This window comes from Acetobacter nitrogenifigens DSM 23921 = NBRC 105050, from assembly GCF_000429165.1.
GTDB lineage: Bacteria > Pseudomonadota > Alphaproteobacteria > Acetobacterales > Acetobacteraceae > Acetobacter > Acetobacter nitrogenifigens.
On record NZ_AUBI01000009.1, the window covers coordinates 115,344 to 170,990 of the forward strand.

Genomic DNA, 55,647 nt, shown 5'->3' on the forward strand with positions numbered 1-55,647 from the left:
GAAGACAACCTCCGCGTGGCGCGCCGCGAAATCTTTCCCATCCTCGGAAGCGCCTGCTTGAAAGATCACCGGCTGACCTTGCGGCGAGCGTCCGATGTTCAGCGGCCCCCTCACCTGAAAGTAGGGCCCGACGTGATCCAGGCGATGCAGCTTTGCCGCATCGACGAAGACGCCGCCCTGCTTGTCGCCAACCAGCGCGTCGTCCTCCCAGCTATCCCAAAGGCCCTGCACGACAGAAAGATGTTCGGCGGCGATGCGGTACCGTTCGTGATGCGCCGGATGAGCCGCCTTGCCGAAGTTCGCCGCCGTATCGCTCAACCATGACGTCACGACGTTCCACCCTGCTCGACCGCCGCTGATGTGATCGAGCGACGCGAACTGGCGCGCAACATTGAAGGGTTCCGTGTAGCTGACGCTCAACGTGCCGACGAGGCCAATATGCTCTGTCACTGCGGCGAGCGCCGAAAGGATGGTCAGCGGCTCGAAACGGTACAGATAGTGGGGACTGGATTTCTCATTGATCGATAGGGAATCAGCGACGAACAGAAAGTCAAATCTCCCTCTTTCCGCCAGTTGCGCCTGCGTCCGATAGAATGAGAGGCTGGTACTCGCGCGGACATCCCTGTCAGGATGTCGCCAATCATCCCATGTGCGCCCAACGCCATGAAGGATGAGACCCAGTTTAATCTTGCGTTCTTGCGGCATCTTTGTGGTTCCGTCCTGTCAAGCTGCATCGAGGGCGCTGGAGGGAGCCTTGCGCTGCGTTGTCCACCGGTTCTCCGGGACCGGTAGCCCCAGATGGCCGCGCAGCGTGTCCGTTTCGTATTCGGCTCGAAAGAGACCGCGCTGCTGGAGGATGGGAACTACCCGCGTGCGAAAAAGATGAAAATCACGCGGCGAAGTCACACGTATGTTGAAACCGTCCGCCGCTTCATTGAGGAACCAGTTCTCGATCTGTCGGGCGACGGTTTCCGGAGAACCCACGAACCCAAAGCGGGAAGCGCCATAACGCTCTGCGGCTTCGCGCAAAGACAGGCCGCCTGCCTTCACACCCCGAAGGATTCGTTCCGCTCGTCCTTTATAGCTGTTCAGCGTCAGGTTGCTGACGTCCGGAAATGGCCCGTCAAGCGGGTATTGGCTGAAATCATGATAATTGAAGGCCCTGCCCAGCTCGACGAGTTTCTTTTCGATGCTCTGGTGTTCGTTGCGGCTTTCCCCGAGGGCGAGCGCTTCCTCATCAGTCTCGGCGAGGATTGGCGCTATGCCGGGCATTACGGTGATCGACGCAGGATCCCTGCCCAATGCGACCGCCCGGGACTTCAGATCACGGTAATACGCCTGAGCGGACTCCAGATCGTCCACCCCGGCGAACGTAGCGTCGGCGATCTCCGCCCCAAGCCGTCTCCCGGCGTCGCTGTCCCCAGCCTGAAAAATTACCGGCTGACCCTGAGGCGAGCGGGCGAGCGCCAGAGGCCCATCGACGGAGAAGAATTCGCCCCTGTGATTCAGGGCATGCTGCTTCGATTTATCGAGAAATACGCCTGTGCTCTTGTCACGGGGAAAAGCGTCGTCTTCGTAGCTGTCCCACAACCCCTGCACGACGTCGACGAATTCGCGCGCGCGCCGATAACGAACCGCATGATCCAGATGGGCCTGCTGGTTGTAATTGCGCGCGGCGCCTTCCAGACCGGTCGTCACCACGTTCCAGCCTGCGCGCCCGTGACTGATCTGATCGAGAGAACCGAACAGACGCGCTACGTTATACGGCTCCCAGTACGTCGTGGTCAGCGTGCCGACCAGCCCGATCCGGGACGTCGAAACCGCCAGCGCCGACAGCAGCGTCAACGGTTCAAGACGGTTCAGGAAATGCGGCGCGGTGTTCGGAGTAATGAACGGGCTGTCGACTATGAAAACCAGATCGAATTTCGCCGCCTCAGCCAACCGGGCGTTTTCGATATACCAGCCGATGTCGACGCTTGCATCGCCCGGCAGATCCGGGTCACGCCATTGGGTAAAATCCGTTCCCGCTCCTGCAAGGATAGCACCAAGCTTGAGCTGTCGCCGGGTTGTGGCGGCCATCGTCGTCTCCCGTTTCTGAACAGACCCGGAAGGTGACGGGTTCGACGCTTTGGGAAAAACGAGAAATATTCAACACAGCGATGTGGCGACGCAAACCTGCCCCGGTGGCGCCGACGCTCTCTCCCACCGCACAAGCCTCCCGTCGCGACCACGCGCCGCGCGTCCGGAGTTCACTGGAAACGCGCCTGGACAACCGCGCCTTGTCCGAGGCGCGTGCGACAAACGCCGTCGTCGAGACGAACGATCTGGAAATCTTTATCCGAAAAGAGAGACTTCGCCGTCCTGCTAAAAATACATGCAAGGCGACGTTACGACGTTTCACCCGTGAACCGACGCGCCTAGATGGGGCTCTAGGAGATCCGGGCGTAACGGCACGCGGAGAGATCGCAGCCGTGCAATAAAAGACTGATTTAAAAAGAGATTTTTATCTGCTCGCGGTATCCGCAAGCAGAATTACAGCGTCCTGCGTCGCGATGACAACCGCCTCCTTCTGCCCGTCGATCCTTGCGGCGTCTCCCGCGGCAAGAAGCTCCCCTCCCAGTGAAGCCCCGCCTTTTGCGACGATCATGTACAGGGTGCGGCTGGGGGCTGTCCGATAGAGAGCGCCCTCCCCGGCACGCAACGTCGCGCGCAGGAGACGAGACCTGGACCGCAACGTCACAGGGGCGCCGTCGATGACCGCCTCCGTCCCCTCCGGATCATCTTCCGGAAAACCGGATGCGATAATACGGAAACTTCCGTCTTCGGCTGCAGGAAAATCCAGACGCGTCTCCTGCGCCGGCTCTCCGCCTTCGTTATCGGCCAGAAACCAGAATTGAAGGCAAGACGCTCCGACCGGCCCGGCGCGCCAGCCGAACGACTGACACCCGCTTGCTGCGCTGATCGCGTGGAGTCCCCCGGCCATGATCGTCTCGGATGGAAACAGTTCAGACGTCGCACTCAGCGCGCCTTCGGCCAACCATGTCACGATATCTACATTCTGCTCCGCGCCGAGGCGAAACTGCGCTCCCGATGCGATACGCATGGCGTTGACGACGCGCAGGCGGCCATCATGGACATACGCTGCATCCTGAAAGGAGCCGAACGCGAAATGACAACGGAGATCGACTCCCGCTTCATGGATTGTCCCAAGCATGTCGACGCGGCGGATCGTGATCATGTTTGTCGGATCTCCGCTCAGCCGTGAGACGTCGCGGGGCGCGATGCGACGGGGTAAGTCGTCTCCCAACCGCCGCCAAGCGCGCGGTAAAGCCGCGTCACGGAACGGGACACCTCCGCGGTGGCGTCAACCAACTGCCCCTGAGAAGCCAGCAACGCGTTTTGCATGGTCAGAACATTGAGAAAGTCGGACGAACCCGATTTGTACTGAGCCTGCGCAGTCTCCACCGCGATCTGATTTTCATGAACGGCCTCCTGCAACCGATCGCGTTCAGACTGCGAGGCTGAGAGATCGGCCATCGCGTCGTCGACCTCCTGCCAGGCCTTGAGCACGGTCCGCTGCAGGAAGATCGCCGCCTCCTTCTGCTGCGCCTTGCGCAGATGCAATTGCCCGGTCAGACGCCCTCCCTCGAACAATGGCAAGGTCGCGGTAGGGCCGAAACCATACTGGCGGGAGGCCCATGACCCGAGGCCGCTGAACTGCAGCGCCTGAATGTCGAGGCTGCCTGACAGGGTGATGCGCGGGAAGAAATCCGCCACAGCGACGCCAACGGAAGCGGTCGCTGCGTGCAGACGATCCTCCGCCGCGCGGATATCTGGCCGCCGTTCGGCAAGCTGAGACGGCAGGCCGACCGGCACGCTCGCAGGCACAGGCGGAATCGCCGACGGCTTGCCCAGACGGGCGTTCAGCGCGCCCGGCGCCTGCGCGACGAGGAAGCTCAGCGCGTTCAGAAGATGCACCTCCTCCCTCTCCAGGGGGCCACGCTGGGCTTCGAAGGTGTGCAGCTGCCCGGTCGAGTCCGCAACGTCCAGCCGCGTGGCGGCGCCCTGCTGGAAACGAAGCGTCGTCAGACGCACGCTGTCGCGCGCGATCTGGATGTTGTGGTCGAGAATACCGATGCGCGCCTGCACGCCGCGCAGGTCGATATAATCCTGCGCGGTCTCGCCCATCAGCGACACGAGCAGATCGCGGCGCATGTCTTCCGTCGCGTGCACCGCCGCCGTGGCCGCTTCGACCTGTCGGCGGACATGTCCCCAGAGATCGACTTCCCACGATGCGCTCATTCCATACTGCGGCAGGTTGAACGACGGGTTGCCGACGCTGCCCGGCAGTGCGGTCGGACCGAACCCCTGCTGGCCGCTGGCGATCGATCCCGCCTGCTCCCGCTCGATGGTCCCAAGCAGGCCGAGGATGCCGTTTGTGCTGGCCCGCTCACGAGCGTAAGAGGCGTTTGCCTCCATATGAGGCATCTGCGCAGCGCTGGCGATCTTGCGTTCAGCGTTACTCTCCATCAGGCGCAGGGACGCGGCCTGAAGATCGAGATTCGCGGCCGTGACGTCGTTCTCCAGCGCCGTCAGCGTCGGATCGTTGAACAGGCGCCACCATTGCGGGTCGGCCATTGTCTCGACAGGGCGACTTTCCGAAGGCGGCAGACTCTGGCGCCAGTTCGCTGCGCTCCTGATCTCGGGCTTGTGGTAATCCGGCCCCACCGTGCATGCGGTCAGCGCTCCAAGGCAGAGCGTCGCCGCCAGCGTCGGGCGGAGTTGGCGTTTGCGACCTTCGGCAGCGTCCGGCCTGTTTGCACTGAGCATGTCAGCGCCAGACATAGCGGGCGTCGTCAGCATGAGGACCGGATAGGCGGGAACCTGTGTCGATGCTGACTTCCACCGACATGCCCACTCTAACCCTGGAAGCAAGAGGCTGCCCCGGATCGAAGGTCAGCTTCACCGGGACGCGCTGCACCACCTTGGTGAAGTTGCCGGTTGCGTTGTCCGGCTGGATCGGCGCAAACGCGACGCCGGTCGCAGGCGCTACAGAGTCCACATGCGCTTTCAGCGATCGCCCCGGGAATGTGTCCACACGGACAGTGGCGGCCTGCCCGGTCTGCACTTTGGTCAGTTGCGTTTCCTGAAAATTGGCGAGCACGTAGGCGGCCTGCGTCGGCACGATAGCGAGAATCGCCGTGCCGGGATGCACATAAGCGCCCACACGAACGCCACGTTCGCCAACGACGCCGGAGACTGGCGCCGGGATCGTGCAGTAGGACAGGTTCAGTTCGGCCTGCTTTTCGTCGGCCTGCGCCTGCATGACCTGTCCCTGCGCCTCAACCAGTCGCGCTTTAAGGACATCGACCTGACGGATAGCGGCGTCCGTCGCGGCCTGATCCCGCGCAATGGCGGCCTCCGCTTCCTTGTCTTTCGCCTCGCTGGACTGCTTCTGCTCGATGGTGCCTGCGCCGCCAGAAGACAGGGTGCGATACCGCTGCATGTTTTGTTGAGCGAACAGTTGGTCGGCCCGATCCGCCTCCACGGCCGCACGAGTTCCGGCGATGACAGAATCCTGCCGCGTCAGCTCCGCCTCAAGATTTCGCGCAGCGCCCTGTGCGGCAAGAAGACGGCCCTTTGCGGCGTCGAGAGCGGCTCGGTAATCGTCGTCTTCGATATGGGCGAGTTCTTCGCCCGCGCGTACGGCTTCGTTATCTTCGGCCAGAACGCGGTCGATACGCCCCGACACCTTGGGCGCGACTGCCGTGAAATCGGCAGTGACATACGCGTCGTTGGTGTATTGATTCACGCCGTCGCCCAAAACGAGCCGACTGCCGCCCCAAGCCGCGATCGCGAGCACGGCTGCGGCGCAGCCAGCGTAAAGCAGTGGTTTTCTGTAAATCATTATATTCAGATCCGCGAAATTCAGTGAGCGGGAGCCGTCGCCGCCGGAGCGCGAGGCGGATAGACACGACGAGGCAGGAGGACGTTCAGGACCGCATAGCCGAGACAGACCCAGATCAGGCCGAAATAGATATCGGCAAGCCCGAGAACGACAGATTGCTCGTGGACGTATGTGTGGAAGACTTCGAGGGCGTTGTGCGCGACATGGCCCGCATCGGGCGACGTGCCGGCCAACTGTTGCTGGATCGGGTCGCCCAACCCCTGAAGCGTCGTTCCGTTGGCGCCGTGGTGGTCGAGCAACATCACGGAATGATACTGCTCGCGACGGCGGGTCACGGCGGCGAAGATGGCGAAAGCTACAGCATTCGCCAGTCCTTTAAGCATGTTGACCATGCCGGAGATGAAGGGACCGTCCGCAGGACCTAGCGCAAGCGTCGCCAGCATCAGCGTCGGGATGACCGTCATCGGCTGTCCGAACACCTGCAGGATCTGGATGACGTAGAAATTGTCGCGAACCCAGTCAGGCGTCAGCCATGTGCCGAACCACGCTGCCGCCGCCAGACACGCCATTCCCCCTGCCAGCACGTAGCGGCAGTCGACACGGCGGCTGTTGCAGATGGCGGCGATCAACGGAAGCATGATCAGTTGCGGCAACGCCACCACGAGAGCGACCGGAGCCGTCTGGATCGGACGATAACCGCGGATCTCTTCCAGGTATGTCGCCGGAAGCTCCGACAGCAACCCGCAGATCGCGAGAATACCGACCAGAGAAATCAGCGACGCCTGAATGTTGCGTGAGCGCCAGTATTGAATCTTGAAATACGGGCTCGGGTGGAACGCCTCGTTGATAAGGAAGACGACGAACGCCGCTCCTCCCCAAAACGCAAGATGCGTAATGGTCGCCGAACGGAACCAGTCCAGGCGGTCCCCCTGATACAGGACGATCACCAGCGAACAGATGGCGGGCAAACCGACCATCAAACCGAACCAGTTGAACTTCTCGAATCGCTCCATATGCAATGGATCGCGCGGAAGGCCGTAAGCGATCATCGCGACCGCCAGCGCCGCAAGCGGGATAATCTCCCAGTACAACCAATGCCACCCGACATGTTCGAACCAGAACGCTTCGAGCGGCAGGCCGAGATTCGGGCCGAAGGTCGCGCTCATCGCGTACCCGCCAATGCCGAAAACACGAATTTCTGGCGGTAGATATTTGAGCATGACGGTCATCAGCACAGGCGGCAGGCACCCTGCGGCCATGCCCTGAAACGCGCGCAGCACGCACAGCGACGTCACATCCGGCATGAACGGCGCCGGAATGGCGAGCAGCGCCATCAACGCCGTCATGAAAATCGAGAACCGGTAGATCGAGAACGTCATGTAGAACCACGGCGTGAACGCCATGGCCGCGATATTAAACGCCTCGTAGATCGTGATCAGCCAGGTACCGTCGTCGTGGCTGATGTGCATCGCCCCGAGAATGTCGGCGAGACCGTTCTCCGTCACATGTTCGTTGAAGCCCGCGACGTGCACAGCAAGCAGCATCCCGACGCACCCGATGATCGTCCGGACGCCGAAAGGCGGAATATACGATGGCATGGGCGGCGACGCATGGATAACCGGCGCAGCCTGCTGAACGGCGAGCGGCGGGGATGCCGACGCCCCGTCGGGCGAGGCTACGTGGCTGGCTTCGCCGCCATTTGTGTCGCAAGTTTCCGAAATCATGGCCCACATCATCAACGCAATCGAATGCGAAAAAACCTCCATTCCGATTAAGTCTGGATTTCATTTTTCGGAACGGTTTTCGGTGGCTTGTGACTCATCTGGAAGGGTAGTATGCGCGGATGCGAGGATATGACCTTGATCTGCTGCGTTTTCTGCAAATTCTGATTGAGGAGGAAAGCGTCTCCGGCGCAGCCCGAAGAATGCATGTGAGCGAGCCGGCGATGAGCCGCCATCTGTCCAAGCTTCGCGGAGTGTTCGGCGACCCGATCCTTGTTCCATCCGGGCGGCAGTTAACCGCATCCGCCTTCGCCCTCGGCATTCTCGACCGTGTTCAGGAGGTGGTGCGGGCAGCAGACGGTCTGATCGAGACGCGCGCCCTGTCCAACCTGCGTAACATGACGCCGAAATTCACCATCCGCGCCAACGACGTCGTCACTGCGGCAGTGGCGCTGCCCTTGCTCCGGAAGCTTCGGGAAGAGTGTCCGAATTGCGAACTGGTATTCGCGCCGGAAATTGACGAACCGCCCAGCGATGCGCTGCGTAACGAAGGCATTGACCTCTACCTTGGCGCCACCGACATGCTGAGTCCGGAAATCAGGCGGCAGACCATCTTTTATGACCGGATGCGCGCGCTGGTTCGACAGGACCACCCTATTTTCGACGAAGGCATAACGCCGCAGAACCTGACTCATTACGACCACATCAGCGTATCGCGGCGAGGTCGGGCTCACGGACCTCTCGACTGGGCGTTACGCGATCATTACGGCCTGACCCGACGCGTCGTTTTGGTGGTCCCGAACTACAAGGCGATGATCGACAGCATGTCCGATACGGATTTCATTCTACTGCTTCCGGGTATGGCGCTGGACCGCGTTCCGCTTACCGCGCTGGGCCTGCAAGTCTTCGACTTTCCCTTCGTGCTGCCGAACGTGGAAGCGTTTCAGGCCTGGCATCCACGCCGCGACAATGATCCGGTGCACCAGTGGCTCAGGGAGAGCCTGTTCGGCGTATGCCGCAAGCTGGTTATCGGACGGACTTGAGCAAGGAACAGCGACTCTGATCTGTGCTATTTTAAAAATCTTTACGTCGAGTAAGGTTATTCTCAGAGGTGGGAGCCAAACGGAAACCGATCCCGCGACACTGTGCAGCCATTTAAACGCAATCCCAGTGGAAACTCACATCCGACACGCCTCACGCCCAACTCAGACATAATCTTTTGTGCCACGCTTGGCGGAGTTTGAAACATTTCGATCTCGGATTTTCTGTCAAAAGCCTACGCCGCGTCTGGTCCCGCTCAACCGGTGGGGAGGAGCCTTCCCTACCGTCCCGAATTCGTGGCGACAGCGCCCCTCCCGCAAGAATCCTCCCCTGCTATGAGATCTTCCTGCAACGAAAGATAGTGTCGCCATCGACTTCACAGATACCCGCGCTCAAATCAAAGCCCGATTCAGATGACGACGATCTGCTCAGGACGCCGCCAGAGAACGGCGACGAAGTGGCATCGTCATACAATGCACGCTGCCTCCGCCCTGCGAGAACTGGTTCAACTCCGGATCGACCACCGTCAGACCTTCCGCGCGCAGCATCTCATTCACGCGCTTTGAATGACGTGGACTTACGACGCGTTCGCGTCCCAAAGCCAGCACATTGCAGCCCATATCACGCATGACTTCCTTATACGTGACCGGCAGAAGGCGTATCCCCTGCGCGCGGAGCCAGTCCAGGTCCTCATCGGCCAGAACATCGACTGCGCATAAAGCGAGATTTTCCGCCACCATGGCGAAAATCACGTCGAGATGCAGGAAGTGCTTTGGAAAACGTATGGCCCTGGTCGTCCACCCGGCTTCCTCGAACCAGCTGAGAAACTCAGCCGCGCCCGCTTCGTCGGTACGGCATCCGGTGACGCCAACGACGACAAGACCCGGCCGGATGATATGGATGTCGCCGCCTTCAATGTGCCCTTTGGTGCATGAACGCCAGACCGCGTCGTCACCGTAGAAGCTGCGTATCTCCGCCTCCTCGCCGACGCGCTCATCGCGCATCAGCTTCGTGACGACGGTGCCGAATGGCGTAGTCTGCGAACTGTCGCGCGTATAGACCTGATAAGGCATGCCCTGCTGCGGCGTAAGAAAATGGCAGGTGACGTCATTCGCGCCCAACGCATGCACCAGTTCGTCGAACTGCCCCTGCAGCGCCTGCTGATCGAGGCGACCGTTCCGCTCCAGCGTCTCGATCGCAATGTCGTTGCTCGGAATCCAAGAGTAATAATCCGGCCGACAGAGCAGCACGTCCGACAGATCGCCAGTCTCGCTGTCGATGAACCATTTGTTCGCCGTCACCCGGTCCGTCCTCCCGTAAGATCTATGGAATCACTTGTGTGTCGCTGGCGTACGCTATCACGGATCACCGGGACGCCTCGCCTCCTTTCTGCTCAATTTCACTTTTGCAAATACAAAACTATTCCGCAAAACAGCCAATTTCAAATACGATTTTGGAAACAAAATACTTTTTTCTTGACGAAGCGCCTTGCAATTTGATTGGTTTATGAAACGATCAACCAACACAACAACGGACAGGCTATTGCCCCGCAGTCAGGCTGTCAGATCCCGCCGACCGACGCCCCGCCACCCCTCAAGCGGTTTCGCGGGCCGGGTCGCCGAAGTGGATTTACGGCTCCTGCGCGTATTCGCGAGCGTCGCGGCGCATGGAGGCTTCGCTGCGGCTGAGGTCGCGCTGGGTAAAAGTAAGTCGGCTGTCAGCATCGACATCTCCTCTTTGGAAAAGCGACTGAATCTGGTGCTGTGCCAACGTGGTCGCAGCGGTTTCGCACTTACCCCTGCCGGGGCCATCGTGCTGGACGCCACACAGAAGCTATTCGCCGATCTGGATGCGTTTCAGAAACGCGTGAACGACGCCAGCGGCACGCTCACCGGTCGTTTCAGTCTTTATTTACCGGACACCATCCAGATTCACAGCGACACGGCGTTGCTCCCCGCCATCGAACGTTTCGCGACGCGCTACACCGCCGTCCATCTGGACGTGCATTCCGCCTCGCCTCGCGAGGTCGAATTCGCCGTACGCAGCGGCGCCGCAACGGCGGGAATCACGCTTTACCCGCAACAGCGTCCCGAAATGCAGACGACCGCGCTCTTCCAGGAAGCGTCATTCCTCTACTGCGGACGAGGCCATCCGTTCTTCTCCGCCGCCGATGGCGCAATTACCCGAGCAATGCTGGCTTCCGCACGCATGATCGCGGTGTCTGAAGCCGCGTCGTCTCCACGCTGGGACGATCTGCGCGATGAAATGACTTACTCCGCCACGGCGGAAAATATCGATTCCCGGGCGCTTCTAATTCTCTCGGGCGTCTATATCGGCTTCCTCCCCGAACTTTTCGCGGCCCCTATGGAAGCTGAAGGACGGCTGAGGCGAATCCCGTTCGAAGGACTTTCGGTGACCCACGGGTTTTATCTTCTGACCCGGCCGTCTCCGGAGACACAGGTCATGATCGACGCATTCCGGGCGATTCTCGACGAGGTACGCCCTTGAGACGCGCTGGCCTGCTGGGCGTCCTCACCGCCGGGCTCGTGACAATGTTCGCCACGATCTCCGCCTGGGCCGAGGCGCTCCCTTCGTTCGCCGCCAATGGAACGCTGACGGTCTGCACCAACCCGACCCTGCCGCCGATGACCTTCGTGAACGGCGCGGAGGCCAGCGCGTTGGCTGGCTTCGACGTCGACCTGGTCCGTGAGATCGCAGGCGTCTGGAATCTGCGGCCAGACATCGTACAGATGGATTTCGAAGGGATGTTTCCCAGCCTCTCCGCCGGGCGCTGCGGGATGGTCATAAGCGGCGTCATGCGACAGGCGACGCGGGAGCGGAATTTCGACGCGATCCCTTATTACGAGTCCTCGATGGTCGTCATCGCCCGCACGGGAACGCCGAAGATATCGTCCTTCTCCGAGCTTTCCGGACAGACAGTCGCCATTGAAACCGGGACAAGCTACGGCCGGCTGATCGATATCGAGAACACCGCTCTGGCGGCGCACGGAAAGCCGCCCATCCGGGTGCAGCTTTATCCGAGCGAGGATCAGGTCATCCAGCAGGTTCTGCTCGGCCGCGCGCACGCCGCGATGAGTCAGGACGTGGAGGTGCTTTACCGCCGGCAGCAGCTCGGCGGTAAAGTAACCACGATTTTCAAGCCGGATATTCCTGACTTCCATGATTTCGCGATCTATATTCGCAAGGACGCCGTGGACAAGGCGCGTCTGGAGCACGCGGTAGAAGAGCTACGTCGGCGCGGGACGCTGACTGCGCTCGCACACAAATGGAATATCGGCGACACGCTGGAGGAAACCGCCCCTGCGCGCGGCGCCCCGTCCCGCTTCGATGTCCAGACGTTCCTTTCGGCCCTGACCTCCCGCGCATTTTTCAAGGGCGCGGCGATGACGCTGATCATGGCGCTTCTGTCGCACGTGACGGCGATCGCGATCTCTATTCCCATCGCTCTGGCGCTCAATGGACGCCGCTCGCTGATCCATCCGGTACTGAGCGCCTATGTCGCAGTCTTCCGGGGGGCGCCGACGCTGCTCCAGCTTCTGTTCATCTGGAACGCCCTGCCGCAGTTCCTGCCAGTCTTCAGGGAAAGCTGGTTCACGCCGTTCCTCGCCGCGTGGATTTCGCTCTCGATCAACGAATCCGCCTATCAGGTCGAGATCAATCGTGCAGCCCTGCGCGCCGTCGACCGTGGGCAGTCGCTCGCCGCCGAAGCGCTGGGTATGAAGAAATCCCATGTCTACTGGCATATCGTCTTTCCGCAGGCGCTTCGGATCGCGCTGCCGCCGACCATCAACGATTTCATCAGCCTGCTGAAGACGACCTCCCTCGCCTCCGTCATATCGCTGCAGGAACTTCTTGCGGTGACGCAGATTCAGGTGGCCCGCACCTTCCAGTTTACGGAGTATTATTCGGCCGCTCTCGTGTGGTATCTCGGGATCGTCTTTTTCTTCCTTTATGTGCAGAATCGAATTGAACGCCGCTTTACATGGGCCGATCGGGACAAGGCTGCCGCCCATGACGCTTAATCGCCTTCCAGATCCGGAAAAACGGCTCTCCATCCGCGATCTCAGCAAGCTCTACAATGAATTTGTGGCGCTGGACCACATAAGCCTCGACATCGAGCAAGGTGAGAAGATCGTGGTTTTGGGTCCGTCGGGCTCCGGAAAATCGACTTTCATCCGTTGCCTCAACAGGATCGAGCCGCATGACAGCGGCGTTCTGATGATCGACGGAAAAATCATCGACCAGAAAACAGACCTTACCGAACTCCGTGGACGGGTCGGTATGGTTTTCCAGAATTACAACCTTTTCCCTCACCTTACCGTGCTGGAAAACTGCGCCGTCGCCCCGCGTCTGGTCCGCAGCATTCCGCGCGGGCAGGCCGAAGATACGGCCCGCCGCATTCTGGCGCAGGTCGGAATCGCCGAACAGGCGTCGAAATACCCAATTCAGTTGTCTGGTGGACAGCAGCAGCGTGTGGCGATCGCACGCGCGCTGTGCATGGACCCCGAGATCATTCTGTTCGACGAACCTACGGCGGCGCTCGACCCGGAGGCGATCTCCGGCGTGGTGTTGATCATCAACGATCTTGCCGCGCAGGGAATCACAACCGTCTGCGTTACGCACGAGATGGGGTTCGCACGTCGGATCGCAGACCGGATCGTCTTCATGGACAAGGGACGCGTGCAGGAGATCACCCCGCCAGAAGAATTCTTCACCGCGCCCCGCAGCGCCCGCGCCCACGCCTTTCTGAACGAAATGATCCGCTTCTGAAGCCCTGCGAGCGTCGCCTCTCCGAGCCGTCCTGATCCTGCCGACGGAAGGCGGTAGCGTGTTTTGATCGTCCGTCACAAACAGTCATGACTGGCGACAATGATCTCCGAACAGACACAGAAAACCGCGAGCCCAGAACGCAGAATTATGCGAAAATTCCGCCGCTGCTGGCTGCGTGCGTCGCTGATGTCACGTTGCGTCCTGACGTGGCCGTCGTCCACCGGAGGGCGCAGGAAACATCGGATCATCCGCTCGTGACAGCCAGCCAGAACGAAGAAAGTTATACGCCATCAAAAGTGATCTTTCGAATATTGATAACGAATACGAAAGATACTTGTTTTGTATTTGCAACGTAAGATGAGCCCGAAAAATCGGGAGCCATGACAAGGAGCGCGCAGTGGCGGTTTACTCTGTTTCTCGCGGAAACACGCGTCCGGTTTCGCTTCGCCCGATGGCTCTGGCCGCGCTCTTCCTGTCGGGCGTCAGCCCCGCTGCCGTCTCCGCCACGGCTCCCAGGAAATCCGTAGCCAGCGCTACGAAAACCCACGCCTCGCCTCACAGCGACCCGGAGGCGATCACCGTAACCAGTTCGCTGGCGCGTCGCTTTCGCACCGCGGCCAACACCGTCAACGTGCTGAGCGGGAGGCAGATCGAGCAGCTCCACATCGTCAGTCCCAAGGAAATAGCCGCGTTCGTTCCGGGCGTCACCGCCGTCAACGCCACGTCCGGCACGACGCCGATCTTTTCAATCCGAGGTATCGGACTTGACGATTATATCGGCACGAACATGGGAGGAATCGGCATCTATCAGGACGGCGTGTTCGCGCCCTATCCTGTTTTTTACAATGGCCAAATGTTCGACGTGCAGAACGTGAGCATCGAGAAAGGCCCGCAGGGATTCGAATACGGACGCAGCACGACCGGCGGATCCATCAATGTGGAATCCATCAAGCCATCCGATCATTTCGGTGGATATCTTGAGTGGGGCTATAGCAGCTACAACACGAACACGGCGCGCGGCGCCATCAACACGCCGATCACCGACCGCATCTTCAACCGGTTCTCGTTCAGCTACATCAAGGGCGACGGATGGCAGCATGACATCAAGACCGGTTCCCTGTACGGCGCACAGGATATTCTCGGCCTGCGCAACCTGACGCGGTTCGACATTGATGATCGCTCGTCGCTCATGCTGAACATCCACTATACGCGCGACAAGGGCACGCCGACCTCGCCGCAGAACGTGACTGGCGATGCAGTCAACGGCCTGCCCAACGGAACGATCGGCGTTGGCCCCAACCCTGCGGCCAACGCCGTCAACGTGGGCGATACTCCTGTGCGACGCAATGAAAATGGCGGCGGCGTCGGCCTCAACTACACACGGCAATTCGATTTCGGCACATTCACTTCCGCGACCGGAATCGATTTCTACCGCCGCGACGATTACGACAACTATGACGGCGAGGCAGTCCATATCGGCGACTACCGCTGGAACGACACGTACATCGCACAGTCGCACGATATGCACATGCGTATGAATCTGGCCCACAGGCTCGACCTGACTGTCGGCGTGTATGAGTCCTTCGACAAGATTAATGGAGCTTATACCAGCTTCCGTTCCTTCCTGCTCGACACCCCGAACGGCAATCTTACCGATCACTTTGTGCAGCAGAATCTGTCCACTGGGCTTTACGTCAACACCGTCACCCATATCGTCAAGGGGCTGGATTTTATCGCAGCGGGCCGTCTGTCTTATGATGAACGCGGTTTCCACGGCGGCACAGTGGACGATGGCGGCGCATTGACAGGGACGCCCGGCGCGAGCCTGACCCACCGTAACTCCACGTATGACTACGAGCGTCTGACCGGAAAGGTTGGTCTGCGCTATACGATCATGCCGGGAACGATCGTCTATGGCTCGATTTCCAACGGTTACAAGCCCGGCGCATATTTCGCGGCGCCTGTCAGCGCAGCCAGCGCGCTGGACTATGTGCGTCCCGAAAATCTGATCGCCTACGAGATCGGCGCCAAGACCAGCCTGCTTCACGACAAGATTCAGCTGGAGGGGGCGTTGTTCGATTACGAGTATCACAACCGGCAGACCCTGTTCGTGGCGGAGATGCCGGGAGGGATCACGTCGCTGAGTCTTGGACCTATCTCACGCTCCCGCACCCGTGGCGGCGAGTTGTCCGGGACGCTGCACAACCTCCTACCCAATCTCGATCTGCATGGCTCTTTCGCCTATCTTGATGGTCAGGTTATCTCTCCAGTCACCAACATCTCTGGCCTGCCTCTGCTAACCAACGTCTCCGCGCACTCTTCCCTGCCATTTGCTCCACGTTTCTCATGGAGCGCCTATGCTCGTTACGGCATCGACGTGTCGGCGAAATATCGCGTGACGCTGCAGGTCAGCTACACCTGGAAAGACAAGATGCTGGTGGCGCTCGGTGATCCTAACGGTGTCACCGACAAGATCAGCTCCATGGGAATGCGCATGGAAGTCGGTCCGAAAACCGGCAAATGGACCGCCGCGGTCTATGTCGACAACATGCTCAACAAGCATGGCGTCAACTACGATTTTACCGGCAGCGACAACAGCCGTGCTCAGTATATCCAGACGCCCCGCTGGGTCGGTTTCGATCTGCGTTACAATTTCTAAAACCGTATCTCTGTGCTTCGTTGACCGATACGGACTCAACCCCTGTCCTTCGCGAACGTCATTCTCCAGTTGGACGCGGCAGTCCGATCAGACGAAGCGTCAAGGCGTCTTCATCCAGCGCCACTCGACGGGAAACGTGAGACGTCGTTTTCTTGCCAGTTTTCATTTTCCAGACACTGTCACTTCGCTATTTTGAACTCTAATCCCGTAAGGACATCATGCGACTTGACCTGTTTCGGACGCTCTGGGGAGACTGGCGTGGATGGCGCGACATCCTTCCCGAAACTCACGCTGCAGGTTTCACGGGCGTAGAGGCGCGAACTCCGGAAACGCCTCCCGAAGCAAGCGAGAAAGCACGGATTCTTGCAGACAGCGGAATGCAGTATATTGCCATCGCCTTAACCGGCGGCGGCGTGATTCCCCGACAGTCCGCGACGTTCGACGATCATCTTGACGACCTGCGCGTTGCGCTGGACCGCGTCGCGCCAATGCGTCCGCTGTTCGTCAACGTGCTGGGCGGCAATGATCGGTGGAATGCCGGGCTTCAGGCGGATTTTATCAACAAGGCCCACGAAATTGGTCTCGAGCGAGGCGTTCGGTGCGTTTTCGAGACGCATCGCTCGCGCATTCTTGCCTCGCCGTGGATCACGCTGGACGTCCTGCCGCGTTGTCCCGACGCGTTGTTCACCGTTGACATCAGTCATTGGGTCGTCGTCTGCGAACGGCTTCTTGACGACCCTACAGACGATCTTTCCCTGTTCGTAGAACGCGTGCATCATATTCAGGCTCGGATCGGTTACGCGCAGGGGCCTCAGGTCCCGCACCCTGCCGCTCCGGAATATGGGAAAGAACGGAGATTTCATCAGGATTTCTGGGAATCCGTATGGCTCTCCCAGAGTCGACGAGGTTACGAGACCACGACGATGACGCCTGAGTTTGGACCGGACGGATATCTGCACACCCTTCCCTTCACGGACGCGCCAGTCGCAAACCTGTGGGCGCTCAATCGCTGGATGGCGGACGAAGAGCGTCGCCATTTCAACCACTGGAATATGGAAAGGCGCGGACCATGAGAAAGACAAACGTCCGGACTGCGATCCGGAGCGTCACCGTGTCGCCCCTTCTCGCAGTCCTTGTCGCGAGCGCCCACGCCGCATCGGCGCCTTTTGCCGAAACAGCGTTCGTCAATGGCTATGTCTACACGGTGGACGCAAAAGATAGCGTCGCCGAAGGCGTCTCAGTGCGAGATGGTAAGATCGTTGCTGTCGGAAACAACGCGGCGGTTCGCGCCAGCGTAGGTCCGCATGCCAAAGTCATAGACCTGCATGGCCGGATGCTTATGCCGGGGCTGGTGGACGGGCATATGCACCCGCTCGACGGCGGACTTCTGCTGCTCTTCTGCTCCCTGCAATACCGTGCGCTGACGGAGGCCGAACTGGTCACGCGCGTTACAGCCTGTCGCAACGATCCGTCGATACCGCGCCCCGGCGGGTGGCTTATCGTCAACGCGTGGTTTCAGGAGGCCATGCTGCCCAAGGGAACGGTCCTGACCCGCGCCACGCTCGACAGGATCGACCCGGTGCATCCGATCGTCCTCCATTCTTCCTTCGGCCATTCCGCTCTGCTGAACACCGCCGCGCTGAAAGCAGCCGGGATCGACGCCACGACCAAGGCTCCGGAAGGCGGGGAGATCCATCACGACGCCTCCGGCCAACCGACCGGGCTGCTCGAAGACAGCGCCATGGACTATGTGGTCAAGGCCGAACCGCCGCCGGACGAGGCCGCGTATCTTCAAGCCGCACAGGCGGCGCTTGCCGCCCTACGCGCGCAGGGCGTCACCAGCTTTCTCGACGCGATGGCCCGTGAACAGGATTTTCACGCCTTTACGGCCGCTCAGAAAAAAGGCGTCCTCACCGCGCGCGCGCATCTCGCACCCCTGATCACCCCCACTATGGGGCCAGACGCAAAAGGTGCGGCCGATTACGCTGTCCGCATGCGCCGATTGTACGATCAGGGACCGATCATGCGTGCGCCGGGCGTCACCATCCGAAACGTCAAGCTTTTCATGGACGGAGTGATTTCCGCGCCCGCACTGACCGGCATCGTCTCGGAGCCCTACCGCGTTAACAAGGGCACGGCGGCTCGGCCGGATTGGGAACCCGGAACGTCACTCGGCCCGACCCCTTATTTTCCGCCCGCAGTGCTGACGCCGCTGCTTGAAGCACTGATCAAGGCCGGTTTCGATCCGCATATGCACGCCGATGGCGACGGAGCGGTCCATATCGCGCTCAACGCCGTCGAACAGGTCCGATCTGCGTTGCCGGGCTCTGATTTCCGGCCGGCCCTGGCGCATGACGAAATGGTCACCGCATCGGACCTTCCCCGCTTCGCGCAGCTTGGGGCGATTCCAGTCCTGTCCTTTCAGTGGGAAAAGCGCGCGCCCGATACGACCGGCGCCACAGAAGACGCGCTTGGTCCGATCCGCGTCGCCGCGATGGAGCCCGCGTACGCGCTGGAGAAAGCTGGCGCCCGCATCGCTTATGGCTCCGACTGGCCGGTCGACCCGCTCAATGAGTGGTTCGCTCTGAAAGTTGGCGTCACGCGCGAAAACGATCCGGAGGCCGGGACGCAATATCGCGGCCCGCTTGGCTCGCAGCCTCCTCTCTCGCGCGCGTCCGCGCTGCGTGCGATCACTATGAACTCCTCATACGAATTGCGGCAGGAGAATGTGACCGGCTCGATCGAACCTGGAAAACTCGCCGACCTGATCGTCCTTGATCGTAACGTCATGACGATTCCAGCTCAGGAGATTTCCCACACGAAGGTGCTGCTGACGATGGTCGGCGGCGATATCGTCTGGAGCACCGGAGAGGTCGCGCCGGTCATGCACGGCCCCGAGCCGCGCACGGGTGGAAGAGGCTCTGGAGCGTTATAAATTTTCGCGCGGCGGTCCGTGTCAAACCTGTTTTTTGATTCAGCGACCTCCGCCCATCGCCGCCCCTGTGTTCGAAGCTTCGATAGCTCACCTTAAACTCCCCGCGAAAAATCAATCCGACTTTTTCTACAAAAACTAGAAAGATGCAGACCATGGCGGATACGAAATCCTTTACCTCAATCCCTGAGGTCGATATTTCTGGCCTCTATTCGACCGATCTTGAAAAGCGCGAGGCCGTCGCCCGCGAACTGGGCGACGCTGCGCGCAATATCGGCTTCCTTTATATCTCCGGGCACCGGGTCGACCCGACGCTCATCGACGGCGTGAGGAGTGCCGCACGGGATCTCTTCGCCCTGCCGATGGAACGCAAGATGGCGTATTACATCGGGCGTTCGGCAACACACAAAGGCTATGTCCCCGAAGGCGAAGAAGTATATGGAACAGGCCGTCCGGATCACAAGGAAGCCTTCGATATCGGCTACGAGGTTCCTGCTGACAACCCGCTGGTGCTGGCCGGGACGCCGCTACTGGGCCCCAACGACTGGCCGGACGTTCCCGGTTTCAGGGAGCGCGCTGAAGCCTATTACCGAGCGGTGTTCGGGCTCGGACGGACTTTGTTTCAAGGATTCGCTCTGGCCCTGGGTCTTCCTGAAAACACGTTTGACGACATGGCCAAATATCCTCCGTCCAAACTGCGCATGATCCACTATCCGTACGACGCAGAAGCCCAGGACGCGCCGGGCATCGGCGCCCATACGGATTACGAATGCTTCACCATCCTCCTTGCGGACGCGCCGGGGCTGGAGGTCATGAACGAGCGGGGCGAATGGATCGACGCGCCGCCGCGCCCCGGAGCATTCGTCGTCAATATCGGTGACATGCTTGAAGTGATGACAGCGGGCGCGTTTGTCGCCACGGCGCATCGCGTCCGCAAGGTCGGAGAGGAACGTTATTCCTTTCCGCTTTTCTACGCCTGCGATTACCACACTGCAATCAAACCGCTTCCCGCGTTCGCAGAGGAGGACAGTGGTTACGAGGCTTTGAAGATCGGTGATCACATGTGGTCGCAGGCGCTGCAGACCTATCAGTATCTTGTAAGGAAAGTCGAGCGTGGCGAACTGGCGCTCCCTTCCGGCGCAAGAGGGACCGCGACGTTCGGCCGGTTGAAAAAATGATGCGCTCGAAGAAGTAGACACTCCTTGCGCCGGGCGGAAAAGATTGCCGAAATCTCTGAATCTTCGGCAATGAAAGATACCCTGAATGTGTATCCGCCACGGCGCAAGCGTCGTGGAAGTTCCCCTGTCATTCAAAATGGATTCAGGGCAAATTCCAGAAAAACGCGTGACGACAATATTGAACGATTGAATTTCACGCTGAAAAGTATTGTTTTTGAAAAACTTCTTCTCTGTGCGTTTTTGTTGACAAGTCACCTGTCAAGGAACGAGCACCGCCGCCCCCCCCGAAGCGGCCCGCACGCAAATCAGCGAGCGCCGTATTGGCGTCACGGAGAGAGTAAGCAGTGGTGTGAGTCACGATCCCCGCCTTCGGCGCGATGTTCAAGAAATCGCCCCCGTCCTGCCGGGTCAGGTTTGCGACGGAAAGGACCTGTCTTTCCTCCCACAAAATTGAGTACGGAAAGCTCGGTATGTCGCTCATGTGAATGCCCGCGCACACCACGCGACCACCTTTTCGAACGGCTTTCACAGTGCGGCAGGTACAAGATTGCCCACCGGAGCGAAGATGATCGCCGCATCTAGCGGTTCCGGCGGACTGTCGTCAGAGCCCCCAGCCCAGACTGCGCCGACTTTCTTCGCAAAATCCTGCGTGGTTACGTCGCCCTGCCTGGTGAATGCGTAGACCGAACGCCCCTGCCTGCGAGCGACCTGCGCAATGATATGCGCGGCTGCCCCGAAACCGTAAAGACCGAGTTTTTCGGATTCCCCACTCATGACGAGTGAACGCCAGCCGATGAGTCCTGCGCAAAGCAGCGGCGCCAACGAAACGTCATCTCCCACTTCGCCAAGAGGGAATGCGAAACGGGCGTCCGCAACGACGGCGGTCGCATAACCACCGTCTCGCGTATAGCCCGTGAATTCCGGAGCGTCGCAAAGATTTTCCCGATCATGGCGGCAATAGGAGCAGACGCCGCAGGTATGGCCCAGCCACGGTACGCCCACCCTCTCGCCAAACGCCAGTCCAGTGACGCCATCCCCAGAGCGTCCACACGCCCGACGACCTCATGCCCCGGAATGATCGGGACATGCGGATTAGGGAGTTCCCCGCCCACCACATGCAAATCAGTGCGGCAGACGCCGCAGGCGGCGACCTTCACGCGTATCTCGCCAGGCCCCGGCTTACGGTCGGGAAGTTCGGTCCAGACAAGTGGAGAACCGATCGCGTTCAGGACCATGGCGTGCATCGCAAACTCCTGCGGATGGAAGAGAGCAGCAACCTCACCCGCGCGCCATGGGGGGAATCATCTCCCGCGCGGCGGGTGTGATCGTCCACAAGATCAGAAGCGCGCGTCGATATCGACGACGTCTATCAATTTGTGGTTTACAAACTCCTTGAGTCTCAGACCAAGGAGTTCACGGCCGTAACCGGAACGTCGCACGCCCCCAAATGGCAGGTCCGCCTCAACCTTCGTCGGGTGGTTTACAAACACCATGCCCGTCGAAATCCGCTTCGCCACGTCTACGCCATGCTTCGCATCGGCCGTAAAGACGGAGCCACCCAGCCCATAGGGCGAATCGTTGGCGATCCGGATGGCGTCCTCCTCGTCCTTCGCGCGGAACACCATGGAGACCGGTCCAAAGAATTCCCAGTACCGGGCGGGATTATCCTCGCCAAGATCTGTCAGGATCGTAGGCTGCACGAAAGCGCCGCGGGCAGGCACAGGCGGCCCGATCTCCTCTGCCTTCGCGCCATGACTGATTGCCTGACGAATCTGCTCCTTGATATCATCTGCGGCTTTTTTCGAAGAGAGCGGCGCAAGAGTCCTGTGCGGATCAAAGGGGTCTCCCGCGACGAGATTCGCTACCCCCCTCCGATACCCCTCAAGGAAGGCGTCATACACCGCATCGACGACAATCATCCGCTTGGAAGAGACGCAGACCTGCCCGCCATTCCAGTGGCGGCCTAAAACCGCCCAGTCTACGGTTTTCTTCAGATCCGCATCAGCAAGAACCACAAAGGCGTCCGCACCGCCAAGCTCCATCGTCGATTTCTTGAGAGCCTTGCCCGCTTCGGCCGCAACCACGGACCCAGCCGCCTCCGATCTGGTCAACGCTACGCCGTGCATGCGTGGATCGTTGATAATGAAGTTGATCTGCTCTCGGGTTGCATAGAGGTTTTTGAATCCGCCATCAGGCAATCCAGAATCCGCCATCAGTTTCTCGAACGCCGCAGCGCTCTGCGGAACGTTCGATGCGTGCTTGAGAATAAGCGTGTTTCCGGCGGAAAGCTGGGGCGCAAGAATGCGGGCGATTTGATAATAGGGGAAATTCCAGGGTTCGATCGCAAGCAGAACGCCCAGAGGCTCGTGAACCAGCATCGCGTCGCCTTCGGCGGGGTCAAGCACCGACAGTTTTTCAGGTTTCAGCAACGTCGCGGCATTACGTGCGTAATACTCGAAAATTCTTGCCGACAGATCAACTTCGGCTTTCGCTTCGGCAATAAGCTTTCCCATCTCCAGAGTCAGAAGCTTCGCATAGGCGTCACCATCGCGGCGCAAGAGATCGGCGGCGGACTGGAGAACACGGGCGCGTTCGGCGAAGGAAATTTCTCGCTATTGCAGGAAGGCCGCATGCGCCTTTTCCAAAGCGCCGCGAACCTCCGCGTCGGTCGCGTCCGGGAACGTCGCCAAAGTTTCTCCAGTGTAAGGATTGACGGTCGCATAAGTCATTCGAATGCTCCTTATCCTAAACGAAGGTTCGACGCTTCAAGTTTTGGTCAGGCCCCGAGATCCTTCACGGACTGTACCATCTGCGTGAGCACGGCCTGGGCGTCGCCATAAACCATGCTGCAATTCTGCCGGTAAAAAAGTGTGTTCTCGACACCGGAGTAGCCTTTTCCCTGCCCACGTTTTATGACGTAGACTTGGTGCGCCTGATCGGCGTTGAGAATAGGCATGCCATAGATCGGCGAGGATTTGTCGGTTCTCGCCGAAGGATTGACGACGTCATTCGCGCCGATGACCAACGCGACGTCGGTATTGACGAAATCCGCGTTGATATCGTCCATATCGAAGATAATGTCATACGGAACGCCCGCCTCGGCCAGCAGCACGTTCATGTGTCCCGGCATGCGGCCTGCGACGGGATGAATCGCGAACTTCACGTCCACGCCTGCGGCCTGAAGCAGTTTTACGAATTCGTAGAGCTTTTGCTGGGCCTGCGCCACGGCCAGCCCGTATCCGGGAATGATGATGACGCTCGAGGCGTAACGCATGTTGATGGCCGCGTCGGAAGCGTCGGCGGACTTCATTTCCCCTTTCACGTCCGCCGCGCCTGCGCCCGATAGGTCTCCGAAATTCGAGAAAAGCACGTTGGAGAGCGAACGGTTCATCGCCTTGGCCATCAACGCCGTGAGCAACGTTCCCGCCGATCCGACAACCATGCCCGCAATCATCAGCGCGGGATTCTGCAACGCGAACCCTTCAAGACCGACAGCAAGGCCGGTGAAGGCATTATATAGCGAAATGACGACTGGCATATCCGCACCGCCGATCGGCAACGTCATCATAACGCCGAACACCAGTGCGCCGAAGAAAAACAGGATGGCGAGAGAAAGGCCGCTCGGCACGCCATGGAAGATGACCACACCGACGCCGAGCAACGCCGTCGCGGCGAAAATCACGCCGTTGACGATCCTCTGACCGCCGAACCGCCAGGGGTGGTTGATCTTTCCGTCGAGTTTGGCCCAGGCGATGACCGAGCCGGTCAGCGACACCGAACCGATCAGCGCGCCAATGACGGTCACACCCAAAATGAGAGGCGAACCGCCTGCGTCGCCGGACAGTGCGACAGCGGCGATCGACGCCGCCGCGCCGCCGCCCATGCCGTTATACAACGCCACCATCTGTGGCATCGCGGTCATCGCAACTTTACCGCCCTTCCACCACGCCCATCCGGCGCCAACGGCGAGCGCCACGAGCGCAAGCGCTACATTCACGCCAAGCCGGTCATTCCCGGCATGCATCAGGTCGAACACGACGAGGAAGCTGGCGGCGACCGCCGCCACCATGCCGACGCCCGCCACGACGATGCCGGAAAGGGCCGTGACCGGAGAAGACATCCTCTTCAGACCGAAAATAAATAGACCAGCGGCGAGAAGGCCACTCAGCCCCATAAGATGCTGCACGTACATATCAGCCGCCCTTTCGGTCGCTCGTCTTGAACATGGCGAGCATTCTGTCGGTGACGACATATCCGCCCGCTGCGTTCGCCGCGCCGAGCGCCACGCCGAGAAACCCGACGACCTGACCGAACAAGCCGGTCGCAGTGAGAAGCGCATGAAGCGCGCCGACGACCACGATGCCGTGGATAAAATTCGACCCCGACATCAACGGCGTATGCAGGATCGAGGGAACGCGGCTGATGACCTCATAGCCAGTAAACGCCGCCAGCATGAAGATGTAGAGCGCGATCAGCCACGTCATGGAACTATCGATGATCATCCCGCAGCCTTTTCGTTGGTTGAAGCATACGTCTCGACGGCCTTACGGACCGCCTCGTTGCGAATCTCTCCATTGTGGGAGACTGCGGTTGCGGCGATCACCTCGTCACTGAAATCAAGTTTTATCGCGCCATTTTTTACGATTGACGCCAAAAGATTGAGAATATTCTTGGCGTAAAGCTCGCTTGCGTGCTCGGAGAGCGCAGAAGGCACGTCGAGCGGGCCGACGATCGTCACCGGACCGGCCCGCACAGTCTCGCCCGGTTTCGTTCCCTCGCAGTTGCCCCCTCCTTCCGCGCCGAGGTCGACAATCACGGCGCCCGGTTTCATAGCCGCCACCTGATCGGCGGAAATCAACACAGGCGCCCGTCTGCCAGGAACGGCCGCCGTCGTTATGATCATGTCCGCATCGGCGATATGCTGCGAAAGAACCCCGCGTACATGGTTTTTTTCGTCCGCCGTAAACTCGCGCGCATATCCGCCCTCTCCGCGTGCGTCGACGCCGGTATCCACGAACTTCGCGCCGAGCGACTGCGCCTGTTCGGCGGTTTCCGGCCGAACGTCATAACCTTCCGTGATGGCGCCAAGCCGATGCGCCGTGGCGAGCGCCGAAAGCCCGGCGACGCCAAGCCCCATCACCAGAACCTTGGCCGCCCGCAAGGACCCGACCGCCGTCGTCATCATCGGCAGAATGCGCGGCATGTTCACGGCGCCAAGAAGCGGCGCGTAGTAGCCAGTCAGCGCCGCCTGACTTGACAGGGCGTCCATGGACTGCGCGCGGCTGATGCGCGGGATCAACTCCATCGCAAGCGCCGTAATCTTCCGATCGCGCAGCGCCTCGACAAGCGTGGGGTTCGCCGCTCCGTACAGGAAGGAGACCAGAAGCGCTCCTGCTTTCATCGCCTCGACCGCTTCGATTGCGGGCGGCTGGACGGCGAGCACGACGTCAGCATCAGACACCAGCGCGCCAACGCCGCTGGAGAAAGACACATCCTTGTAGACGCCATCAGCGAACGTCGCCCCAAGCCCTGCGTCTTTCTCCAGCGATATCGACGCCCCAAGACGCGCCAGCCGGGGAACGACTGCTGGCGTCATGGCCACCCGCCTTTCACCGGGCCTTGTTTCCTTGAGGACCGATATTTTGATCGTCATGACCGACTCCGTAGGGACAGCGCCTCACCATTGTCATGGGGTCGCCTGATGGGGTTAGCTTTCCCCCCGCCGTCGTCGCATTGATCAAGATCAAACAAATTCAAGGCGACGCCTGATACGTTGCCGACCTGCGTTATATTCTTCCGGGACTTTCCTGTCGCGCCTGTTCGCCGCGCGCGCCGGGTCGCCGGGAAGTCAAGCTGCGCGAACTTGCTTTCCGAGCATAAGGTCCGCCACGTTCCTGATTACGGAGCATCGTAGTGACCACGGGCAGGTCAACTGATCGCTTTTTACGCGAACGTCTCGCTCGGGGCAGAATCCCCTTGCGTATTCGAGATTTTACAATGAACTTTCAGTATCTAAGGCAAAAACAACCTTCATCGATACGGTCATGATCGACGGTGTCCCGAACTAAGAAACACCCCTGATGCTCGGTTTCGTATAGAGGCAGGTTAGCCACTGTGTGCCGGCCGGGCGCGCTTCCGACGAAAAACGTGCTATACGAACCCGCATGGCGATCATGATCCTTCCCGGACTGTCCCTGGCTGAATCCGAGCTGGAGGTCAGCTACATCCTTGCGTCGGGCCCCGGCGGGCAGAACGTCAACAAGGTGGCGACTGCGGCTCAGCTGCGTTTTGACGCAGCCCTCTCTCCGTCCCTGCCAGAGCGCGTGCGCGCCCGCCTGCTGGAGATTGCCGGAAGCCGCGTCACGCGCAACGGAGTGATCATCATAACCGCCCGGCGCTTTCGCACGCAGCAGCGCAACCGCGAGGACGCGATCGAACGGTTGGCTGAACTGATCCGCGAAGCCGCGCACAGGCCCGCTTTCCGCGTGGCCACCCGACCTGGCCGCGCCGCCCGGCAGCGCAGACTGGACGGCAAGGCTCATCGGGCTGGCATCAAGCGCAACCGGAGCGCACGCAGCGACGATTAGCCGCTCGGTTGGGGAACCTAACGCCCAGCAGACCATGAATCGACCAGCGTTCGTCGTAATTTTTTCTATATTTCAAATATAATTTTCGAACTCACAGATTCGCCTGACGCAAGGCTCGCAAGGCGTGAGAGCGCCATCAGCCGAGTGCACGGCCCTTCTGGTCCCGCCACCGAGCGTACCCTTGCGACCGCATTCGGCCGAGATCCTGCAGCCTCCGCTCGTCCGACCAATTATCGCGTGATTAGGCAGCAGGATACGGCTTGCGACTTCGCGCTCCTCATCATACCGACCACTCGCACATAACACTACACGGCGGCCTCCAGTTCGATATCGAGACATTTATGTTGCGAAACCGAATCGTGTGTGATTTACATATATTATGAACACGTAATCACATGAGATGCCGCGCTACAGGCCTCCAGAGCACAAGGTCGATAGATGACTCGTCTCATCGGTTTAAAATCAGCCCTCCTTTGCGGTATCGCTCTCGTAATCCCTACACTCACCTATGCCGCGTCAAGCGCCACACCGTCGAAGCATGTCGCGCACAGGCGCGCCGTGTCGCCGTCGCCCGCCTCAACCACCGTTCCTGCGGCGGACAGTCGCCCGCATATCGCGGCCCGCTCCCAGCGCAGCGCCATCCGCGCCAATGCGTCTCCTGAACAAATCGACGTCGCAGGGCGTGCAATCGGCACCTCCGTCCTGTCTCCGTCAACGCCAGTACACAGCACCACCCAGGTTACGGTGATCTCTGGCGCGCAATTGCTCAGCACCGGTCAGACCAACGTTATGAGCGCGCTGGCGCAGGCCTCGGCTGCGATCACGGCTCCGCCACAACCCGGCGTCGGCAACAACGCGTTCGTGCAGACCATGCAGCTTCGCGGCCAATCCGCTGACGACACGCTGATTCTGGTCAATGGCCACCGTCGTCATCTCGGCGCCAATTTCAACGCGAACGCCGGTCCCAACTGGGGCACCGAACCCGCCGACATATCGCTGATTCCCATTTCCGCGATCGATCATATTGAAGTCATAACCGAAGGCGCATCCGCCCTGTACGGCGCAGACGCAATCGCTGGCGCAGTCAATATCGTCCTGAAAAACCGAGATCACGACGGATCGGTCAACTTCCAGAACAGCGGCTTCTACGCTGGCGACGGACAGGCCGTGAACGGATACGCCGACTACGGCATGAAGCTGGGAAGACAGGGCGGGTATCTCGATCTTGCCGCCCAGGTGACGCATCAACAACCCAGCAACCGAAGCGGGGATTTCGTCGGGCAACTTTACCCCACAGGCGATTCACGCAACGAGACGGCAAGTCGTGACGTCAATCGCATGCTCGGCGTTCCAAAGTCTACGATGGAAACGCTTAGCGAAAACATGGAAATTCCTCTCGCGCATAACGTAAATCTCTACAGCACCAGCACGTTCGGTCACCGTCGCGTCAATGTCGCAGAGACCTATCGCAGCGCCGCCAACAGCCTGACGAACAGCACTCTCTGGCCAAATGGCGCCATTCCTTACATCGCGATGGACCAGTACGACTTTGAAACCGACAACGGGATCAAGGCTCACGCGCTGGGCTTCTCCTGGGACGCTTACGTCAACTACGGACGTGACGATCAGGCGTATTCAACTATTCACAGTAACAACGTCTCTCTCGGTGACAGCAGCCCACGCAATTTTTATGACGGAAAAGCCATTACGTCCGAATTATCAGCCGGTGTGCGCGGTTCGCGCGAATTCCAGACGTCATGGTTGCCCAAACCGATTGGCCTGCGACTCGGCGGTGAATATCGCCGCGATACATTCCAGATGACCGAGGGCGAGAGAGACTCCTGGTACGGTCTTGGCGCAACCGATCATGGCGGAAACATACCCGCAGCCGCAACAAACCGCAGTCGTGATATTTACGAGGGCAATGTCAATCTCGATTTTTTTGTCACGAAGAATTGGGAATGGACAATTGGCGGACGGGCCACAAGCTACTCTCATCTGGCGACAGTCGAAACCGGCAGTATCGGCACGCGCTATAATTTCAACCGCAACTGGGCGATCCGCGCGAGCGTCAACAACGGCTATCGTCCGCCAACTCTTGGTCAGACCTATTATTTCTACAACGCACCCTTCGCCACCTACTCCGTAGATCAGTTGCCGAACAGCAGCGCCGCAGCGCAAGCTCTTGGCGCAGGCAAGATCAAAGGGGAGTACTCTCGCAGCTACAGCGTCGGTCTGGATGCAACGCCGTTGGAGAACTGGCATTTCACGGGAAACCTTTACTATATCGCGATCAATGACCGCCTCGCCAGCACGACCACGCTTGGCGGGACGGAGGTGGCGGATATTCTCGCATCGTCAGGACTGCAGAACGTCACGTACGCGTCATACTACACAAACCCGATAAACACGCAGACTTACGGCGGAGACATCAGCACCGACTACACGCTGCACACGCAGCGGGCAGGCACGTTCAAATTCGCCTTCACTTTCAATTATTCCGACAACGAGGTCCGGAGCTACAACAAGACCCCCGCTGTGCTCGCGCAGTACGGTCTCAGCAGTTACAATAAATACGCCGAACAAATGCTGTTGCATTCGGCTCCGAAAAACAGGGAAAGCCTCTCACTGAACTGGAATCGCGGACGATGGGGCGTCTTCGTGCAAGAGCAGCGTTATGGTTCGACGCTGTTTTTGGCGAGCCCGACAGCAGCCGGCGTTACGCAACGCCCGGCTTTCCTGACCAACCTTGAAGTGTCGTACAAGATTCTGCCGCAGTGGAGTCTGGCGATCGGCGCCAACAATCTTGGGAACAAATATCCGACCCGCATCCCGAAATCCATCTCGGGACCATTGTTCGGCGCTTACAAGTACTCTTATTACTCGCCTTATGGTTTCAATGGCGGCATGTATTACGTCAGGACGAATTTCTCGTTCTGACCGTCCTCACATAACGCGAGGTGCCTGCATTGCCGTCTTCATACACGTCCGGGGCGGACGCTTCACGTCGGCTCCGTTTCACGATCTACGCATTGACGATCATCATGTGCGTCATATGCTATGGTGATCGTGCGGCCCTCTCGGTCGCCATGCCTCGCGTGGCGAAGGAATTCGGCCTTTCTCCAAGTGAAACTGGCTGGGTGCTGTCCAGTTTTTTATGGTCGTATTTCTTTCTGAACTTACCCAGCGCCATAACGCTCGACCGAGTCGGCACGCGTCTTGTGGGCGCCGCGGCCGTGACATTGTGGTCTCTCGCCATGATTTTCGGCAGCATAGCGACAACGGTTCCCGCGTTTATCGCGACACGCATTTTGCTCGGAGTGGGGGAATCTCCTACTTTCGCTCTCGGCAATAAGGTCATGCGGTATTGGGCACGCCCCGGCGAACGGGGATTGATGATGACGGCCTTTATCTGCGGCATTCCTATTGGTTTGGCGACCGGAGCAGTCGCCAGCGCCTGGCTGGTGGAAACATTCGGTTGGCGGTCAACATTTTCAATCCTTGGTGCACTCGGCCTTATGTGGTCATTGGCATGGCTCTGGATATATCCCTCCAAATCCGCATTGCAGATGAGTGATACGCGAGATGCGTTCGCGTTAATTTCAATCCCGACCTTGTTTCGATCTCGCGATTTCTGGGGCATAGTAATTCCGCAATGCTGCGGAAATTACGCCAATTTTCTTCTAATGTCATGGCTACCGACGATTCTGCGCGACACGTTTCATCTCTCGCTTATGCAGTCGGGACTATACACGGCCTACTGCTACCTCGGCGCCACCATGCTGTCCCTGGCTCTTGGCAAGCTCGGCGAACGTTCGGTCCGAAACACCGAAGCGGCGACCGGAACCCGGCGCCATGCCGTAAGCTTTTTTCTGGCGATGGCCTCCATGCTTGGCGCATTCCCACTCTGTCACTCTCCACTTGCGGCCACCGCTTTGCTGATCGTCGCCATCGCTTGTGTGACAGCGGGCACCGGAGCCAACATGGCGCTTTTGGCCGATCTCCTCGTAGAGCGCGGCAGCCTTGGTTCGGTGACCGGATTGACCTTGACATTCAGCAATGGGCTTGGGATCGCAGCGCCAGTCCTCACGGGTTATCTTCTTCAGGCTACCGGTAACTTCCATGCTGTTTTCTATATTGCTGCCTTCATCATTCTTGTCGGCTCGGTTGCCGTGTTTCTGATGCCGCGTCGCCATATTCACGCGCACAGAGCCATTACGTCATGATCCGCATCAGCAGTGCGGGAGCGGGCGCCCTGTTACTCGACGCCGCGCGCGGCGCATTCAACGACAGCGTGCAGGAACGCATCTGGGCGGTCGCGCGACGCATGGCTGCTCTGCCGGAAATTCTTCAGGCCGTGCCGGGCGTGAATAACCTCCTGATCGTCTTCGACACTATTCAATATGATCCGGCTATACTCGAACATAGCCTGCGAGCGGTTTGGGAAGACACGTTGGTCGACGCCTCACCGGCTCGCGAAATCGTGCTGCCCGTGACTTACGGTGGAACGTTCGGAGAGGATATACCGGTCGTAGCGCGTTTTGCAGGCTTGACTGAGGAAGAAGTCATTGCGGCTCACGTCTCGGGCGAATACCGCGTAGCCGCGATCGGAGCGATGCCGGGCTTTGCATACCTGACGGGTCTCGACCCACGCCTCGCGATACCCAGACGAGCGTCGCCGCGCGTCAGTGTCGAGCAAGGCGCGGTTTCCATCGGCGGCGGGCAGGCTGGCGTCATGCCATGCACGTCGCCGACAGGGTGGCATATTCTCGGCAAAACCGAGGAAATTCTCTTCGACGCGCAGCGCGTCGAACCGTGCCTGTTTCGACTGGGTGATCGCGTAAAGTTCAGGAGAGTCGGATGATCGAAGTCCTGACGGGCTCTCCGCTCAACACCATCCAGGATCTCGGCCGCCCCCGAACGATGACGCTCGGTGTGTCCCGGGGAGGGGCCATGGACTCCGCAGCCTTGAAACTGGGCAATCTGCTGCTCGGCAACGATATCGATACGGCAGGAATCGAAGTCGTCTTCTTTCCGTTCAAAATTCGCTTTCATGCCGATCAGGCATTCGCGGTAACAGGCGCCCGCGGGGTCGCTCGTCTCGATGACGAGCCTTTGCCTCCCGATTGGGCCGCAAAGGCTCGGGCGGGGCAGATCCTGACTCTGCACGCTCCGGCCAACGGCGCGCGAAGTTATGTGACATTTGCCGGGGGGCTTGATGTTCCGGTTGTTCTGGGATCCCGATCGACGGACATGAAGGGGGGGTTTGGAGGATATCAGGGGCGAGCGTTGGAAGCCGGAACACGGCTGGCCGCGTTTCCCTCTGACGCAAAGGACATGCCATCCAGTGGGTATGGGCTGGCGCATCCGTGCGACCTCCCTGAGAACGTGGCTGAGGTTCGTTGCCTGCCTGCCGCCGAATTCGATGCGTTCACTGATGATTCACAGGCGCTGTTCTTTGAGCAACTATGGACGGTCACAAGGACAGCAAACCGCCTTGGCTATCGGCTGGAGAGCGAGACGCCATTGAGCCTGCGCTCCCCGCTGGAGTTGTTGTCGCACGGAATCGTCCCCGGAACGGTTCAGGTCCCTTCCGCCGGAATGCCCATTGTCCAGATGGCCGACGCCAACACATGCGGCGGTTACCCCAAGATCGCAAATGTGATCGAGCCGGACCTGCGCCTTCTGGCCCAAACCCAGACTGGTCGGCAGATACGTTTTATCCGTGTCGAACTGGATGAGGCGGTTGCAGCTATTCGGGCGGAAGCCGTCCGAATGCATGAGCTTGGTCTCGCGTTGCAATCTGCACGCACGACGCTCCTCGCCCGATAATGCGTTTCAAGAAGGACTTTGCGGAATGCCCGATCTGACTGTCGACCTGAACGCCGATCTTGGTGAAAGTTTTGGTCATTACACTATCGGAAGCGATTCCGACATGTTGGACATCGTAACATCGGCCAACGTCGCCTGCGGGTTCCATGGCGGCGATCCCGAGGTGATGGCGGCCACGTTCGCCATGGCGCGCGAAAAGGGCGTCTCCGTCGGCGCCCACCCCGGTTTTCCAGATCTGTGGGGTTTCGGACGACGCGTCATGCCGTTCAACCCGAGCGAAATTGAACGTATCATCGCCTATCAACTTGGGGCCGCTCAAGCTCTGGCCGCTTATGCCGGGCACAAAATTACCTATCTGAAAACGCATGGAGCCCTCGGCAACTTGACCGAACGGGACGAATCCGTCGCAACAGCGGTCGCCAACGCAGTTCGTAGCGTGGATCCAACGTTGCCGATCATGGCCATCGCGCTGAGTCATCTCGAGCGGATCGGGCGGGAACGCGGTATGACCGTATTCTCGGAAATTTTTGCGGACCGCGCGTATACGGAAGATGGCCATCTGGTGTCACGCAAGGAAGCTGACGCCGTTCTTCACGATGCTGATTTCGCCGCGGAGCGCGCGGTCCGCATGATTTCCAACGGCGCCATCGAAACCCGCTCCGGCGCGATGCTGCCAGCGCAGATCGACACGATTTGCGTGCATGGCGACAACGCTCATTCTGTCGATGTGGCCCGAAAAGTGCGCACCCACCTTGAAGCGGCGGGAATATCCGTAAAAGCAAGAACATAAATGGAAGAAACGACGTCGATGACGATCGATTTAAATCGCGCTGAAGCCCTGATGGAGCGTATGCAAAGGCTGGGCGTGGCGGAACTGGAAGTCGGATACGCCGGAGAGCGCTACCGCATCGTTCGTCAGCCGGTCGCATCAGGCGTTGCTTCCGTCGCACCCCAGACTGGACGCGTATCTTCGCCTGTTTCTACAAAAACGTCAGCAGGCGGACCCTCGACGCGTATCGTGTCATCGTCCATGCATGGCGTCTTCTACCGAGCCGCAGGACCAGGGCAGCCCGCTTTCGTCGACGTTGGCGCAGCAGTGCAAGAAGGGCAGACGCTCTACATTCTCGAAGTCATGAAAACTCTTTCTCGGGTCGGGGCCGAGTTCCCGTGCAAGATCGTCGAAATCATAGCCGAAGACGGACAAGCCGTAGAACCCGGCGCTCCACTGTTTGCAGTGGAGACCGTTGATGCCTGATATCAGGACGGTCCTCATCGCCAATCGGGGCGAGATCGCGTTGCGCATCGTGCGCGCATGCAAGCTTCTCGGACTGCGCACAGTGGGCGTTTATTCCGAGGCCGACTCCGGATTGGCGCATTTGAGACTGGTTGATCACGCCATCTGCATCGGCCCTGCAGCAGCTACGAATAGTTATCTTGACGGCGAGCGCATACTCCGCGCAGCGGCCTTGACGACAACGGACGCCATTCATCCTGGTTATGGTTTCCTTTCTGAAAATGCTGATTTTGCCGAAGCCGTCGAACGGGCAGGACTAATACTGATTGGTCCTGCCTCATCGGTCATGCGCCTTATGGGCGACAAGATCAGCGCCCGGCGCGCCATGAAGGCCAACGGCGTTCCTTGTCTGCCCGGCTCTGATGCCGCGCTACCTCTCGATCCCGACGAAATCCGAACGATATGCGATGCGATCGGATATCCGCTCATCGTAAAGGCGGCTGGCGGCGGCGGCGGAAGGGGCATGCGTGTCGTCATGAAAGCTGATGAATTGCTGGACGCCGTTGAGAGCGCTCGCAAAGAGGCAGCTCTCGCATTTGGAAATCCTGATGTTTATGTAGAACGGTTTTTACGTGAACCGCGTCATGTGGAAATCCAGATACTCGCGGACGCTCACGGAAATGCGGTGTGGCTGGGCGCTCGTGACTGCTCTGTGCAGAGGCGGCATCAGAAGTTGATTGAAGAGGCGCCTCCGCCGGGCATCCCTGAACATCGGATTTCAGATCTTGGCCTGGCTTGCGCCAACGCTGCCGCCCGCATTGGGTACACGGGCGCAGGTACGTTCGAGTTTCTTTATGAAGACGGGAATTTCAACTTTATCGAGATGAATACGCGCCTGCAGGTCGAACATCCGGTGACGGAGATGACGTCCGGCGTGGACATCGTGCGTGAGCAAATCATGATCGCGACCGGCGCGTCTCTGTCCTTCACACAGGCAGATGTCAGAACCAACGGTCACGCGCTGGAATGTCGTATCAACGCGGAAGATCCGGAAACTTTCATGCCTGCGCCGGGAACCATAAAAAAATGGCGCGCGCCTGGCGGTCCCGGTGTCCGGGTGGATACCCATATCCACGACGGATATACCATCCCGCCACATTATGATTCTCTGATCGCCAAACTCATCGTCCATGGTTCCGACCGTAACGACGCGATTCGCCGAATGTCGACAGCTCTTGAAGAGTTGCAAATCGACGGCGTTCCGACGACTGCGTCGCGACACAAGCGTCTTCTGGACGATCCGGATTTTCGAGCTGGCGTCTTTACCGTTCATACCCTCGACCGACGCCGCACGAGAGAGCAGCCATGAGCCAACGTGAACACGAGACCGGAGATCCGATCGCGGGCGATTTTCTTGAAAACCTGGTCGCAGCCATGCGCCGCCATAGCGCAGGCGTATTCGAATTTGAAAATGACGACACGTTCCTGTCCGTCGTGCTGGAGGCCGAAAGTCCTGATATTTCACCGAATACGAGGCCTCATACGGACGACGCTCCTTCGGAAGCCGAATTGGACATTGTTGTAAAAAGTCCAGAACTTGGACTCTTTACAGGCGCAGGAAAGAGCATTGGGGATTCCGTTTTGCGAGATGATGTGATCGGCTTCGTGTGTATCGGACCATTGCGGCTTGCGATCCGGGCGCCCACGGATGGACTCATCACCAGGGAACTTGCCCGTGACGGTACGCCGATAGGATATCAGGAAGCAGTTTTCAGCATCCGACCCGTGATCGCGTCATGACGGGCCGGAGATCAAGGTTAGAGGGACGACACGGACCTCGACGCCTGCTCATAAAATCCATTGAGAATGCGCAGCGCCTTCGCGACCTCCGCTATGACCGTACCGCCGACCCGACGATCATCCGGAACCAGTTCCAGCAGGCAAACGTTTCGAAGGCGGGCGTATTCCGCACAGTACCCGGCGCCTGCGGCCGACGTCCGGACAAAAACCTCCTTGCCCTGCTTGCGTCGTTCGATCAACCCGCGTGCGTCGAGCTTCTTCATCGCGTAATTCAGATAATGCCGTTCGGAAATATTCAGCGCGAACATCAGGTCTGGAATACTCTTTTCCTTCGCACGATGGTTGACGTGATGCAGGATCAACGTCTCGATCGCCGACAAATCCGGCAAACCCGCCGCCGCCATGCAGCGAACGATCCAATGCTGAAAGGCATTATTGGCGACCGTCAGAGAAAATTCGAATTCGCTCAGGTCCTCGCTCCCCGGCGTCGCAAGATGCGAGGACGAGACAATGAACGGCCGCCTCTCCGGCTCTCGGGCGTTCGCGCCTCCACCCATTTCGCCAGTTTCCCCTTCTTTCCGCCCCCGTAAAGCCATCGCTTACCCCCTCCAGCTTCCTGCGCGCCGTAGCGCATGCCCCGAGCGAGCTTAACATCTTTCAGGACATCGACGAACATCATGACCGACAGGACCGCCATTCGCCTCGCCGTTGATATCGGCGGCACATTCACCGACGTTGTGCTCGACACTCCAGAGGGGCGCTATACGCGCAAGGTGCTGACAACGCCGTCTGCTCCCGAAGAAGGCGTGATGAGTGGCGCTGCGTTGGCGTTGCAGGACGCCCGAACAAGCCTGTCGGATGTCGACGAATTCGTTCACGGCACAACGCTTGCGACAAACGCGATTATCGAAAGACGGGGCGCCAAAACTGCCCTTATCGGCACGGAGGGATTTCGTGACGTGATCGAAATCGGCACGGAGAGTCGTTTCAATCAATATGACCTGATGCTTCGAAAGCCTGCGCCGCTTGTCCCCCGCGCCCTGCGCTTCACGGCGCCAGAGCGCATGGACGCTCGTGGACAAATAAGAAAACCTCTTGATGAGGGCGAATTGCTCAGGACCGCCGACGAACTTCGGAAGATCGGGATCGAAAGCGTCGCCATCGCTTTCCTCCACTCTTACGCCAACCACTCGCACGAAACGCGTGCGCGCGATATCCTCTCGACAGCTCTTCCTCATGCCACCATATCGATTTCCAGCGAAGTTTGCCCGGAAGTTCGCGAGTACGAGCGCACCTCCACGACGGTCGCCAATGCTTATGTGCAACCTTTGATGGCGGGCTATCTGGGCCGTCTGCGCAACGGCTTGTCCCGAGACGGTTTTAAAGGTGCGCTCTATCTCGTCACGTCGAGCGGGGCGCTGACCTCCCTTGAGACCGCCAGTCAGTTTCCCGTGCGTCTGGTGGAGTCCGGCCCGGCGGGTGGCGCGATCTTTGCCGCGCAATGCGCGCAGAAGATGAGCGACAGTCACGTGCTGTCCTTCGATATGGGCGGCACGACGGCCAAGGTCTGCCTTGTCGAACATTTTCGCCCGACCTCGTCACGTACATTTGAGGTCGATCGCACGACGCGGTTTATGAAGGGGTCAGGCCTGCCCTTGCGTATTCCCGTCATTGAAATGGTCGAAATCGGGGCGGGCGGCGGCTCCATCGCACATCTCGACGCGATGAAACGGATAACGGTCGGACCGGAAAGCGCGTCATCAGTTCCCGGGCCCGCATGCTACGGCCTCGGCGGCGTGCGGCCCGCCGTCACAGACGCCGACATCGCGCTTGGCCTGCTGCGCCCGGAAGGTTTCGCGGGAGGCAGCATGACGTTGCGCCCCGAACTCGCGAAGCAGGCGCTGCTCTCGGATATCGGCGAACCGCTTGGCCTGACAGCTGAAATGGCGGCCCACGCGGTTTACGAGATGGTGTGCGAAAACATGGCCAGCGCCGCGCGCGTTCACGCCGTGGAGCGAGGCGTCGCCATCGCAGAACACACGATGATCGCCTTTGGCGGCGCAGCCCCCCTCCACGCCGCGCGGGTAGCGGAGAAGCTGGGCGTGCGGCGTCTGGTGATCCCGTCCAACGCAGGCGTTGGTTCGGCTGTCGGCTTCCTCGCTGCGCCTCTGGCGTTCGAAATAGTCCGTTCGCACCCTATGCGTATTGACGATAGCTTCAATGCGGCGGCCATTTCCGCACTGCTTGGCGGCATGGCGGATTCCATCATGGATGTGTTGACGCAGGACTCTCGCCGGGACGCTCTTCGCGTCGAGCGCAACGCCTTCATGCGCTATGTCGGGCAGGGACACGAGATCACGGTACGCTTGCCGAACGATGAAGCCGGATTGTCAGACGTCGCTGCCCTCCGTGCTGCGTTCGAGCAGGATTATGCGCGCCAGTTCTCACGCGCCATTCCGGGAGCTGCTGTCGAGGTGATGAATTGGTCCGTCACTATTTCGGCGCCTGTAGCGACGCCGGAGCCTTATGCGCCCACGCCACTGCTACAACAGACCCAACCCGACGAACGCTGTGATTTCTTCTCCGGCGACATCGGCGCAATCGTTGACCTGCCGGTTTATTATCGCAAGACCATGCGATCCGGCAGCGCCCTGAACGGTCCTGCGCTGATCCGTGAAGATGAAACCACAACCTACGTATCCGCCCGGTATGACGCGCATATCGACGGCAGCGGCAACATTGTCCTGACCATGAAAGACTCTGCGGCATGACGACGAACGCCCCCCACACCGACGCGCCGACGAACGCGCAACAGGAAATCCGTTTCCAGATCATGTGGAACCGTTTGATTTCCGTCGTTGGAGAACAGGCGCGCATCCTGATTCGCACCGCCTTCAGCCCGATCGTGCGCGAGTGCGAGGACATTTCCGCAGGCGTCTTCGATACGCAGGGCCGCATGGTGGCGCAGGCCGTCACTGGCACGCCGGGCCACGTGAACTCCATGGCGGAATCGGTCGGCCATTTTCTGCGTCATTTTCCTGTCGAGACAATGAAGGAAGGTGACGCGTACATCACCAACGATCCGTGGATGGGCACCGGACATCTGAACGACTTCGTCATCACTACGCCGGCCTTCTATCGTGGAAAACTGGTGGCGCTGTTTTCATGCACAGGCCACCTGATGGACATCGGCGGTTTGGGCAATGGCCCCGACGCCACCGATGTGTTTATGGAAGGCCTGTCGATCCCCATGCTCAAGTTGGTCGATCAGGGCGTGGTGAACGAGACGTTGATGGCCATGATCCGCGCCAACACGCGCCTGCCGGTGGATACGGAAGGCGATACCTATTCTCTGGTCGCCTGCAACGAAGCGGGCGCTGTCGCACTGCGCGATATGATGGATGAGTTCGATATCGATACGATCGAGCCGTTGGCGAACTATATCATTGATCGCTCCCGTCAGGCCGTCCTCGAAAAAATCGCCGCCCTGCCGAAAGGGCGCTGGTCACATGCCATGACGGTGGATGGCTATGACGCGCCACTCGAACTGAAAGCGACGCTGACCGTCGCAGAGGACGGAGTGAGCGTCTCCTACGACGGCTCTCCCGCCGCCGTCACGCGCGGGATCAACGTGCCGTTGGCCTACACGAAGGCGTACACTGTCTTCGGCCTCGCCTGCGCCATCTCGCCCGATGTGCCGAATAACGCCGGCTCGCTTGCGCCCTATCGCGTGGACGCGCCTGCGGGATCGGTTCTGAACGCGCTGCGTCCCGCCCCGGTCTCGTCTCGGCACATCATCGGGCAGATGTTGCCCGACATGGTGTTTGGCTGCCTGCGCACGCCCTTGCCGGATCGCGTCCCCGCCGAAGGCACGTCCTGTCTGTGGAATATTGCCGTGCGGGGAGTCTGGGCTCCTGATGGCGATTCGAAACCCAGAGCTTTCGCTCTGGCGATCACCACCAATGGCGGCACTGGCGCGCGGCCGGGTCTGGACGGCCTGTCGGCTACGGCGTTTCCGTCCGGCGTCCACGGTACTCCTGTCGAGATCGCTGAAAACCAATGTCCGCTGATTTTCTGGAAGAAAGAACTGCGCGACGGCAGCGGCGGAGCGGGCCTTACCCGCGGAGGCGACGGGCAGATCATGGAGATCGGTACGACAAACGATGCATCGTTCGAACTCCTTGCCGCTTTTGATCGCGTAAAATATCCGCCACGTGGCGCTCTGGGCGGGAGCAACGGCGCGGCGGGCATCGTAAAAACCTCAAAAGGGCGGTCGTTGCCATCGAAAGGGCTGCATGTCATCGCATCGGATGAGCGGCTGCATTTGCTGACGCCCGGCGGCGGAGGCTTGGGCGCGCCCTGAACGCCGCCTCCCATCCTTACTGCAGATCCGGACACCAATTTTTATGCCGACGTGTTTTATTACCCAGCCTATCGCTGAAAAGGCGGTCGATTTTCTGCGTAGCCAGGAAATCGAGGTTCGCTTCGCATCCAGCATGACGATGGACGCCGTCATAGCGGAAGTAGGTTCGTCCGAAGCCCTCATCACGCGCGATCTGGGATTCAGCGCGGAAGCTTTGGCCGCCGCTCCGGCGCTGCGCGTCGTCGCCTGCCATGGCTCCGGCACAAACCGGATCGCCGTGGCCGCCGCCAAGGCTCGCGGTGTCACGGTGACGCGCGCGCCCGGCACAAACAGTCGGTCGGTCGCCGAACTGACGATTGGGCTCATGCTCGCCGTGGCCCGCCGTATCGGCGAGGCCGACCAAGCCGTGCGCGCAAATGACTGGGCGTTTCGCTATCGCGCTGGCGGCATGGAGCTGTATGGGAAGACCCTGGGTCTGGTCGGGTTCGGCGCCATCGCCCGCGAAGTCGCCCGGATCGCCGCCAACGGCTTCGGCATGAAAGTGCTGGCATGGTCGCCGAGCGTGCCAGCGGAGGTCTTCGCAGAGCATGGAGTGACGCCTGCGTCGGACATGCCCGCCCTGCTGAACGCGTCAGACGTCATCTCCCTGCATCGTCCCGCCGAACGACCGGGCGATGCCTCCCCGGTCATCACGGAAGAGACGACCGGCTTCCTGCGCCCCGGATCGATACTGCTGAACAGCAGCCGTGGCGCAGCGGTGGACCATCAGGCTCTGCTGTCGGCGATCGCATCGGGGCGTTTGGCGGGAGCCGGGCTTGACGTCTTGCAGCAGGAGCCGCCAAGGTCCGACGATCCTCTTCTTCAGTGTGAGCGGATCGTGTTCTCCCCGCATATCGGCGCGGCGACGGAGGAAGCCCTTCTGCGGACCGCCATGATGTGCGCCCATCAGGTTATCGACGTGTTCTCAGGGCGCATCCCGCCGCACGCGTTGTGATGGCGTTTTTTGGACTTAGCCTTCCCGTCATGCCAGTCGCGCTCCTTCTGCAGATATCTCTTCCCCCCCACGGGAGCATGAGCCCCGCAGATGCTCAGGAGCCGTCATCATGACGAGCCCCTCTGCTCCCGGGCCGGGCCTTTACGGTCTCGCGCGGGTCTCGGCCATGACCGCCGTCGCGCTCGGCCTGCTTCTCGCAGTTCTCGATTACTCGGTGGCGAACGTGGCGTTGCCCACGATCGGTCACGATCTGCATGTCGCGCCGTCGGACTCAATCTGGGTGGTCAATGCGTACCAGTTCGCCTCCCTTGTCGCGCTGCTGCCTTTCGCCGCCCTAGGGTCACGCGTGGGATTCGCGCGCATGTGCCGCATCGGCACCGCCATCTTTATTGTCGCGTCGATTCTGTGCGCGCTGTCGCACACGCTTGTTGAAATTTCCTTGGCGCGCGTTCTGCAAGGATTGGGCAGCGCCTGCATTCTGAGCGTCAACCTGGCGCTTGTCCGGTTCATTTACCCACCTGCCGAACTGGGCAAGGGCATCGGCCTCAACGGTCTGGTGATCGGAGTGGGGGTGGCGCTCGGTCCGAGCATCGGCGCCGCAGTTTTGAGCGTAACAAGCTGGCCCTGGATATTCTGGCTGAACGTGCCCCTTGGCGGCGCCGCGTTGGCCCTGGCGTCCTTTACTCTTCCCCAGACCCCGCGTTCTTCTGCGCCTTATGATGCGCCGCACGCGCTGCTGTCTGTTCTCGCTCTGGGAGGCATCGCTCTGGGGCTGGACGAATTTGCCCATGGCCATCTGGGCCTTACGGGATTCGGACCGCTCCTGCTCGGGGCGCTTGCGATCGGCATATTGTGGAGCAGGCAGCATGACCGCCCGGATCCAATCTTTCCGGCTGATCTTCTGAAACACGGACCATTTCGCACAGCCTTTCTGGTCGGCGTGATGGGGTTTCTGACCTCCAACCTGTTCATGATTTCAATCCCGTTCACTCTGGAAGCCGTTTTTGCAAAGAGCGCGTCCCTGACGGGCCTGCTGATCACCGCATGGCCGATCGGCGTCACGATCGCTTCGCCCGTCTCGGGCAGATTGGCGGACAGACTGCCCGTGGGGCTTGTCTCCTCCCTCGGCCTGCTGCTGACGGGCGTCGGGTTCTTTGCTCTGTGCTGCCTGCCGCCAACGGCGCCAAATTTGGTGATCGCCGCCACGATTCTGATCGCGGGAACCGGCTTTGGGATATTCCAGCCGCCGAACAATCGCGCGATGATGGCTTCCGCGAGGACAGGCCGCGAAGGCGGGGCCAGCGGCATGGTGTCTCTTTCGCGTCTGAGCGGGCAAACACTGGGGGCCACGTCCGTCGCCTGCCTGTTCATGTATCTACCGACACGGGCGTCGATGCTCTGCCTGGCTTTGGCTTCATCATGCGCTCTGATCACCGCGACGGTCAGTGGCAGTCGCCTGTTGAACCGTCGCCCGAAGAGACCGCTTCTCTGACGGCGCCTCGTTGGGATGCTTGCACAAGCAACCGGGCGGACAGTCTCGATGATGAAGCCAAAGTCGATTTCGATAGGGACCTGCTAAAAGCAGGCTCCATATTTAAGCTTGCCTACGTAAATGTTGCGCCACAACCGAATGGCATTGACAGCGTTCTCGTCAGTTGCGGAATCTCGCACCGCAGACACTTAACGAGCCGCGTGATTGCGAAATCGGACTTACCGGCACTCATCGACACAGAGTGGCGGTAATCCGCGTTCCGGAGATTTGCGCGCCCGCAAGAAGAATTCCGATTCCCGAACGAGGAATAGGGATTGGAAAGCTTCCTCTGGAAGTAATTCGAAGCCCCAAAGCTCACCAAACTTAGTGAGCTTTGCAATGGCCCTGCAAATCAGACTGACGTCATTGCGTGCGCGGGATTATAACAGAATCCGATGACTTCTTGTCGGTATTGAGAATCGTTGTCCCAGACTGCGTCGAATATGTGCCAGCCGCCGACTGGTTGGGTGTCTTTGGTGGGTGGAACGCAGAAACCGGCCCGAATATTCCGCCAGCAGAACTCTTCATGGTTCCTTCAGGCTGGCGAGCACACCCGCGTGTTATAATCGAGCAGACCCCGTCCGTGCCGATCACTTCATCATCGTCTCCAGTATAATGCACGTCCGACACCCGATCATGGTCCAGGCGAATGACTGCAGAACACGTAGTGCCGCCGCCGCCACCCAGTTGCTGGATGGTCGTGGCAATATCGCCAATGGGAACCAGGGTCGAGCCGCCGTAATTCGCTTGCGCGTGCGTTCCTGTATAAACATAAATTTGAGTCGTATCGTCGAGCTGCTTCGTAGAGGCCGGGATTCCCGCACAAGCCTGGAGATCGTAGGACGTCATCCCGATCATTGTGATTTGCGCCTTGTGCGCAGCCCGTGAATCGAAGTACCCACATCCCCCCAGACTCAAGGACAAAGAAGACATCGCAAGCAGGTTGAGAAGGCTTTGGCGGTTCATTGGTTCGGTCAGTCTCCGCAGACGATTCAGCACACACGCGTCAAAGCGTGCTTTCTCGCCAACCGTAGTTCGCTCTTTCACGTTTGCGCAAGCCGCAAAAGCAATTGCTTTTGATGGACAGGAAAAAGAAACGCATCTGATTCAATTCAAAAAATTTCGTAAAAAATTGTACAATATCATATTGTATCCCTTGACCACGTTCCTACCTCAGCACGACAAGCAGGGTTCTACTTCGCCATTGCCATTCCAACGCGCGGTCTGCATTATAAAAATATGCGCACGGTGCGCGCAGACCATGAATTCGAATACGCAGAGATCAGAGTTCTGCACACAAACGCCCCTTTTTTCTTCGTCTCCAAAACCACTCGGCTGGATGACGATGCGGGCTCAGGGAGAACCCATTACCCATGCCTCAGCAGTTAAGCCGTCCGTCGCTGACGCTACTCAGTTCCGCTATGATCATTTTCGCCCTCGGAGGCTGCGGAGGACCGGGACAGCCACCTGCGCCGCCTCTGCCCCCCCTGGAAAAAGTGACGCCGCTGGCGAGCGCCGACGCCGACTTCGTGCAGAAACTGAACGATATGGATCTCACGGAGATCGCGTTGGCCAAACTTGCTGCGACCCATGCCGCTCGCAACGATATCGCGGCGTTAAGCGTTACGCTTCTGAAAGATCACACCACGAATCAGACGACGTTGGCAAAGATAGCCGCCAAACACAGCCTTTCGCTGGCTACGGCCCCCTCGAATGAGGGACAGCGAATCATTCTCCGGATGAGCGGTGTGCATGGCGCAGCGTTTGATCGTGATTACCTCAAGTACATCAAGCAGAACTACAGAACGCTAAAGCCGACGCTTCGCGAGAGAGTCAAAAACTCGCAAGATGCGGACGTCGTCAGCCTCGCTAAAGATACTGAGAGCATGTTCTACGAGCACGAGTCATCATTCTGACGTGATTTTTCTTGTGAATGAAATGGAAAATATACCGATCAATGTGCGTTTTCCATTTCACATTTTTATTCGCAAAAAATAATCTTATTGGATGTGCTTCGCTCCGCCGCGAAAAGGCGCGATGATCACATCGCCCTACGCCGCAGTAAGTCTATCTTGATCCATTTTTGAAAGAAAAAACTGATCAAGGTGGACGATTTTTACCCAACCTGGTTTTCTTATCGGTCCGTTCGATCCCTACCGCGTATCGAAAGACTCCCCCCGATCAACGAAAACCTTTGCGTTGAAAATCGAATGGCTGGCTTTCTGTCCGTAGCATCATGCAGATCCGGCATTACAAAACATATGACACGCAAATTTCCCTATAAAATCTGAAGATAACCAACGTCTCCCAAATTGGACCGCAGAAACCAAACGGGACCCCAATGGCGACGGATTTCGTCCAATGGCCGAAAAATCTTCAGAATCGTGCAGTATCAGCTTCTCATGCGGGGCAGATCAGTCTGTTCTATTGCTTCCAGCGCAGCCTTGATTTCCTGGATGACAGGCTCCAGCCCGGGCCGCAACGCATTGGTGCTCGACACTATCAGCGACAGATTTTGTGGCGCCGTTTTTACGCCGGGCAACGGAAGAAAAGTACAATCCGCCAGATGACCCACTGCATCGAAATCGCGCATGATCGCGATCCCCAGGCCGCGCTTCACCATGTCGCACAGCAGCGCGACGTTATTTGACGTGAATACGACATTGAACGCCAGTGATGCTTCCGCAAAGAGATTTTCCACCGTCGACCACAAAGCCGTGGATGAGTCCGGGGCTATGATTTGGTAATCTAGGCAATCGGCCAGACGAATACGGGGTTTTTTTGTTAACGGGTGTCCGATATTTACGAGCGCTCCTATCCGCGACACCACCTGCGCCTCCACACGCAGACCCGTGAACGACGGCGGATCGAACGTCAAGGCGATGTCGCATTCGTTGGCGCGAATGAGGCTTGCTGAGGTCGTCGCATTGGCGACTGTGATCTTGAAGCGAAGTTTCGACGAAACTTCGTGCAGATGCGTGACAAGCGCAGGAATGAAGCTCACCGCCAATCCATCGGCGACAGCTACTCGCACCTCTCCTCCCTTGCCGCTACGCAACTCCTCTATGTGCTGAAGCAGCGTGATTTCATCATTCGACCAGCGCGCGATCTGTTGCGCAATCGCATTCCCCACCGACGTCAGCCGCAGGCCAGATGGAAGCCGATCGAATAATTTCACTCCCAGAGTCTGTTCCGCATTCAGCACTTGCCTGTCCACAGCAGACGCCGCCACGTTAAGCACGTCCGCCGCCTTTCTCATTGATCCCTGCGAAACAATCTCCGCGAAATATCTTGAAAATTTCGAATGGAAAACCATCGCTCGCCCTTTACCTGAAGATATGCCCCCCGACGCGACCTAGACCATCATATCGTTCTTAAATCATGCGTTCTAAAAAAGGCAACATTCCGTACGAAATTCCAACCTTTCTCGTAGAGGGCGACACTCCTTATAGTGCCGCCGTCCGCGCTGAAACGACGTCAAGGCCGGCGCCCCGCTCACTCATGTCTGGCGAACCTAAATGGATCGATTCATCGCGCACGACTCACGATCATCCGCACAGCGGGCGATGAACCGGTGCCGGGAGTTGAGTGAGGCGCCCTACAGCGATATTCCTGACGGTCTCTTTCGCCCTTTTCTGGGGTCGGCGCACACAGTCACATCAGAACGCGTCATGGCCTGGATGCAGGAAGCCGGTCTGTCGGTCCGGCGCGACGCGATAGGCACCCTTATCGGCCGATATGAAGGAGCGCAGCCCGACGCCCCTGCCTTGCTGATTGGCTCGCATATCGACAGCGTTCGAAACGGCGGCGCTTTTGACGGCATGCTTGGAGTCGTATTGGCGATCGAATGCGTGTCCGCGCTGCGGTCAAACAACCAGCGCCTGCCGTGCGCCATCGAGGTCGCTGCATTTGGCGACGAGGAAGGTTCCCGCTTCCCTCAATCCATGCTCGGCTCACGCACGCTCAGCGGCAAATCCGTTGGCTCAGTAGCCGGAATACAGGATCAGGACGGCGTCACCTTACAATATGCGCTGAAAGGCGTCGGCCTCGACATTGCCTGCCTTGAGAGGGCGCATCGCTCGCCACATGAGTTTCTGGGATATCTGGAACTCCATATTGAGCAAGGGCCAATTCTGGATAGAGAGGGACTGTCAGTTGCCGCCGTTGAGGCCATTGTCGGCATAAGACGCTTTCACGTCATCCTGAAGGGCGAAGCAGGCCATGCAGGCACCGTCCCGATGGAAATGCGTCGCGACGCCCTCGCCGCCGCGAGCGAAATCGTTCTGGGGATAGAGGCCTACGCCAATCAAAGCGAGGGACGGCTGCGCGCGACCGTAGGGAAGTCCGAAGCCTTTCCCGGGGCCATAAATATCATACCTGGCCGGGTCGCCTTTACCGTCGAACTACGGTCCGCTGATCGCTCCGGTCTGGATCTTAGCGTTCTCGACGTGACATCGCTGATCGAGACTATCTGCGCGAGGCGAAACATTTCAGCGACGATTTTCGATAGACAGGATTTCGAGCCCGCCTTGTGCGACACACGTCTCACCGCACGGCTTGAAGACTGTATCGAGACAGCCGGACACCCACGCAAACGCCTTGTGAGCGGGGCCGGGCATGACGCGATGATGATGTGCGACTGGATTCCCACGACTATGCTCTTTATCCGTAGCCCGGGAGGAATAAGCCACCACCCCGCAGAAACCGTCGAATTAAAAGACGTCGCCGCTGCGTTCGACGTCATGATGACCTTTGTCACATCGCTCGACGCATGGCGCGGGCGTCCTGAAGGAGAAATGCAATGAGCGCCGATAACGGGCTTGTGCTGGTCGACAGCCATTGCCACCTCGATTTCGACGAGCTGGAGCCCGATTTCGAAGACGTCCTGGCTCGAGCAAGGGCTGCAGGCGTCTGCCGCTTCGTGAACATCGGCATTCAGGTCAGCCGCCATCAGCACGCACTACAACGCACACAGCACCACGGCGATATTTTTCATTCGGTAGGCACGCACCCGCATTGGGCCGCCGAAGAAAATGACGTGACTGTGGAGCAGCTCATCGCGCTGGCGGCTCATCCCAAAGTCATCGGCATTGGCGAAGTCGGCCTGGACCGCATCCTCACCGATGCGCCATGGGACGCGCAGATGCGTAATCTTCTGGTCCATATCGATGCGGCAAGACACACACAGCTGCCCCTGATCATTCATTCCGTGGGCGAAGACCAAGAAATGGAGGCGACGCTGCGAAGGACGGACGCCGAAGGGCGTTTCCCCGTTGTCATGCACTGTTTTTCTGGTGGCTGGGATCTGGCGCGCGCCAATCTTGAGCTTGGACATTATATATCGTTTTCCGGCCTCCTGACCCATGACGGCCGCGAGGCTCTGCACGAGATAGCGGCCACACTGCCAGCGGATCGTATCCTTCTCGAAACCGACGCGCCGTCGCTTGCGCCAAAACCCTTCGAGAGCCAGAGAAACGAACCCGCCCACATTGTCCATACGCTCGACTTTCTCGCCCGCCTGCGAGGAGTTTCCCGAGCCGCGTTAGCGGCGCAGACCACGGAGAATTTCTTTCGCGTCTTCAAAAAAGCACCCCGCCCGCACGTATCTTGACAGCCGAGCTGGCGTTCTGTTTTTTAGAACGGGTAGCCACAAAAATTGCACTTGCCTGCACAAGATACGATAACGCAACATTGTGCGGTAATGGCTGTGCTTCGGCACAATAGAAAACTCAACCCTCAGCGCCGCGGTGGTAAATGACGCCTGTTAAGTTCTGCTCTGCTCGTTCCGTGCTTCTCATGACCGGATCGATAGGCGCACTTGTCATCGCAGGCAGCTCGACAGCAGTCGCGGCGACTACCCACCAGCCTCAAAAACGCGCTGTCGCAGCACACGCCGTCAGCCCGGCGGCGCCTGTCGCCGTCGCCTCCAGGCCGGTAGCGAAGGGGCGTCCCGCAGCGCGGCGACTGCCCCGCAGCGAAGAGGCCGTAACCGTCACGGCGCGGCGTCGCAATGAACGCGCCACCGACGTGCCTGAAGCCGTATACACGATAAAGCCGTCGCAGATTTCCACACTGACCGTCGCCGGCGACGATATCCGTTCTCTGGCTGGCCGCACGCCCAGCCTCAATATCGAGTCCTCTTTTGGCCGCACCTTCCCGCGCATCTATATCCGCGGCCTCGGCAACGCGAACTTCGACACCAACTCGGCCCAGCCCGTCGCGATGTACTATGACGACGTGGTGCTGGATAACCCGGTCCTGCGCTCCTTTCCGCTGTTCGACCTCGCAGACACCGAAGTGCTCGCCGGACCGCAAGGGACGTTGTTCGGTCGCAATACGCCTGCTGGCGTCATCAACATCCACTCAAAGGGGCCGGAGGACAAGACGACCGGCTATATCAGCCAGAGTTATGGCACGTTCAATTCCGCAGTTACGCAAGGCGCTGTGAATATCGCCGTCGTGCCGCACAAGTTCTCGATGCGGCTTTCGATCATCAACCAGCGCCGAGATAACTGGGTTCATAACGTCTATGACGGACCACGCTGGAAGAAGAGCCTGGAGGGTTACGAAGATATCGCAGGGCGCCTGCAGGGCCTGTACACCATTGATGATTCGGCCAACATCCTTTTCGAGGTCAACGCCCGTCATGTCGAGGGCACAGCCACCCTGTTCCGCGCCAATTTGTACCAGCATGGTTATCAGGGCATTCGTCCCGGCTACGATATCTACAACGTCTCGCAGAACGGCGATAACGCCCAAAATCTGACGACTGCAGGCGGGCATATCAAAGCCACGAAGAACTTCGCGCATTTCGGCGTTCAGCTGATCAGTTCCTGGACCGAAGGCTCCCTAAGCTCGATCGGTTCGATCGACGGCGGAAATCCTTCAACGGTCCCGTTCAGTGTTCAGACCGGAACGTCGGCGCCGAAAATCAGCCAGACGACGCAGGAACTCCGCGTCTACACCGTCAAAACCGGAAAGTTTTTTGACCAGGCTGGCGTCTACTACTTTAACGAATTTCTCGACGACTACGATTACAACTACAATTCGACAACTATGAAGACGACGGAACTCGCCAACCAGCGCCAGAACGAGAATTCAGTCGGCGTATTCGATTCCATGACTTATGACATTTTACATAACTTAAGCGTCACTGGTGGAATTCGTTACACATACGACTTCAAAAATTTCAGCGCGACACGCATTTTTGGCGGCGACGGCCCGCTGGCTCTGTCCCAGGCCTCGCACTCGAACAACATCAGCTGGGACGCGAGCGTAAACTACAAGATTACGCCGAACATGAGCGTCTATTTCCGCGCTGCGACGGGCTTTCTCGCCCCCAGTTTTCAGGGGCGTCTAACGAGCAACAGCTACATTTCCAAAGCGTCAGCAGAACGCAACACGTCGTTTGAGCTCGGCTACAAGGCGAACCTCGCACAGGGCCGCGTTCAGCTGACCGGCGCAGCCTATATGTGGAACACCAAGAACATGCAGCTGACGGCGTCGGGCGGAACGTCAAACCAGATCCAGCTGTTGAACGCCGATCATGTCGTCGGACGCGGGTTTGAATTCAGCGCACAAACTTACCCGATCGAGAATCTCTCGATCAGCGCCAACATGAGCTACAATTTCACCCAGATCCATTCTCCCGGTCTGGAGTCTGGCGCATGCGGCGTAGGCTGCACGATGCTCAACCCGATCGACGCGACGACCGGGCTTGCGAAAATCAATGGCAACGGCCTGCCTTATGCGCCCCGCTGGATCGCGAACCTGAACGCGTCCTACAGGATTCCGCTCACCAACACGAAACGACTCGTTCTGTCCACGGACTGGTCATGGCGTAGTCAGGAATTTTTCACGCTCTACCGTTCCGTAGAATTTGAAGGCAAGGCCCTGCTCCTTGGTGGCGCAAGCCTAGCCTACGAAGACACGAAGCATCACTACTCCGCCAGCGTCTACGTTCGAAACATCACAAACAAGGTCATCGGCATCGGCGCGCTCGATTTCGACAACTATACCGGTTACATCAACGACCCACGTATCATTGGAGGTTCGTTACGATATGATTTTTGATCGGATGACAGGCGCTGTCCTTCGCCGCGTCTCACTCGCCGCCGCCCTGACGCTGTCAATCGTCGCGACAGCCACAGCCGCCTCGCCGACTGACGCCGATCAGAATCTCGTTTTTATCGACAACGATTTTTCGGGACCTGGAGAGACTAATATCGAGTCTCTCTATCCTGCGCTATCCGATCCACACGCCAGGCTTCTGGGCGTCGGAGCTGTAACGGGCGATGCGTGGCGTGACGAGGGCGCCGCCCATCTCCTTGCCTTCCTCAAACAGGTTGGATGCCCGTCACTCCCTCTCTATTTGGGCGCGGAAATGCCGCTGGTCCGCACTGCAAACGAGATGTACGCCTGGGAGGCCCAATACGGCCGCATCATCTGGAAGGGCGCATGGCAACCCGCCAGCCCCCGCCACCCAACGGGGCACCCGGATCAACCGTCCCTGATCCCGGCGATGCCTGAAGGGTTTACGCCGACGCTTCCTCATGGGGAGAGCGCCGCTCACGCCATGATCGACGCGGTCCATCGTTACCCGCATCAGGTGACCATCGTGGCGGGCGGCCCCCTCACCGACGTCGCGCTTGCAATCAAGCTGGACAGTGAATTCGCCGGGCTCGCCAAACAACTGGTCTTCATGGGCGGCCTGCTGGACACGGATCATCCCCAGATCGCTGTCGAAAAAACACACGAGATCGATTTCTACACCGATTTCAACATGATCTTTGACCCGGAGGCGGCGCATATCGTGCTTACCGCTCCGTGGCGTAGCATCACCAATATGGGAAATGTCACGCTCGGCGTCCTGCTCAAGACGGAACTACGAGAGCAGGCCAAAGGAAAAAAAGCGCCACTCGCAGCATATTTCGCCCGTTACGCGCAGCCCGGCATCCCGATGTGGGATGAACTGACCACGGCGGTCGCGCTACATCCGGAACTGGTGACGTCGTCCGTAGACGCCACGATGGATGTCGAGATCGCGCGAGGGATGTTCTATGGTCGCGCCCACGCCCGCCCGCTGTCGCTGTCCTTGAAGGGCGCTCCGGTGGTACACATCGTTACGGCGGTCGATGCTGCAAAATTCTATCAGATTTTCGCCGAAGGATTCGATGGCTCGGCCCGTTGCTCACAGTAATCAACGGGCCGATGCCCTCCTAAAGAGCAGCCTCAATTCCTGAACCAAAACGTTAATGCTACAGACGCCGTTCATCGCCCTGACGAAGGAGACAGGCCCTGTCCACCCCCGACCTGCCCGCGGCGCCCCCTTCTGGTGGCGGCATTCTGCGTTTTTTGTCGCCGGACCGGGCCAATCCGCCTGAAACCAGTCTCACGCGCGAATTTCTAGCCGCACTGACGACATTCGGCGCGATGGGATACGTCGTGGTCGTGAACCCGCAGATTCTGTCGGTCACGGGGGCGGATCGGCACGCGTTGATCGTCATCACGGCGCTGGCGGCGATCGTCGGGTCGCTTTTCATGGGGTTCATCGGACGTCTGCCGATCGCTCTGGCCCCCGCCATGGGCACCAACACCGTGTTTGCCATGGCCGTGGCCGGAAGCGGCGTGTCTTACGGAACCGCGCTGGTGATGGTTCTGGTCGGGGGGATCGTTTTCACGCTGTTCTCGGCAAGTCGCCTGCGTGAACAGGTGGTGATGGCTTTCCCCGAAGCGATACGCACGGGGCTGCAATGTGGCCTTGGACTGTTTATCGCGAAGCTTGGCCTTATGGGCGGCGGCTTGCTGACCCGCGACGGGCATTTCGGAGATCTGCGGGAGCCGTCCGTGATGCTCGCCGGGGCCGCTCTGCTGGCCACTCCCGTTCTGTTGGCTCTGCGCGTGCCGGCAGCGTTGCTGCTTTCGATCGTCGCGGTGACGTTGATCGGTCTGCTTGTGCCGGGTGCGCATGGGGATGCGCTTACTCACCTTCCTGCCGCTCCGGTGCAGATGCCGCCCTGGCCCAGTGATTATACGTTCGCGTTCGATTTCGGGTCGTTCATGAACCATCTGGCGTTGGCCTTGCCGCTCGCCGGGTATTTTTTCCTGGGCGACTTCTTCTCGGCGACGGCGACCCTTATCGGCGTCACGCGCCGGGCGGGGCTGATGAATGCTGACGGAAAACTGCCAAACGCACGCGCCGCCTATCTTGCGGACGGGCTGGCCTCAATGGTCGGTTCCTGCATCGGCAGCCCGACGATCGCAGCGTATGTCGAGTCCGCAACCGGGGTCGAAACAGGCGGCAGAACCGGCTTGACCGCCATCCTCGTGGCGATCCTGTTCACCTTCGCGATGTTCTTCTGGCCGCTGATCGCCGCCGTTCCCGCTCAGGCCACCACGCCTGCGCTGGTCATGGTCGGCGTGATGATGATGGAGGGCATCCGCCATCTCGACTGTTCGAAGCTGGAAAATACAGTCAGCGCCGTTCTGATCATGCTTCTGACCGTCACGACGGGCAATCTTGTAATCGGGCTTGCTGCCGGTTCCTTTGCCTACACGTTGATGGCCCTCGCCCTGCGTATCCGGGTAGCGCCCGTGCTGCTGCTCACCGACTTATTGCTGGCAGTTTATGTCGCGCTCAGCGCCTTGACGCTGCATCACTGAAACTCCTGAAAGGGTCATCAAAAATGACAGAGATAAAGGCAAAGCCGGGGGCCGACCTCGATGATCCTGCGCTGCGCGATCGTGCAGTGAAAGCGGCGGCTGGCGAGCATCCTTTCGATATTCTTTTAACTGGCGGCCTCGTCGCCGATATGGTGACTGGCGAATTGCGGGAAGCTGACGTCGGTCTGGTTGGGCCGCTGATCGCAAGCGTGCATCCCAGAGGCGGACGAGCGGATGCCGCGCGCATCATCGAACTTGACGGCGCGGTGGTGGCGCCCGGCCTGATCGACACGCATCTTCATATCGAAAGCTCGATGATCACGCCCCGCAGCTACGCGGAAGTCGTTGTTCCGCAAGGCACCACGACAATCTGCTGGGACCCGCATGAAGTCGGCAATGTCGGCGGCCTTGACGCCGTGCGCTGGGCAGTCGCAGCCGCCCGCGACCTGCCGCTGCGCATTCTTGTAGAAGCGCCGTCTTGCGTGCCATCCGCTCCGGGCCTGGAGCGCGCCGGCGCCGTGTTCGACGCTTCCGCCATGGCGGAAATGCTTTCCTGGCCGGAGATCATCGGCGTCGCCGAAGTCATGGACATGCGCGGCGTCATCGAACGTTCGCCTCATATGAGCAGTATTGTTCAGGCTGGTCTCGACAGCGGCAAGCGCGTCTTCGGGCACGCACGCGGTCTGTCCGATGCCCCTTTGCAGGCTTTCTGCGCTGCAGGCGTTGAATCCGACCACGAACTGACAGGCGAGCAGGACGTACTCTCCAAACTCCGTGCAGGGCTCACGCTCGAACTTCGCGGGTCCCACCCCGACATGGCGATCGAAGCTGTAAAGGCGTTCGAGACGCTGGGCCATGTACCGCAGACGGTGACGCTCTGCACGGACGATATCTTTCCGGACGACCTTGTCGCCAAAGGCGGCGTGATCGCTCTCGTGCGTCTGCTGGTTACGGCAGGCATGAAGCCGCTGGATGTCCTGCGTTGCGGCACGCTGAACGCAGCGCGCTGGTTGGGACGTAACGATCTCGGCCTGATTGCGCCGGGTCGCCGAGCCGACATGGTCATCTATGGCGACCTGTCCTCCCTCCCGATTCAGCGTGTTTTCGTGTCAGGGCATGAAGCCGCAATAGGCGGCGCGCTGACGACGTCTCCCAGGCCGGACACGCTGATCGCACCGAAGGGCACAATGAAGCTCGCCCCGGTGACGGAAGCCGCGTTCCATATCCCCGCTCCAGATTTGGCCGACGGCGAAAAAGTCCGCATTCATACCGTCCATACACCACGCTTCACCCGTTGGGCGGAGCGGAACGTCGTCGTCCAGAACGGCGCGATCGTGTTGCCGGAAGACTGCATTATCATGGCGGTGTTCAACCGCTACGGCATGTCCGACAAACCAGGCATCGGTGTGATGGAGGGGTGGGGCGAATGGCGCGGCGCTTTCGCCACGACGATTCTGCACGATAGCCATAACCTCGCGGTGTTCGGCCGCAATCCCACCGATTTAGCAGCGGCCGCGAATGCCCTGATTGAGTGCGGCGGTGGCATGGCCGCTGTGATCGACGGCAAATCGACTTGCGTGCTCGACCTGCCCGTCTGCGGATTACTCTCTGAAGAGCCGCCGCTGGTTGTGGCCGAAAGGTTCGCGGCTATGCGCGCAGCGTCTCTGGATATCGCCACAGACGTTCCGGCGCCGTTGGTCAAGCTGGTCATTGGCGCCAGCCTTGCCTGCAACCCGGGTCCACATGTCACGGATCTCGGGATTACTGATGGTATGACCGGTCGGATTGTTACTGAAGCAATAGTGGCGCTTTAAACAGGCTGCCTATTTTTTATTATGAGTGGTTCGGTAATTGCAAAAGACTACTGAGCGAAGAGGTTTATCTGTCCGACGTCCCCGATGACGTGCCTGACCTGCTGCCGAGTGCCTCAGCGGTCTATGCCCGCAAGGTCGGCCGCCTGACCGACGCCCTCAACCGCCCCGAGGAACGGCTGGAAGCCGCCGAGGCGCTGCGGGCGCTAATCGAGAAGGTCGTACTCACTCCCGGCCCGAACCGGGGCGAGATTGACGCAATGCTGTATGGAGTAACTGGGCACGATCCTGACCTGGATCGAACGGCAAGCCATTGGAAAGGCTAAAAACACGAACACTCCCGGAGCTGGGCTCACGGGAGTGTCGGTATCGTTGGTTGCGGGGACAGGATTTGAACCTGTGACCTTCAGGTTATGAGCCTGACGAGCTACCGGGCTGCTCCACCCCGCGTTGGGTGATTATGTGTGTGTAGAGTGGGTTGGAAGACCTGGCGGCGACCGACTTTCCCGCGACTTAAGCCGCAGTATCATAGGCGCTGGGGTTTTTCACGTCCGAGTTCGGGATGGGATCGGGTGGATCTCTCCCCGCCATAGCCACCAGGTC

44 protein-coding genes, 1 tRNA gene, 1 rRNA gene and 2 pseudogenes (1 of these 48 cut by a window edge) are annotated in these 55,647 nt (G+C 59.4%); 31 read left to right on the forward strand and 17 right to left on the reverse strand.

All coding sequences use genetic code 11. The features are described 5' to 3' along the window. Both G442_RS0111600 and G442_RS0111605 read right to left on the reverse strand, forming a co-directional pair. Window positions 1-705, reverse strand: the 5' portion of a protein-coding gene (locus tag G442_RS0111600; protein ID WP_026398127.1) for an LLM class flavin-dependent oxidoreductase. 627 nt of this gene lie to the left of the window's left edge; 705 of the gene's 1,332 nt are visible here — the first part of the coding sequence; the start codon lies at window positions 703-705; its stop codon lies off the left edge, out of view. Between the two features lie 18 nt (window positions 706-723). After that, window positions 724-2,079 (reverse strand): LLM class flavin-dependent oxidoreductase, encoded by a 1,356-nt coding sequence (locus G442_RS0111605; RefSeq protein ID WP_026398128.1) that lies wholly within the window; start codon window positions 2,077-2,079, stop codon window positions 724-726. Window positions 2,080-2,111: 32 nt separating this feature from the next. On the opposite strand from G442_RS0111605, the gene G442_RS0111610 reads away from it, so the two are divergent. After that, on the forward strand, window positions 2,112-2,480 hold the full coding sequence (locus G442_RS0111610) for a hypothetical protein (RefSeq protein WP_146882436.1): 369 nt from the start codon (window positions 2,112-2,114) through the stop codon (window positions 2,478-2,480). 23 nt (window positions 2,481-2,503) lie between these two features. Here the strand turns inward: G442_RS0111610 and G442_RS0111615 are convergent, their stop codons facing one another. Genes G442_RS0111615 through G442_RS0111630 form a run of 4 tightly spaced genes read right to left on the reverse strand, consistent with a single transcriptional unit; the run spans window position 2,504 to window position 7,506 of the window. Continuing rightward, the gene (locus tag G442_RS0111615; protein ID WP_026398130.1) at window positions 2,504-3,238 is read right to left on the reverse strand and encodes a pirin family protein; all 735 of its coding nucleotides are present in this window, start codon (window positions 3,236-3,238) and stop codon (window positions 2,504-2,506) included. A gap of 17 nt (window positions 3,239-3,255) precedes the next feature. After that, complete coding sequence (locus G442_RS0111620; RefSeq protein ID WP_371863413.1) at window positions 3,256-4,845, reverse strand: efflux transporter outer membrane subunit; 1,590 nt, start codon at window positions 4,843-4,845, stop codon at window positions 3,256-3,258. Then, entirely contained in the window at window positions 4,832-5,908 is a 1,077-nt protein-coding gene (locus G442_RS0111625) for an HlyD family secretion protein (RefSeq protein WP_026398132.1), read from the reverse strand. Before G442_RS0111625 ends, G442_RS0111620 begins: the two co-directional genes overlap by 14 nt. A gap of 20 nt (window positions 5,909-5,928) precedes the next feature. Then, window positions 5,929-7,506: an MFS transporter gene (locus tag G442_RS0111630; protein ID WP_246789429.1), complete on the reverse strand. Its 1,578-nt coding sequence runs from the start codon at window positions 7,504-7,506 to the stop codon at window positions 5,929-5,931. Between the two features lie 245 nt (window positions 7,507-7,751). Between G442_RS0111630 and G442_RS0111635 the strand changes: the two genes are divergently transcribed. After that, entirely contained in the window at window positions 7,752-8,672 is a 921-nt protein-coding gene (locus G442_RS0111635) for a LysR family transcriptional regulator (protein WP_026398134.1), read from the forward strand. Window positions 8,673-9,098: 426 nt separating this feature from the next. On the opposite strand, the gene G442_RS0111640 is transcribed toward G442_RS0111635, so the two are convergent. Then, complete coding sequence (locus tag G442_RS0111640) at window positions 9,099-9,971, reverse strand: dimethylarginine dimethylaminohydrolase family protein (RefSeq protein WP_026398135.1); 873 nt, start codon at window positions 9,969-9,971, stop codon at window positions 9,099-9,101. Between the two features lie 241 nt (window positions 9,972-10,212). On the opposite strand from G442_RS0111640, the gene G442_RS0111645 reads away from it, so the two are divergent. The 8 genes from G442_RS0111645 to G442_RS0111685 all read left to right on the forward strand — a co-directional run bounded on the left by G442_RS0111645 (window position 10,213) and on the right by G442_RS0111685 (window position 20,230). Beyond that, a complete protein-coding gene (locus G442_RS0111645) occupies window positions 10,213-11,178 on the forward strand; it encodes a LysR family transcriptional regulator (RefSeq protein WP_026398136.1) in 966 nt (321 codons plus the stop codon). A gap of 44 nt (window positions 11,179-11,222) precedes the next feature. Then, window positions 11,223-12,713, forward strand: a complete 1,491-nt coding sequence (locus G442_RS0111650; protein WP_084440560.1) for an ABC transporter substrate-binding protein/permease — start codon at window positions 11,223-11,225, stop codon at window positions 12,711-12,713. Beyond that, complete coding sequence (locus tag G442_RS0111655) at window positions 12,703-13,461, forward strand: amino acid ABC transporter ATP-binding protein (protein ID WP_026398138.1); 759 nt, start codon at window positions 12,703-12,705, stop codon at window positions 13,459-13,461. The genes G442_RS0111650 and G442_RS0111655 overlap by 11 nt, the downstream gene beginning before the upstream one ends. Window positions 13,462-13,547: 86 nt before the next feature. After that, window positions 13,548-13,817, forward strand: coding sequence for a hypothetical protein (locus tag G442_RS26670; protein WP_026398139.1), 270 nt, complete (start codon window positions 13,548-13,550; stop codon window positions 13,815-13,817). 95 nt (window positions 13,818-13,912) lie between these two features. Further along, entirely contained in the window at window positions 13,913-16,120 is a 2,208-nt protein-coding gene (locus G442_RS0111665; protein WP_084440561.1) for a TonB-dependent receptor, read from the forward strand. Between the two features lie 218 nt (window positions 16,121-16,338). After that, window positions 16,339-17,193: a sugar phosphate isomerase/epimerase family protein gene (locus tag G442_RS0111675; protein WP_026398141.1), complete on the forward strand. Its 855-nt coding sequence runs from the start codon at window positions 16,339-16,341 to the stop codon at window positions 17,191-17,193. After that, window positions 17,190-19,055 (forward strand): amidohydrolase, encoded by a 1,866-nt coding sequence (locus G442_RS22055; protein WP_084440556.1) that lies wholly within the window; start codon window positions 17,190-17,192, stop codon window positions 19,053-19,055. The genes G442_RS0111675 and G442_RS22055 overlap by 4 nt, the downstream gene beginning before the upstream one ends. Before the next feature lie 152 nt (window positions 19,056-19,207). Next, window positions 19,208-20,230 carry an isopenicillin N synthase family dioxygenase gene (locus tag G442_RS0111685; RefSeq protein ID WP_026398142.1) on the forward strand — a complete coding sequence of 341 codons (1,023 nt, stop codon included), beginning with the start codon at window positions 19,208-19,210 and terminating at the stop codon, window positions 20,228-20,230. A 258-nt stretch (window positions 20,231-20,488) separates the two neighbouring features. On the opposite strand, the pseudogene G442_RS22060 reads toward G442_RS0111685, so the two are convergent. The 5 genes and pseudogenes from G442_RS22060 to G442_RS0111710 all read right to left on the reverse strand — a co-directional run bounded on the left by G442_RS22060 (window position 20,489) and on the right by G442_RS0111710 (window position 25,883). Beyond that, window positions 20,489-21,474 (reverse strand): annotated as a pseudogene (locus tag G442_RS22060) (zinc-dependent alcohol dehydrogenase family protein). Window positions 21,475-21,567: 93 nt separating this feature from the next. Further along, a pseudogene (locus G442_RS22065) lies at window positions 21,568-22,959 on the reverse strand (NAD-dependent succinate-semialdehyde dehydrogenase). A 47-nt stretch (window positions 22,960-23,006) separates the two neighbouring features. Beyond that, complete coding sequence (locus G442_RS0111700) at window positions 23,007-24,422, reverse strand: NAD(P)(+) transhydrogenase (Re/Si-specific) subunit beta (protein WP_026398143.1); 1,416 nt, start codon at window positions 24,420-24,422, stop codon at window positions 23,007-23,009. Window position 24,423: 1 nt separating this feature from the next. Then, the gene (locus tag G442_RS0111705) at window positions 24,424-24,732 is read right to left on the reverse strand and encodes an NAD(P) transhydrogenase subunit alpha (protein ID WP_026398144.1); all 309 of its coding nucleotides are present in this window, start codon (window positions 24,730-24,732) and stop codon (window positions 24,424-24,426) included. After that, complete coding sequence (locus tag G442_RS0111710; RefSeq protein ID WP_026398145.1) at window positions 24,729-25,883, reverse strand: NAD(P) transhydrogenase subunit alpha; 1,155 nt, start codon at window positions 25,881-25,883, stop codon at window positions 24,729-24,731. Before G442_RS0111710 ends, G442_RS0111705 begins: the two co-directional genes overlap by 4 nt. A 511-nt stretch (window positions 25,884-26,394) precedes the next feature. On the opposite strand from G442_RS0111710, the gene arfB reads away from it, so the two are divergent. The 9 genes from arfB to G442_RS23975 all read left to right on the forward strand — a co-directional run bounded on the left by arfB (window position 26,395) and on the right by G442_RS23975 (window position 35,683). After that, window positions 26,395-26,817 carry an alternative ribosome rescue aminoacyl-tRNA hydrolase ArfB gene (gene arfB / locus G442_RS0111715; protein WP_026398146.1) on the forward strand — a complete coding sequence of 141 codons (423 nt, stop codon included), beginning with the start codon at window positions 26,395-26,397 and terminating at the stop codon, window positions 26,815-26,817. Window positions 26,818-27,255: 438 nt separating this feature from the next. Next, window positions 27,256-29,757, forward strand: a complete 2,502-nt coding sequence (locus tag G442_RS0111720) for a TonB-dependent receptor plug domain-containing protein (RefSeq protein WP_026398147.1) — start codon at window positions 27,256-27,258, stop codon at window positions 29,755-29,757. A 20-nt stretch (window positions 29,758-29,777) separates the two neighbouring features. Next, complete coding sequence (locus G442_RS0111725) at window positions 29,778-31,043, forward strand: MFS transporter (RefSeq protein WP_371863414.1); 1,266 nt, start codon at window positions 29,778-29,780, stop codon at window positions 31,041-31,043. After that, complete coding sequence (pxpB, locus tag G442_RS0111730; protein ID WP_026398149.1) at window positions 31,040-31,681, forward strand: 5-oxoprolinase subunit PxpB; 642 nt, start codon at window positions 31,040-31,042, stop codon at window positions 31,679-31,681. Before G442_RS0111725 ends, pxpB begins: the two co-directional genes overlap by 4 nt. Then, window positions 31,678-32,649, forward strand: coding sequence for a 5-oxoprolinase subunit C family protein (locus G442_RS0111735; protein WP_026398150.1), 972 nt, complete (start codon window positions 31,678-31,680; stop codon window positions 32,647-32,649). The genes pxpB and G442_RS0111735 overlap by 4 nt, the downstream gene beginning before the upstream one ends. A 25-nt stretch (window positions 32,650-32,674) precedes the next feature. Beyond that, window positions 32,675-33,439 carry a LamB/YcsF family protein gene (locus G442_RS0111740; RefSeq protein ID WP_026398151.1) on the forward strand — a complete coding sequence of 255 codons (765 nt, stop codon included), beginning with the start codon at window positions 32,675-32,677 and terminating at the stop codon, window positions 33,437-33,439. Between the two features lie 18 nt (window positions 33,440-33,457). Beyond that, window positions 33,458-33,904, forward strand: a complete 447-nt coding sequence (locus G442_RS0111745) for an acetyl-CoA carboxylase biotin carboxyl carrier protein (RefSeq protein WP_026398152.1) — start codon at window positions 33,458-33,460, stop codon at window positions 33,902-33,904. Next, on the forward strand, window positions 33,897-35,252 hold the full coding sequence (gene accC / locus G442_RS0111750) for an acetyl-CoA carboxylase biotin carboxylase subunit (protein WP_026398153.1): 1,356 nt from the start codon (window positions 33,897-33,899) through the stop codon (window positions 35,250-35,252). The genes G442_RS0111745 and accC overlap by 8 nt, the downstream gene beginning before the upstream one ends. Further along, on the forward strand, window positions 35,249-35,683 hold the full coding sequence (locus G442_RS23975) for a dihydrolipoyllysine-residue succinyltransferase component of 2-oxoglutarate dehydrogenase complex (protein WP_051292236.1): 435 nt from the start codon (window positions 35,249-35,251) through the stop codon (window positions 35,681-35,683). The genes accC and G442_RS23975 overlap by 4 nt, the downstream gene beginning before the upstream one ends. A gap of 17 nt (window positions 35,684-35,700) precedes the next feature. Here G442_RS23975 and G442_RS0111760 read toward each other — a convergent pair whose 3' ends face one another. Next, the gene (locus G442_RS0111760) at window positions 35,701-36,279 is read right to left on the reverse strand and encodes a winged helix DNA-binding protein (RefSeq protein ID WP_246789424.1); all 579 of its coding nucleotides are present in this window, start codon (window positions 36,277-36,279) and stop codon (window positions 35,701-35,703) included. A gap of 81 nt (window positions 36,280-36,360) precedes the next feature. On the opposite strand from G442_RS0111760, the gene G442_RS0111765 reads away from it, so the two are divergent. From G442_RS0111765 to G442_RS0111780, 4 genes are all read left to right on the forward strand, one after another. Then, on the forward strand, window positions 36,361-38,454 hold the full coding sequence (locus G442_RS0111765) for a hydantoinase/oxoprolinase family protein (RefSeq protein ID WP_026398155.1): 2,094 nt from the start codon (window positions 36,361-36,363) through the stop codon (window positions 38,452-38,454). Beyond that, window positions 38,451-40,046 (forward strand): hydantoinase B/oxoprolinase family protein, encoded by a 1,596-nt coding sequence (locus G442_RS22075; RefSeq protein WP_051292237.1) that lies wholly within the window; start codon window positions 38,451-38,453, stop codon window positions 40,044-40,046. The genes G442_RS0111765 and G442_RS22075 overlap by 4 nt, the downstream gene beginning before the upstream one ends. Window positions 40,047-40,089: 43 nt before the next feature. Then, entirely contained in the window at window positions 40,090-41,040 is a 951-nt protein-coding gene (locus tag G442_RS0111775; protein ID WP_026398156.1) for a hydroxyacid dehydrogenase, read from the forward strand. Window positions 41,041-41,149: 109 nt separating this feature from the next. Next, window positions 41,150-42,532, forward strand: coding sequence for an MFS transporter (locus tag G442_RS0111780; protein WP_026398157.1), 1,383 nt, complete (start codon window positions 41,150-41,152; stop codon window positions 42,530-42,532). 402 nt (window positions 42,533-42,934) lie between these two features. On the opposite strand, the gene G442_RS0111785 is transcribed toward G442_RS0111780, so the two are convergent. After that, window positions 42,935-43,429: a hypothetical protein gene (locus G442_RS0111785; protein WP_026398158.1), complete on the reverse strand. Its 495-nt coding sequence runs from the start codon at window positions 43,427-43,429 to the stop codon at window positions 42,935-42,937. 515 nt (window positions 43,430-43,944) lie between these two features. On the opposite strand from G442_RS0111785, the gene G442_RS0111790 reads away from it, so the two are divergent. Further along, a complete protein-coding gene (locus tag G442_RS0111790; RefSeq protein WP_026398159.1) occupies window positions 43,945-44,487 on the forward strand; it encodes a DUF4142 domain-containing protein in 543 nt (180 codons plus the stop codon). A 476-nt stretch (window positions 44,488-44,963) separates the two neighbouring features. Here the strand turns inward: G442_RS0111790 and G442_RS0111795 are convergent, their stop codons facing one another. Beyond that, window positions 44,964-45,887, reverse strand: a complete 924-nt coding sequence (locus tag G442_RS0111795; RefSeq protein ID WP_026398160.1) for a LysR family transcriptional regulator — start codon at window positions 45,885-45,887, stop codon at window positions 44,964-44,966. A gap of 202 nt (window positions 45,888-46,089) precedes the next feature. On the opposite strand from G442_RS0111795, the gene G442_RS22080 reads away from it, so the two are divergent. The 7 genes from G442_RS22080 to G442_RS0111830 all read left to right on the forward strand — a co-directional run bounded on the left by G442_RS22080 (window position 46,090) and on the right by G442_RS0111830 (window position 55,370). Beyond that, complete coding sequence (locus tag G442_RS22080; RefSeq protein ID WP_051292238.1) at window positions 46,090-47,376, forward strand: allantoate amidohydrolase; 1,287 nt, start codon at window positions 46,090-46,092, stop codon at window positions 47,374-47,376. Next, window positions 47,373-48,182 carry a TatD family hydrolase gene (locus tag G442_RS0111805; protein ID WP_211229144.1) on the forward strand — a complete coding sequence of 270 codons (810 nt, stop codon included), beginning with the start codon at window positions 47,373-47,375 and terminating at the stop codon, window positions 48,180-48,182. Before G442_RS22080 ends, G442_RS0111805 begins: the two co-directional genes overlap by 4 nt. Window positions 48,183-48,367: 185 nt before the next feature. Next, the gene (locus tag G442_RS22085) at window positions 48,368-50,644 is read left to right on the forward strand and encodes a TonB-dependent receptor (protein WP_170230071.1); all 2,277 of its coding nucleotides are present in this window, start codon (window positions 48,368-48,370) and stop codon (window positions 50,642-50,644) included. Beyond that, a complete protein-coding gene (locus G442_RS22090; protein WP_051292240.1) occupies window positions 50,634-51,770 on the forward strand; it encodes a nucleoside hydrolase in 1,137 nt (378 codons plus the stop codon). The genes G442_RS22085 and G442_RS22090 overlap by 11 nt, the downstream gene beginning before the upstream one ends. Before the next feature lie 155 nt (window positions 51,771-51,925). Then, window positions 51,926-53,233, forward strand: a complete 1,308-nt coding sequence (locus G442_RS0111820) for an NCS2 family permease (RefSeq protein WP_026398162.1) — start codon at window positions 51,926-51,928, stop codon at window positions 53,231-53,233. A 23-nt stretch (window positions 53,234-53,256) separates the two neighbouring features. Continuing rightward, complete coding sequence (locus G442_RS0111825; RefSeq protein ID WP_026398163.1) at window positions 53,257-55,047, forward strand: adenine deaminase; 1,791 nt, start codon at window positions 53,257-53,259, stop codon at window positions 55,045-55,047. Between the two features lie 89 nt (window positions 55,048-55,136). After that, the gene (locus tag G442_RS0111830) at window positions 55,137-55,370 is read left to right on the forward strand and encodes a hypothetical protein (RefSeq protein WP_026398164.1); all 234 of its coding nucleotides are present in this window, start codon (window positions 55,137-55,139) and stop codon (window positions 55,368-55,370) included. A 47-nt stretch (window positions 55,371-55,417) separates the two neighbouring features. On the opposite strand, the gene G442_RS0111835 is transcribed toward G442_RS0111830, so the two are convergent. Then, window positions 55,418-55,494: transfer RNA gene (locus tag G442_RS0111835), tRNA-Met, on the reverse strand. Window positions 55,495-55,529: 35 nt separating this feature from the next. Then, a 5S ribosomal RNA gene (rrf, locus tag G442_RS0111840) occupies window positions 55,530-55,645 on the reverse strand. Window positions 55,646-55,647: the final 2 nt, after the last annotated feature.

What these genes read in the sequence shown, in the direction of transcription:
- G442_RS0111665 (WP_084440561.1), top strand. Translation starts at nt 13,913, where the DNA reads ATGGCTCTGGCCGCGCTCTTCCTGTCGGGCGTCAGCCCCGCTGCCGTC.
- G442_RS0111785 (WP_026398158.1), bottom strand. Translation starts at nt 43,429, where the DNA reads ATGATCGGGATGACGTCCTACGATCTCCAGGCTTGTGCGGGAATCCCG.
- G442_RS22075 (WP_051292237.1), top strand. Translation starts at nt 38,451, where the DNA reads ATGACGACGAACGCCCCCCACACCGACGCGCCGACGAACGCGCAACAG.
- G442_RS0111825 (WP_026398163.1), top strand. Translation starts at nt 53,257, where the DNA reads ATGACAGAGATAAAGGCAAAGCCGGGGGCCGACCTCGATGATCCTGCG.
- arfB (WP_026398146.1), top strand. Translation starts at nt 26,395, where the DNA reads ATGGCGATCATGATCCTTCCCGGACTGTCCCTGGCTGAATCCGAGCTG.
- G442_RS0111760 (WP_246789424.1), bottom strand. Translation starts at nt 36,279, where the DNA reads ATGGCTTTACGGGGGCGGAAAGAAGGGGAAACTGGCGAAATGGGTGGA.
- G442_RS0111700 (WP_026398143.1), bottom strand. Translation starts at nt 24,422, where the DNA reads ATGTACGTGCAGCATCTTATGGGGCTGAGTGGCCTTCTCGCCGCTGGT.
- G442_RS0111615 (WP_026398130.1), bottom strand. Translation starts at nt 3,238, where the DNA reads ATGATCACGATCCGCCGCGTCGACATGCTTGGGACAATCCATGAAGCG.
- G442_RS0111765 (WP_026398155.1), top strand. Translation starts at nt 36,361, where the DNA reads ATGACCGACAGGACCGCCATTCGCCTCGCCGTTGATATCGGCGGCACA.
- G442_RS0111735 (WP_026398150.1), top strand. Translation starts at nt 31,678, where the DNA reads ATGATCGAAGTCCTGACGGGCTCTCCGCTCAACACCATCCAGGATCTC.
- G442_RS0111740 (WP_026398151.1), top strand. Translation starts at nt 32,675, where the DNA reads ATGCCCGATCTGACTGTCGACCTGAACGCCGATCTTGGTGAAAGTTTT.
- G442_RS22090 (WP_051292240.1), top strand. Translation starts at nt 50,634, where the DNA reads ATGATTTTTGATCGGATGACAGGCGCTGTCCTTCGCCGCGTCTCACTC.
- pxpB (WP_026398149.1), top strand. Translation starts at nt 31,040, where the DNA reads ATGATCCGCATCAGCAGTGCGGGAGCGGGCGCCCTGTTACTCGACGCC.
- G442_RS23975 (WP_051292236.1), top strand. Translation starts at nt 35,249, where the DNA reads ATGAGCCAACGTGAACACGAGACCGGAGATCCGATCGCGGGCGATTTT.
- G442_RS22080 (WP_051292238.1), top strand. Translation starts at nt 46,090, where the DNA reads ATGGATCGATTCATCGCGCACGACTCACGATCATCCGCACAGCGGGCG.
- G442_RS0111655 (WP_026398138.1), top strand. Translation starts at nt 12,703, where the DNA reads ATGACGCTTAATCGCCTTCCAGATCCGGAAAAACGGCTCTCCATCCGC.
- accC (WP_026398153.1), top strand. Translation starts at nt 33,897, where the DNA reads ATGCCTGATATCAGGACGGTCCTCATCGCCAATCGGGGCGAGATCGCG.
- G442_RS0111635 (WP_026398134.1), top strand. Translation starts at nt 7,752, where the DNA reads ATGCGAGGATATGACCTTGATCTGCTGCGTTTTCTGCAAATTCTGATT.
- G442_RS0111790 (WP_026398159.1), top strand. Translation starts at nt 43,945, where the DNA reads ATGCCTCAGCAGTTAAGCCGTCCGTCGCTGACGCTACTCAGTTCCGCT.
- G442_RS0111620 (WP_371863413.1), bottom strand. Translation starts at nt 4,845, where the DNA reads ATGTCTGGCGCTGACATGCTCAGTGCAAACAGGCCGGACGCTGCCGAA.
- G442_RS0111775 (WP_026398156.1), top strand. Translation starts at nt 40,090, where the DNA reads ATGCCGACGTGTTTTATTACCCAGCCTATCGCTGAAAAGGCGGTCGAT.
- G442_RS0111745 (WP_026398152.1), top strand. Translation starts at nt 33,458, where the DNA reads ATGACGATCGATTTAAATCGCGCTGAAGCCCTGATGGAGCGTATGCAA.
- G442_RS0111705 (WP_026398144.1), bottom strand. Translation starts at nt 24,732, where the DNA reads ATGATCATCGATAGTTCCATGACGTGGCTGATCGCGCTCTACATCTTC.
- G442_RS26670 (WP_026398139.1), top strand. Translation starts at nt 13,548, where the DNA reads ATGACTGGCGACAATGATCTCCGAACAGACACAGAAAACCGCGAGCCC.
- G442_RS22055 (WP_084440556.1), top strand. Translation starts at nt 17,190, where the DNA reads ATGAGAAAGACAAACGTCCGGACTGCGATCCGGAGCGTCACCGTGTCG.
- G442_RS0111675 (WP_026398141.1), top strand. Translation starts at nt 16,339, where the DNA reads ATGCGACTTGACCTGTTTCGGACGCTCTGGGGAGACTGGCGTGGATGG.
- G442_RS0111720 (WP_026398147.1), top strand. Translation starts at nt 27,256, where the DNA reads ATGACTCGTCTCATCGGTTTAAAATCAGCCCTCCTTTGCGGTATCGCT.
- G442_RS0111795 (WP_026398160.1), bottom strand. Translation starts at nt 45,887, where the DNA reads ATGGTTTTCCATTCGAAATTTTCAAGATATTTCGCGGAGATTGTTTCG.
- G442_RS0111805 (WP_211229144.1), top strand. Translation starts at nt 47,373, where the DNA reads ATGAGCGCCGATAACGGGCTTGTGCTGGTCGACAGCCATTGCCACCTC.
- G442_RS0111685 (WP_026398142.1), top strand. Translation starts at nt 19,208, where the DNA reads ATGGCGGATACGAAATCCTTTACCTCAATCCCTGAGGTCGATATTTCT.
- G442_RS0111780 (WP_026398157.1), top strand. Translation starts at nt 41,150, where the DNA reads ATGACGAGCCCCTCTGCTCCCGGGCCGGGCCTTTACGGTCTCGCGCGG.
- G442_RS0111710 (WP_026398145.1), bottom strand. Translation starts at nt 25,883, where the DNA reads ATGACGATCAAAATATCGGTCCTCAAGGAAACAAGGCCCGGTGAAAGG.
- G442_RS0111650 (WP_084440560.1), top strand. Translation starts at nt 11,223, where the DNA reads ATGTTCGCCACGATCTCCGCCTGGGCCGAGGCGCTCCCTTCGTTCGCC.
- G442_RS22085 (WP_170230071.1), top strand. Translation starts at nt 48,368, where the DNA reads ATGACCGGATCGATAGGCGCACTTGTCATCGCAGGCAGCTCGACAGCA.
- G442_RS0111630 (WP_246789429.1), bottom strand. Translation starts at nt 7,506, where the DNA reads ATGCCATCGTATATTCCGCCTTTCGGCGTCCGGACGATCATCGGGTGC.
- G442_RS0111605 (WP_026398128.1), bottom strand. Translation starts at nt 2,079, where the DNA reads ATGGCCGCCACAACCCGGCGACAGCTCAAGCTTGGTGCTATCCTTGCA.
- G442_RS0111625 (WP_026398132.1), bottom strand. Translation starts at nt 5,908, where the DNA reads ATGATTTACAGAAAACCACTGCTTTACGCTGGCTGCGCCGCAGCCGTG.